Below are 56,263 nucleotides of genomic sequence, written 5' to 3'. Positions count from 1 at the left end.
GGTCGGAACCTGGGTACGCATCATTCATTGAAGGAGCACCCATGAAGTCCAAAACCCTCGCTGCCTGTGTCCTGGTCGCCGCCAGCCTGTCCACCGCCAGCTTTGTCGTGCAGGCCGGCGACACTCCCCAGGAAACCGTGCAGCCTTCGAACATCAATACCCGTGATTTGAAAGAAGGCGACCGTGCCCCGGACATCCTGATGCGCAAGGAGTCGGCGGTCAGCGACTGGAAGAAACGCGGTCTCAAGCAGCCTGAAGCCGACAGCCAGTGGGCCCGTGTGGGCGACAGGTTCGTGCTGCTCAAAACCACCAACGGCACCATCCTGGAGATCACGCCCGTCAAGAAATGACCCGCGTTTTTTCCTCGCTCTTGCGTTAAGGTAACCGGCCATCAAGACCGCGTTACCTTAGACGAAAGAGAGCAGGATGCTTGCCACAATAAGAAACTACCCCCGCGCCGTGAACCTGTTGTTGTCCGCCACGTTGCTGCTGACGCTGGCCAAGGCGATTACCTTTCCCTACCTGGTGATCTACCTCACCCGCCAATTTGCCCTCGATATCACCCAGGTTGGGCTGGTGATCGGCAGCTCGTTGATCCTTGGCTCGCTGCTCAGCGTATATGGCGGTTTTCTGGTCGACCGCATCAACAGTTATCGACTGTTGCTGGGGTTGAGCGTGCTGTTTGGGCTGGGTTTTATCGGTACGGTGCTGGCGCAGAACATCTGGGCGTTCTACAGCTGCCTGATCCTGATCAACCTGGCCTACGCGGTCATCGATATTGCGGTAAAGGCCGGTTTTGCCAGCTTGCTGCCGGAAGATGCGCGCAGCGAAGTGTTTTCCATCAAGTACACGCTGACCAATATCGGCTATGCCGCGGGGCCGTTCTTTGGGGCGATGGTGGCCAAGCTGGACATCAGCCTGCCGTTCATCCTGTCGGCGTTGTTGGGGGCGGGTTTTTTCCTGCTGTACTGGCGCTGGGGCGATCGCACCCTGGCGACCATCGATGTGACGCAAAAGCCGGTGCCGTTCCTGGCCGTCGGCCGCGTGCTGCTGCGTGACCATCGCCTGGTGTGCTTCACCCTTGGGGGTGTGCTCAGCGCCGTGGTGTTCGGCCAGTTCACCGCCTACCTCTCGCAGTACCTGGTTACCACCACCAGTGCTGAATACACCTACACCGTCATCAGTGCCGTGCTCACCACCAACGCCGTGCTGGTGATCGCCTTGCAATACGTGATTGGTCGACGTATTTCCCACCGTTACCTCAGCCAATGGCTGATTGCCGGCCTGGGCATGTTCATGCTGGGCTTGATTGGTTTTGCGCTGTCCACCAGCGTGCTGTGGTGGGTGCTGGCGATGGCAGTATTTACCGTGGGGGAAATCATCGTGTTCCCGGCCGAATACATGTTTATCGACCGGATCGCCCCGGACCACCTGCGCGGCATGTACTACGGCGCACAGAACCTGTCCAACCTGGGGGCTGCACTGGGGCCGGTGTTGTGCGGGCTGGTGCTGGCCAGCCTGCCGGCCCACTACATGTTCTACATGCTGGGGGCGTTCATCGTCGCGGGCGGGGTGTTCTATTTCATTGGTTCGTCGTTGAAGGCGCGTCTTCCAGCGTGACCTTGCCCATGTTGTTGCTTTGCAGTTCGTAGCGCAGTTCTTCCACCATCTTTTCCACGTCTTGCGTGGTCTGCAGCCGGTTGGTGCTGATCCCCGTCACCACCAGGTCCACCCGGCCGGTGTCGGCGTCGTAGACCTTGAGGGTCAGCGACGCATCCCGGCACAGGGTGAACTCGCATGTCAGCGGCGCGAGGCCTTCTTCGATGCAATTTCGCAGTTGAGAGAGCGTAAACATGTGGGTTCCTTCAGGGTGTCGTTTTACGACGGCACAGGTTGAAAGCCCTGTACTCACACCCTGAAGGTTAGGGATTGGGACTGCGCGGGATAAGGCGAATTCGCACTAGCCGCACTAGTGCATTTGCACTTTTATCGGGTTTTCTTGACCCGCAGTTCACCGGCAAACAGCCCGCGTTCACGGGCCCAGACAATCGCTGCACTACGGCTATGCACCCCCAGTTTCGAGTACACCGTGGCCACATGGTTACGCACCGTGTTGGGCGCCAATTTCAGGCGTGAGGCGATCTCCTTGTCGGCCAGGCCCTCGCAGATCAGGCCGAGTACGTCGCGCTCGCGGGCGGTCAGGTCGGTGAAGGCCACGTTCGGCAGGTTGGGACTGTTGACGCTCTTGGCATTGGCCAGTTTCTCGATCAGGGTCTGGCTGAACCAGGACGCGTCCTGCATCACTTCCTCGATGGCCGCCACCAACTCCAGTTCCGAGCGCTTGCGTTCGGTGATGTTCATCATCACCAGCAGGTAGCAGGGGACATCCTGAATGGTCACCGTGTCCGCCGAGACCACGCAGTCGATGACCTCGTTGCCTTTCTTGCGCACCTTGAGGTCCTGGCCATCGAGGTTGCCGGCTTTCTCCAGGGTGGCGAACAACTGCGCGGCCGCCTGCTGGCTGTCGATAAAGTTGATGTCTTCGACGGATTTACCGATCAGCTCTTCACTGGTGTACCCGGTAATGGTCATGAATGCTTCGTTGATATCCACCACCTGCCGGTTGGCGGCGTTGCACACCAAGGTGGGCACCGGGGTCAGGCGAAACGACTTCGCGAAGCGCTCTTCACTCTGGCGCAGGGCGATCTCGGCCTTGCGGCGTGGCTCCAGGTCGGTGAAGGAAAACAGCATGCAGTCTTCCTCGTTCATGTCCAGCGGCTGGCCGGCGACGATCACCAGTTTGCTGCCGCCTCCGGGCAGTTTCAGCTCGGCCTGCATCTGCGGGATGGTCGCGCCTTCCCCCAGGCGCTGAACGGCCAGCTCCCTGCGCTCGGCATGCTCCAGCACGTCCAGCTCATACACGGAGCGGCCGATCACCTGGTCGCGGGTGTAGCCGGTCATCTCCAGGAAGCCCTGGTTCACTTTGATATAGCGCAGGTCGCTGAGGCGGCAGATCACCGCCGGCGCCGGGTTGGCGTTGAAGGTTTTTTCGAAGCGCTGTTCGGCGCTGGCCCATTCGGTGGCGTCGCTGAGGATCAGCACCAGCAATTCAGGCGTGCCATGGGAATCGCTGATGACCAGGCTGCGCAGGCGGTGCACCCAGGTTTTTTCTTCGTCGGCGGTGGGCATGACCTCCACTACCACGTCACTGAATTCATCGCCTGCCGCCGCGCGGGCGAGGGGGTAGTTCTCCAGGGGCAAGGGATGATTATTGCGATAGCGCAGGGCGAAGCGTTCGGCGTATTCCCGGGCATTGCTGCCCAGTGCCGCCACGTCATCCACCCCGTGCATGGTCAGCGCGGCTTCATTGGCCCAGAGGATCGTTTGGTCCACCTCTACAAGGATGATCCCATCGGACAGCCCGGAGATGATCTGCTGCAGCTGGCGGCGGTTGGTTTCTTTGGCAAGGACATCCTGGGTCATGGTTTCTCCGGGTTTTAGACGCATGAAAGTACGACAGCCCGGTGTCAGGATAGTGCAGGGCAATTACGCGGCGTGGGGTGCGAATGCACCAGGTGGTCTGGTGTCTTTGCGCGAGGATGAGAGAGTGTTGGGCTCGCCAGACTGAGACGGTCAATCACTGTAAAAGGATCGCGGTGGCCTGCACGGTGTACTGCTCAAGCGGGCGACGCGCTGAAACAATGGTTCGAGCGTGTGAAAGCCTTTGGTGAACCTGCGTTGAAGGCGGAGGATAGAGACGCAGTGGTCAACATCGTTGCCGCCCGTACCGGCAATAGCAAAGAGGAAGCGACCCACATCGTCGACAATTACGCCCAGGCTTATAAGCAGGCCATCCAAAAGGTCGATGAGCTGAAGCAACAGTCCACCAGGTGCATGACCGAAAGCACGGTCGACAAAAGATCGGGGCACAAAAACTCACACTAGTGCGCTGGCATAAGGGTTTTGGACACCGTCATCATTACGTCACACAAGCCCGCTTGACGGTTGAGCGGGTTTTTTTATTGGTGTGTCTCGTGTGTACAAAAAACGCATTGCCATTTGGTGGTGTGTAATATACACACCCAAGGGTGAGGCGATGAGAAGTCGAGCAGGTGATTGACCTGCTGGTTGCGGATGGTTGGTTTGAGGTGGCAGTGAAGGGCAGTCATCATCAGTTCAAGCACCCCATGAAGCGGGGAAGAGTCACCGTCCCTCATCCCAAGTCAGAGATTGCCAAGGGCACTCTGCACAGTATTTTCAAATCAGCCGGTCTCAAATAATTGCCTGCTGGATGAATTGGGCGAGCTCCCACGGGCTCGGTCAGAGGAGGAACAATGAAATTCCCAGTGGTAGTACACAAAGATGCTGATTCGGATTACAGCGTGACCGTCCCTGATGTGCCGGGGTGTTTCTCGGCGGGCGGGTCTTTTTCCGAAGCGCTGGACAATGTACGTGAGGCATTGGCTCTGCACCTCGAAGGCCTGGTTGCCGATCAGGAACAGCTTCCTCAGGCGCTGGAGGTTGATGCCCATTTGGGTAATCCGGATTTTGCCGGTGGTGTCTGGGCGATAGTCGACTTTGACCTCACGCCTTATCTGGGGAAATCAGTGCGGTTCAATGCCTCTCTGCCGGAACACCTCTTGCAGCGGATTGACGAGCGTGTGCAAAAGGATCATCGCTATGCATCGCGGTCAGGTTTTTTGGCGACGGCAGCGCTGCGTGAGCTCTCTGCGTAAGTAAGCACAAGCGAGCACTCTGTATCGGCTTATGGCGTGTTCAAGTCGGGCCGACGCTATATCTACGGGATTTTTGTGGGGGGCAGTACTAAAGCAACGGGGTCGCTGCGCAGCCCAACGGAAGCAAGCTCCCTCGCTTGAGCGGCGCAAGCGCTTGGGATTCTCTCGGAAACGTCCTGCAAGTTAAAGTGTAATGTCACAGCTGCGACTGTTCCTACACTTGCCAAACCCCACCGATTCTGGGAAAACCCCAGCCTTTACGCCTTCAACGAGAACCCCATGAGCCCCGACGAACTCCAGATCACCGACACCCGACCAGGCACCGGCAAAGCCGTGGTCAAGGGCGCACTGATCACCACTCAATACACCGGCACCCTGGAAGACGGTACGGTCTTCGATTCGTCCTGGGAGCGGGGCAAGCCGTTCCAGTGTGTGATCGGCACCGGGCGGGTGATCAAGGGCTGGGACCAGGGTTTGATGGGCATGCAGGTCGGCGGGGTGCGCAGGTTGTTTGTGCCGGCGCACCTTGCCTATGGCGAACGGTCGATGGGCGCGCATATCAAGCCCAACAGCAATCTGCGCTTTGAGATTGAGTTGTTGGAAGTGCTGACGCGGGACGATTAATTTCGCAAAAACCTGGCCCACCACCTCGTACGTAGCAGCTGCCGAGCGCAAGCGAGGCTGCGTTCGCGGTGTGTCAGACGAACCGCTGACGCAGCCTCGCTTGCGCTCGGCAGCTGCTACGGGATTTGGCGAACCTGCCACCTCACATTCAAGCATCGGCGGCTTCAGGATGGGGGTTCCTGAACCCTCCCTGAAGAATCCTCTTATTCACCATATGGAAACTTTCCTACGGTTTACTCTCCTTAAATCGGGGCGTAAGCTTCGCGCGTTTTCATCAATAGCGGAGACCCTCAGTGGGTACTTGTTCGAGTGACAGTTGTCGGCCGGTCTCGGTAACCGGCACATACTTGGCAAGATAACGCGCATTTTTTCGATGCCGTTGTCTCGCCACCTAGCGAGAAGCGGCATCCCGACAGCGGCCAGTCCTGGCCCCTGTGCGATCCCTCTCATCGACGCTGACCAGCACCCGGTTAACCTCGGGATGCTACGGACGCGCCTGCCTTTTACGGCAGGCGGGCCGGGCTGACTGTGCCTATGAAGCGGGCGCGGTGGGACAGGCAGTACCTGCACGAAGGTTTTTTCCTCGCGCAGGAGTAACACACCATGAACCTCACTCTGTTGAAAGAGTTCTTCGCCGGCTTCCTGCGGACCCGGCATATCGCCCGGCATTTCCGCCGCCTGGCGATGCTCGAAACCGTCACCGATGCCAGCGTCAGCCGCGAAGTGCCGCCCACCCTGGCGCAAACCCTGGTGGTCGCGGCCAACAGCAGTGCCGTGCAATTGCTCGGTACGTTGGGCAGCCATGCCGAGGGCTTGAGCAGCCTGGAAGCCGACGCCCTGCGCGTGCAATACGGCCTCAATGAAGTCGAGCACGAGCAGCCGCTGCCGTGGTGGGTGCACCTGTGGCATTGCTACAAGAACCCGTTCAACCTGCTGCTGACCTTGCTGGCGGTGATCTCCTGGCTGACCGAAGACATGAAGGCCGCCACGGTGATTTTCTCCATGGTGGTGCTCTCGACGCTGCTGCGGTTCTGGCAGGAGGCCAAGTCCAACAAGGCAGCCGATGCGTTGAAAGCCATGGTGAGCAACACCGCCACGGTGCTGCGCCGGGATGATGCCAAGCGCATTGAATTGCCCATCAAGCAGTTGGTACCAGGCGACCTGATCGTGCTCTCGGCCGGTGACATGATCCCCGCCGACTGCCGCGTGCTCAGCGCCAAGGACCTGTTCGTCAGCCAGGCGGCGATGACCGGGGAATCGATGCCGGTGGAGAAGTTCGCCCAGCAGCACGACACCAACACCCGCAACCCGCTGGACCTGGAGAACATCCTGTTCATGGGCACCAACGTGGTGTCCGGCGCCGCGACGGCGGTGATTCTGACCACCGGCAATAGCACCTATTTCGGTGCGCTGGCCCAACGCGTGACCGCCACCGACCGTGCGACCACCTCGTTCCAGCACGGCGTCAACAAGGTCAGCTGGCTGTTGATCCGCTTTATGTTCGTGATGGCGCCGCTGGTGTTGTTCATCAACGGTTTCACCAAGGGTGACTGGACCGAAGCGCTGCTGTTCGCGCTGTCGATTGCCGTGGGCCTGACCCCGGAAATGCTGCCGATGATCGTCACGTCCACCCTGGCCAAGGGCGCGGTGTTCCTGTCGCGCAAGAAGGTCATCGTCAAGCGCCTGGATGCGATCCAGAACTTTGGCGCGATGGATGTGCTGTGCACCGACAAGACCGGCACCCTGACCCAGGACCGGATTTTCCTGGCGCGTCATGTGGACGTGTGGGGCGAGGAGTCCGACGACGTGCTGGAGATGGCTTACCTCAACAGCTACTACCAGACCGGCCTGAAAAACCTGCTGGACGTGGCGGTGCTCGAGCACGTGGAGGTGCATCGCGAACTGAAGGTCGGCACCGCGTTCCAGAAGGTGGATGAAATCCCGTTCGACTTCAACCGCCGCCGCATGTCGGTGGTGGTGGCCGAACAGGGCCGGCCGCATCTGCTGATCTGCAAAGGTGCGGTGGAGGAGATCCTCTCGGTGTGCAACAGCGTGCGCCATGGCGAGGTCAACGAAGCGCTGACCGACGACCTGCTGGCGCGCATTCGCCAGGTCACTGCCGCGTTCAACGAAGAAGGCCTGCGGGTGGTGGCCGTGGCTGCGCAACCGATGGCCCCGGGGCGCGACACTTACAGCCTGGCGGATGAAAACAACCTCACGCTGATCGGCTACGTCGCATTTCTCGACCCGCCCAAGGAAAGCACTGCGCCCGCTCTCAAGGCGCTGAAAGCCCATGGTGTGGCGGTCAAAGTGCTGACCGGCGATAACGAGCTGGTCACCGCCAAGATCTGCCGTGAAGTGGGCCTGGAGCAACAAGGCCTGTTGATGGGCAACGACATCGAGGACATGACCGACGCCCAGTTGGCCAAGGCCGTGGAAACCACCAATGTGTTCGCCCGCCTGACGCCCAGCCACAAGGAACGCATCGTGCGCCTGCTCAAGGCCAACGGGCATGTGGTGGGCTTTATGGGCGACGGCATCAACGATGCACCGGCGCTGCGTACAGCAGACATTGGTATCTCTGTGGACAGCGCGGTGGATATCGCCAAGGAAGCCGCCGACATCATCCTGCTGGAAAAGAGCCTGATGATCCTGGAGGAGGGCGTGCTGGAGGGTCGGCGCACCTTCGCCAATATGCTCAAGTACATCAAGATGACCGCCAGCTCCAACTTCGGCAACGTGTTCTCGGTGCTGGTGGCCAGTGCGTTTATCCCGTTCCTGCCGATGCTGCCGATGCACCTGCTGGTGCAAAACCTGCTGTATGACATCTCGCAGATCGCGATCCCGTTCGATAACGTCGACGAGGACATGCTCGCCAAACCACAACGCTGGCAGCCGGGGGACGTGGGGCGGTTCATGCTGTTTTTCGGGCCGATCAGTTCGATTTTCGACATCACCACGTTCGCACTCATGTGGTATGTGTTCGATGCCAACACCCCTGACCACCAGACGCTGTTCCAGTCCGGCTGGTTCGTGGTGGGGCTGCTGACCCAGACGCTGATCGTGCACATGATCCGCACCCCGAAAATCCCGTTCCTGCAAAGCCGCGCGGCGATGCCGTTGATGGTGATGACCGCGGTGATCATGGCCGTGGGGATCTTCCTGCCGATGGGGCCGCTGGCGCATTACTTCAAATTGCAGGCGCTGCCGTCGCTGTACTTTGTGTTCCTGCCGGTGATCCTGCTGGCGTATATGGCGCTGACCCAGGCGGTGAAGGGCTACTACATCCGTAAGTTTGGCTGGCAGTGAACAGGGACGGTTTCCCATGCAAGCAATCGACAACATCAACCTCAACTCCCTGGTCGATACCCTGGTCAGCCTCACCGCCGCGTTTATCCTCGGTGGCCTGATCGGCTTCGAGCGCCAGTACCGCCAACGCACGGCGGGCCTGCGCACCAACGTACTGGTGGCGGTGGGTGCGGCGATTTTCGTCGACATGGCCAACCGCCTCGGCGGTGCGGAAGGCGCCGTGCGGGTGGTGGCGTATGTGGTGTCGGGCATCGGCTTTCTGGGGGCCGGCGTGATCATGCGCGAAGAAGGCAATGTGCGCGGTCTCAACACCGCCGCCACGCTCTGGGCGTCGGCAGCGGTGGGGGCGTGCGCCGGTGCCGACCTGGTCCTCGAAGCGTTGTTAGGCACGCTGTTTGTGCTGGCGGCCAATACGCTGCTGCGGCCCATCGTCAATAACATCAACCGCCAACCGCTGGATGTGGTGTCGGCGGAGGTCACCAACATCCTCTATGTGATTGCCCGGCGCACCCAGCAAACCGCGGTATTGGCGTTGCTGGAAGCCGAACTGGCGCGCTGTAACTACCCGGCCAGCGATGTCGATGTGCGGCCGTTCGGCACTGAGGAAGTTGAAATCGAAGCCACACTGGCGGTGACCTCGGTAGACGGTGACGAGTTGGACGCCCTGGTGGCGCGAATTTCCAGGTCGACCCTGGTGGTGCAGGCCTTCTGGAGCCCCAGCACCACCGAGTAGCTTTGGAGAGTTCTGAGGAAAAGTCCTACATTTAGTCGAGATTATCCCTTCATTGGCAAAAACACGCGGTTGCTAAGGTTGCGCGCTTGCGCCTGTTCAGGAATCAAGGCGTGGCTTCACATGTTTACTGTGTTTTTCAAAAGGAGGGGCCTGTACTGCCTGAGGTGTTTGACTGAGTAATCAGTGCCGCTTGTCGGAACTGTTACTTTTCACAGGTAGTGGGGTCTCGCGTGATATGTAAGCGTACTGATCTTCCCAGGGGAGTCTTATGAGCAACAAAGCTTTAATCGTGGATGATCACCCTTTTATACGCGCTACCGTGAAGTATCTGTTGAGGCAGGAAGGTTTCGATACTATCTACGAAGCGGGTAATGGCGCTGATGCCATGCAGATTGCTCGCGAAGAACGTCCGGACCTGGTCATTCTCGACCTGGCGATGCCCAAGCTCGGTGGGTTGGAGGTGATCAGCCGGATCAAGGCGCTGGAGTTGCCCTGCCGGATCCTGGTGCTGACCTCGTATCTGGCGGTGTTTTTTTCCACTCGCTGCATGCGCGCCGGAGCGATGGGTTTTGTTGCCAAGACCGGTGAACTGGATGAGCTGCAAAAGGCGATCAGGGCGATCAGGTCCGGCTACAGTTGCTTCCCCAGCCTGCCCACCAGTTCGGTGCGTCGCGACGACCTGCAATCGACCGAGCAGGAGTTGGTGGAGGCGTTATCCGATCGCGAATTGACCGTGCTGCAGAAGCTGGCCCTGGGCCTGGGCAACAAGGATATTGCCGAGGATATGCTGTTGAGCCACAAGACTATCAGTACGTACAAGACGCGGCTCAAGGAGAAGTTGCGTATGTCGTCGGTGGTGCATCTGTCCAAGTTCGCCCAGCGCAATCATCTGATCTGAAATGCTCACCTCCCGGCGGGTGAAACGCGCGGCCATCCTGCTGATGGGGCTGTTGCCCTGGGCGGTGATGGCCTTGGAGGAATCCCACGATCTGAAACTGCTGGGTCACTCCACTCTTGAAAATCCCTCGGTGGTGTTGGACGAAGCCGACTGGCGCTGGCTACGCGAGCGCCGCACGCTCCTGATGGGGGTGTCGGCCCCCGACTACGCGCCCTTTGACTTGAGCAACAATGAGGAGCTCGAGGGCATCACGGCCGATTTTGCGGCACTGGTTGCCCAGGCGCTGAATATCACCATCGACGTGAAGCGCTACGACACCCGTGATGAGGTGATCGAAGCCCTGAAGACCGGGGCCGTGGATTTTGTGGGATCGGCCAACGGGTTCGAGGCGGCCGACCCGGAGCTGGTGCTGTCCCGATCCTACGCCAATGACCAACCCGCGCTGGTGACGCGTGCGGGAGAAAACCAGGCGCTGAAGGCTGACCTTGCCGGCAAGCGCATGGCGATGCTCTACCACTACATGCAGCCCGAGGCCGTCCAGGCCTTTTACCCCGATGCGCAATTGCTCTTGTTTGCCTCGACCTTCGAAGCCATTGGCGCCGTTGCGTTCGGCCAGGCGGATGTGTACCTGGGTGACGCCATCAGCACCCGCTACCTGATCAACAAGAACCACCTTAATAACGTGCGCATGGCGGATTTCTCCGCATTGGAGGTCAACCCTTTCGGGTTCGCATTCGCCAAGGACAATACCCGCCTGTTGGGCATCATCAATAGCGCACTGGCCGCCGTTCCGGCCAACCAGCAGATGGAAATCCTGCGCCGTTGGAGTGCCGGCGGCAGCGGGTTCCTGGAGGCGGAGCAACTGCGCTTGAGCGCAAGTGAACAGCGCTGGCTGGAGAAGCACCCGCGGGTGAAAGTGGCGGTGCTCGATAAATTCGTGCCGTTGTCTTTTTTCAACGAACAAGAGCAATTCGAGGGATTGAGCTCCGAGGTCCTCTCGCGTATCAGTCTGCGTACAGGCTTGAGGTTTGATGTGGAACGGGGCAGTTCGCTGCCGCGGCAAATTGAACAGGCCAGTGCCGGTCGCGTGGACATGCTGGCGGTCGTCACCCCCAGTGTCGAGCGGTCCGAAAAGATCCGCTTTACTCGCCCTTATCTGTCCAGTCCCTATGTATTGGTGGTGCGCACCCACGACGAGCATCTGGTGACCCTGGAAGATATGCCTGGCAAACGCATGGCGCTTATTCGCGGCAACAGCCTGGCCGGGCAAATCAGCCGGGACTACCCAGGCATCGGGTTTGTCGACGTGGAGAACCCGGAGCAGGCCATGGAATTGGTGGTCAACGGCAGTGTCGATGCGACTGCGGTTTCACTGATGAGCGCGCGCTACATGATCGCCCGCAATTACCGCAAGCGGCTGCGCATCACCAGCACTGTCGGGAGTGAGCCTGCACGCATTGCCTTTGGGGTCAACCGCAGCCAACTGGAGCTGTACTCGATCCTCGACAAGGCGTTATTGAGCATTACTCCAGAAGAAATGGACGAGCTGACCAACCATTGGCGCAGCGAGATCATCATCGAAGACAACTACTGGATACGCCACCGCAACATCATCCTCCAGGGGTTTGGCTTGGCCGCGCTGCTGCTGCTGGTCACCCTGGGATGGGTGTTCTACCTGCGCAGCCTGATTCGCAAGCGCACCCAGGCCGAGCGTGCGTTGAGCGACCAGATGCGGTTCATGAGTGTGTTGATCGACGGCACGCCGCACCCGATCTATGTGCGCGATCGCCTGGGGCGCCTGATGGCCTGCAACAATGCCTACCTCGATGTGTTCGGCTTCAAGTTGGAAGACGTCATCGGTAAGACCGTGGTGGAAACCGACACGGGGAACCCGCCCCAGGCCCAGTCGTTCCATGCCGACTATTTGCGTTTGATGGCGTTGGGCGAGCCGCAGGTTCATGACCGCGTGCTCAAGGTGCCCGGCGGCGAGGTGTTGACCATCTACCAATGGATGCTCCCGTACCGTGACAGCAATGGCAGCGTGGTGGGCATGATCGCCGGTTGGGTGGATGTCAGCGAGCGCCAGCGCTTGCTGGGGCAGTTGCAGGAAGCCAAGGAGGAGGCCGACGCCGCAAACCGTGCCAAGACCACCTTCCTGGCGACCATGAGCCATGAGATCCGTACCCCTATGAATGCCGTGATCGGCATGATCGAACTGGCCCTGAAAAACGCCGAGCAGGGGGTGGCTGACCGCGATGCGCTGGAGGTTGCGTCGGTGGCGTCCCGGAGCATGCTGGAGTTGATCGGCGATATTCTCGACATTGCGCGAATCGAATCCGGCCACCTGTCCCTGAGCCTGGAACCGGACAATCTGCACGAACTGCTGGCCTCAGTGGCGCGGGTGTTCGAGGGGCTGGCGCGGGACAAGGGCCTGGTGCTGCAGGTGGAACTCGACCCGTTGATCGACCGGCCGGTGCTGGTTGACCCGTTGCGCTTCAAGCAGGTGGTGTCCAATGTGTTGGGTAACGCGATCAAGTTCACCGCCTCCGGCCAGGTGCGCCTGGGCGCCCAGGGTGCACCGGTATTGACCGACGACCAGTTGCACCTGCGGTTGTGGGTGGAGGACACGGGTATTGGCATCAGTGCCGAAGATCAGCAGCGCTTGTTCAACCCCTTTATCCAGGGCAGCAACAACGAACAGCCGGCGCGAAGCGGATCGGGCCTGGGGTTGGTGATCAGTCGCAACCTGTGCGAGATGATGGGCGGTCAATTGCACTTGAGCAGTGTGCTGGGCAAGGGCACGCGGGTGGATGTGACGTTGACGCTGGCGCTGACCTCGGCCGTGCCTGCCAATGTACCGGTCCCCCACGTTCCGCCAGCGCGCGGGTTGAATATCCTGGTGGTGGATGACTACCCGGCCAACCGCTTGTTGCTGGCTCGACAGCTGAGTTTCCTGGGGCATCGTATCACCTTGGCCGAGGACGGCGCCCAAGGATTTTCACTGTGGCAGGCCGGGCATTTTGACGGTGTGATCACCGATTGCAATATGCCCTTCAAGGACGGTTACGCGTTGGCGCGTGATATTCGTGCACAGGAACGCCAGCGTGGGCTGGCGCCGTGCCTGATCCTCGGGTTCACCGCCAATGCCTTGCCGCAGGAAGCCGAACGCTGCCGGCAAGCAGGCATGGACGGTTGCCTGTTCAAGCCGACCGGGCTTGAGGACTTGCGCCTGGCCTTGGCATCACGGACCGCTGGCGCGCTAACGGATGAAGTGGAAGTGGAGTTTGATTTAAGTTCACTGATCATGCTGACGCAGGGTGATAAGGATGCTCTCAACGAGCTGCTGACGCCGTTGCTCAATAGCCTCGAGGAGGACCGTGCGCTGTTGCCGTCCCTGAAATCGCCGGCTGATTTCGCCAAGCTCCATGACTTGGCTCACCGCGTTAAAGGGGGCGCGCGCATGGTCAAGGCTCAGGTGTTGATCACGTGCTGCGAGACATTGGAGAGCGTGTGTGAGCGGCATGACAACGATGCATCGGACGCTGCGGTAGAGGCGGTAGCTTCGGCCATCGAACAGTTGCATCACAGCTTGAGCCGGTATGGCAATCAGGCTTGACTGCGGGAGCTGGCCATTCGGTTGATTTGGGAGAACTCCTACAAGAAGGGGGAACATGCCTGATTTTGTCTTCGGGATATGTCTGGAAAATGGGCCTCGCTCACTGACGAGCGCTGCCTGCCCAGGGGTTTGCCATGCCGAACAAAGCACTGACCATCCTGATTGCCGATGAACAACACCTGCAACGGTTGTATATCGAAAAAATGCTCAATCAGTTGGGGTACCACCGGATCGTGCCGGTACAAACCTTCGAGGAAGTCCAGATACTCACGGCCATCCCGGCCGAACCCTTCGACGTGCTGATCATCAATGCGGGGCTGACGGCCCAGGCCTGTGGGCCCCAGCCCCAGGTGCGCCATGTATTGGTCTACGATCACCTGGATGTGGGGGCACACCCTGGCGTAACGCCGGCGGTGCTGGTGCGGCTGCCCGGCGTGCCGGACAACGTCAATCTCGAACACTTCATGGACATCATCGACCCACCCGAGGCCACTGCCGGCCTGCGGGTGTTGCCATGGCTGCGCGAGTTATCCCGCACACCGGTGGCCGGGGTTTAGTCCCACTTCGGCGCGATGCCCTTGGGGCTGGTCAAGCGCTGGCCCCGTTCCAGCCCGTCAATGTGCGCCATGTCAGCAGCGCTCAAGGTCAGTTGCAGGGCCTTGAGGTTGCTTTGCAGGTTGGCACGCTTGGTTGAGGACGGGATGACCGCATAACCTGATTGCATGGCCCAGGCCAGGGTCACCTGCGCCGCTGTGGCCTGATGGCGCTCGGCAATCTGCTGGATCACCGGATCCTTGAGTACTTCACCGTAGGCCAGGGTCATGTACGAGGTGATCTGGATACCGTTGGCGGTTGCGAAATCCACAACCTGCCGGTTTTGCAGATAAGGGTGCAATTCGATCTGGTTGGTGGCGATGTGCTCGGCACCCACGGCTGCGATGGCCTGCTTCATCAGGGCGATGGTGAAGTTGGAAATGCCGATCTGGCGCGTCAGGCCCAGGCGTTTGGCTTCCAGCAACTGCCCCATGAATTCGGTGACGGGCACCTGGTTCTCTGGCGATGGCCAGTGGATCAGGGTCAGGTCCAGGTAATCGGTCTTGAGCTTGCGCAGGCTTTCCTTGAGGCTTGGGATCAATTGGCCTTCAGCGAAGTTGGCGATCCAGATCTTGCTGGTGATAAACAGCTCGTCCCGCGGGATGCCGCTGTCGGCGATGGCTCGGCCAACGTCCGCTTCATTCTCGTAGATCTGCGCGGTGTCGATGACACGGTAGCCCAGTTCCAGGCCGGTGCTGACGGAATCGATCACCACCTGGCCTTGCAGGCGAAAGGTGCCGAGGCCGAAGGCAGGGACTTTTGGCGTGAGGGTAGACATCGGTAACTCCAATAGGGCCGTAGGCAATGGCGTTGAGTATCCCCTCGTCGTTGCGTCGGAAACACCGTCGACGCCGAAAAGGACTCTTGCCTGCACGTCACGAATGGCCTGTGTGCCGCAGGTTCTCATGAGGCGCTGTACCTGCGGCAGCAGCGCCTCGATCCATCAGCCTTAAGCGCGCAGGCGCTCGGCAGCCGCACGCAGCAACTGCTCGGTGGCGGTCCAGCCCAGGCAGCCATCGGTCACCGACACCCCGTATTTCATCGGCGGGCTCAATGGTTGGCAGCCTTCGAACAAATGGCTTTCGAGCATCATGCCGATCAGCGAGGTATCACCCTGCAAGCGCTGCTCCAACACATCGTTGAACACGGCCGGTTGGCGCAGCGGGTCCTTGTTGCTGTTGGCATGGCTGCAATCGACCATGATCCGCGGGGTGACCTTGGACTTGGCCAGGTCGTGTCTTACCCGCGCCACGCTCTGCACATCGTAGTTCGGCCCGTGATGCCCGCCGCGCAGCACCAGGTGGGTGTCGGGGTTGCCCGGGGTCTGGATGATCGCCGGATGGCCTTGGCTGTCGACGCCGAAGTGGCGGTGCGGGTGAGACGCCGAGCGCATGGCGTCACAGGCAATCGCGACGCCGCCATCGGTGCCGTTCTTGAAGCCCACGGGCATGCCCAGGCCGCTGGCCATCTCGCGGTGGATCTGCGACTCGGTGGTACGCGCGCCAATCGCCACCCAACTGAGCAGGTCATCGAAGTAGCCGGCGGCCATGGGTTGCAGCAACTCGGTGGCGACCGGCAGGCCCAGGCGCAGCATTTCGCGCATCAGCTCGCGGGACAGGGTCAGGCCGGCGGCCATGTCATCGCTGCCATCCAGGCGAGGGTCGTAGGCCAGGCCTTTCCAGCCGATCGTCGTGCGGGGTTTTTCGACGTAGGCGCGGATCACCAGCAGCATCTGGTCGCCGACGTCGAGGGCCAGCTTCTTCAGGTTGCGGGCGTATTCCATGGCCGATTCCGGGTCATGGATCGAGCACGGACCGACAATGACCAGCAAGCGTGAATCTTCGCCATTGAGGATGGCGCGCACGGCTTGGCGGTGGGCGTGGATCTGTTCGTTGAGGAACGGGCTGAGGGGCAGCTGGTGCTTGAGCTCAAGCGAGCTGGGCAGGCGCTGGGTCAGGGCTTCATTGGCACTGTTCAAGGCAGAGAGGGGCAGAGCGGCGACGGAGGAGTTCATATTCAAGGTTTCCTGGGCAAGCGGCGGGCTATTCCCGCGCGCTCGGCCTACTGGGTTGTTCGACAATTCGCCGTATCGGCGACGTGTGTTGGTTTGCCACCGATAGGTGACCGATCGGAGGCGGCAGGCTGTCCCGAGCGGAGCTGGCTAAATCGCCATGCAGTGCACATGTCGTAGCGGTAATAGGTGGCGTAGTTCATGTCGTGATTCCTCTAAGTGTTCTTGATCAAGTTGAAAAGTTTATGGAGACCTGAAAAAACAAAACCCCCGGTCGGGGAGCCGACCGGGGGTTAGATTTCTCTGGTAGGCGACCCCTTGGTAAGTGGGCGCCGATTTCAGGTATCAGGCGCGCCAGTGGCTAAACCAATACCCAAAATAAAAGCTGACCAGTGCGCTCGAACCGTTCACACGGGTAGCCGACACCGAGCGCTGGGCGCTGGCAGCAGGGCAAACCTGAGTGTGGGTGAGTTGCAACATGGTGTGTCTCCAAATGTATGGGGGAGCTTACTCGAGGCACGCAGGCAGATTCAATCAGTAATTTCTATTGCAGTGGGGGACTTACGGCTATGGGGGGAGTGCCGATATGCTGTTTGCACTTTGATACTGATTGCTTGGACGCGACCATGACTGCCTTCACTCTTGCTGCTGCTCAATCCATTTCCATCGCGGGCGATGTCCCGGCCAATATTGAACGGCACCTCGCATTTATGCGCGCGGCGGCGGAACAGGGTGTGCAATTACTGGTGTTCCCCGAGTTGTCGTTGACGGGGTATGAGCCGTCGCTGGCCGCTGAATTGGCGATTGCGCCGGGGGATAAGGTGCTGGCGCCCCTGCGCGAGATGGCGCGTGAGCTGCGACTGACGGCGGTGGTGGGGATGCCGATCCGACTGACGCCAGAGGCGGGCGTGCTGATCGGTGCGTTGGTGCTGGGAGCGGATGGCTCCCTGGCGGTCTACACCAAGCAGCATCTGCATGCCGGCGAAGAGGCTGTGTTTGTCCCAGGGCAGGGCGGTGCGGTCCTTGAACGTGGGGATGAGCGGATTGCGCTGGCGGTGTGCGCAGACTTTTCCCACGCCAGCCATCCCCGTGCCGCGGCGCGAGCGGGCGCCACGGTGTATGCCGCCGGGGTGTTGATCAGTGAGGGCGGCTACGCCACGGACAGTGCACTGCTCCAAGGCTATGCCGTTGAACATGGCCTGCTGGTGTTGATGGCCAATCATGGCGGCCCGTCGGGTGGCTGGGCCTGCGCCGGTCGCAGTGCGATCTGGGCCGCCAATGGCCGTTTGCTTGCTGCTGTACCTGGCGTGGGGGATGCGTTGCTGATTGCCCGTCGCGATGGCGGGGGATGGGTCAGCCACGTGATGGCTCTCTAATGGCTTTTCACATGCGCGCTGCAACGGACCAGGACCTTCCCTTTGCGCGGAAGTTGACCCACGAGGCCATGGCCCGCTACTACGTGCAGTACGGATTGTGGTGGTCCAACGACGGCTTTGATACTGCCTGGGCCGGTCGGGAAAACTGGCTGATTTGCCGGGACGACAGGGTCTTGGGTTTTATCAGCCTGAGCCGCGACAGCCGGGCCCTCTATATTCGCGAGTTGCATCTGCTCGAGGCGTATCGCGGGTTGGGCGCGGGTGGCTGGGTGTTGGAGCAGATGGCGCTCAAGGCGCAAACGTTGGGACTGTTGCGTTTGACCGTATTCAAGACCAACCCGGCCAGGAGGCTCTATCAGCGCATGGGGCTCAGCATCGTAGGTGAAGAAGACTGCTTCTGGCGTATGGAGCGTGTTTGTCGCTCAAGCTAAAACGTGCACCCACTCCTTATAAGCGCATACTGGCCTCAGGCGCCGACTTCCTGATCGTTGTTCAGGTCTCCCGTCTCAGCAAGGATGATCCCTTCTTTCATGCCCAAAAGGACCGCTACCTTATGGGCTTCCCCACGCCGTCCCTTTTTGCGCCCAGCGAGCACTTGATAGGTGGTTGCCGGATCTACGCCATGTTCACGGGCGAACGCTTGAACTGACTTTCCTTGATGTTCCAGCCAGGCCTTGGCTTGTGCAGCGGTACGGATTCCGGGCATAGTTCAAAACCGTTCAAGTTTGTTTAATAAGATATGAATGTGTCACCTCTTGGGGTGTGCCAAATAGGATCATACATCCAAATGAGTGGAATCGGTTCGCGTTTACGGCAAGAAAGGGAGCGGCTTGGCCTGTCGCAAAAAGTGTTTGGTGAAATCGGCGGCGTTGAAGCCAACGCACAAGGTAAATATGAAAGTGGAGGGCGTGCGCCTAAAGCGGATTACCTGTCTCGTGTCGCCCAAAGAGGCGTGGATGTACTTTACGTGTTGACCGGTGCAGCCACGCCGATTCAATTGGAGAATCTGAGCCAGATTGAAGAGAAAGTCCTCGGGGACTATCGCGCAATGTTCAAGGAAGACCAGGCTGCGATCCGTCGCCTGACCTCGACGTTGGCCGAGCATTCGATTGCGATGAATGGAAAACCCAAGCCCCAGCCCCAGGATTCCTGACCCTTCGCCCAGCAAATTGAGCCATCCGCCGCCCGGCGGATGGCTGTCGCCCAATCAATCTCTCTCTATATGACGCGTGCTATTAGGTCTGTGCCTTGGTTTTTTGCTAAGGTGTTCAGCAACCTATAAGACCATTTCGCGAGGTGTCTGCTTGATTAGGGTGCTAGTAGTCGATGACCATGATCTCGTTCGTACAGGCATTACACGAATGCTGGCTGACATCGATGGCCTGCAAGTAGTCGGTCAGGCCGAGTCAGGCGAGGAATCCCTGATCAAGGCCCGGGAGTTGAAACCCGATGTGGTGTTGATGGACGTCAAGATGCCTGGCATCGGCGGTCTTGGCGCGACGACCAAATTGCTGCGCAGCCATCCGGACATCAAGGTCGTGGTGGTGACTGTGTGCGAGGAAGACCCGTTTCCGACACGCCTGCTGCAGGCTGGCGCTGCCGGCTACCTCACCAAAGGTGCGGGCCTGGCGGAAATGGTCCAGGCCATTCGCCTGGTGTTTGCCGGCCAGCGCTATATCAGCCCGCAGATCGCCCAGCAATTGGCTATCAAGTCCTTCCAGCCCACCAGCGACTCGCCGTTTGATGCGCTGTCGGAGCGGGAAATCCAGATTGCCCTTATGATCGTCGGTTGCCAGAAGGTACAGACGATCTCCGACAAGCTGTGCCTGTCGCCCAAGACCGTCAACACCTACCGCTATCGCATCTTCGAGAAGCTCGCCATCAGCAGTGATGTTGAATTGACCCTGCTCGCGGTGCGCCACGGCATGGTGGACGCCAGCGCCTGACATGACCACACCGTTTGATCCGAGTGCCTTTCTCTCAACCTGCAGTGGCCGCCCTGGCGTGTACCGCATGTTCGACAGCGAGGCGCGCCTGCTGTATGTCGGCAAAGCCAAAAACCTCAAGAATCGTCTGGCGAGCTACTTTCGCAAGACCGGTCTCGCGCCGAAAACCGCGGCCCTCGTGGCGCGTATCGCCCAGGTCGAAACCACCATCACCGCCAACGAAACCGAAGCGCTGCTGCTTGAGCAGACGCTGATCAAGGAATGGCGGCCGCCCTACAACATTCTGCTGCGTGACGATAAATCCTATCCCTATGTGTTTTTATCCGATGGCAACTTCCCACGCCTGAGCATTCACCGTGGGGCGAAGAAGGCGAAGGGCAAGTACTTCGGGCCTTATCCCAGCGCCGGGGCCATTCGGGAAAGCCTGAGCCTGCTGCAAAAAACCTTTTTTGTACGCCAGTGCGAAGACAGCTTCTATAAGAACCGCACCCGGCCCTGTCTCCAGTACCAGATCAAGCGCTGCAAGGCGCCCTGTGTGGGGTTGGTTGAGCCGGCCGAATACGCCGAGGATGTGCGCCATTCGGTGATGTTCCTCGAAGGGCGCAGCAATGCCCTCACCGATGAGCTTTCCACCGCCATGGAGCAGGCGGCCAGCACCCTGGATTTCGAACGGGCCGCCGAGCTGCGCGACCAGATTTCGCTGCTGCGCCGTGTCCAGGACCAGCAAAGCATGGAAGGTGGCACCGGCGACGTCGACGTGATCGCGGCCTTCGTCAATCCGGGCGGTGCCTGTGTGCACCTGATCAGCGTGCGCGGTGGGCGAGTGCTGGGCAGCAAGAACTTCTTTCCGCAGACCGGTATTGATGAGGAGGTCGCCGAAGTCATGGCCGCTTTCCTGGGCCAATACTACGTGAGCAGCCCCGAGCGCGACCTGCCGTCGGAGTTGATCGTCAATGTGGTGCACGAAGACTTCCCCGCGTTGATCGAAGCCATCCACGAACTGCGCGGCCGCGAGCTGGACATCAGCCACCGCGTGCGTGGCACCCGCGCACGCTGGCAGCAACTGGCGGTGACTAACGCCGAGCAAGCCCTGAGCGCGCGCCTGGCCAACCGACAGCACGTCGCCGCACGCTTTGACGCCCTGGCTGAAGTCCTTAACCTGGAAGAGCCGCCCCAGCGCCTGGAGTGCTACGACATCAGCCACTCCAGTGGCGAGGCCACGGTGGCATCCTGCGTGGTGTTCGGGCCGGAAGGGCCGATCAAGTCCGATTACCGGCGCTACAACATCGAAGGCGTCACTGCCGGCGATGACTACGCCGCCATGCACCAGGCCCTCACGCGCCGCTTCAGTAAGTTGAAGGATGGCGAGGGCAAGTTGCCGGATATCCTCCTGGTCGACGGCGGCAAGGGCCAGCTGTCCATGGCCCGCGACGTGCTCAATGAGCTGGCGGTGCCTGACCTGATCCTGTTGGGCGTGGCCAAGGGAACGACGCGCAAGGCGGGTTTCGAGACGTTGTACTTGAATGATGCCGCCCATGAGTTCACTTTGAAGGGCGACTCACCCGCGTTGCATTTGATTCAACAGATTCGCGACGAAGCCCACCGTTTCGCCATTACCGGCCACCGCGCCCGCCGTGGCAAAACCCGGCGAACCTCAACCCTGGAAGGGGTGGCAGGGGTTGGCCCGACGCGGCGTCGCGACTTGCTTAAACATTTTGGTGGCTTGCAGGAGCTGTCCCGTGCCAGCATTGACGAGATAGCCAAAGCACCCGGTATCAGTAAAAAGCTCGCTGAGCTGATTTATGCGAATCTGCATAGCGAATAGAATGCCTTTCCACCTCGTAGCCAGTTGTGCCGATGAATATCCCTAATCTGATCACCGTTCTACGCGTCCTGCTCATCCCAATTTTCATTTTGTTGTTCTATTTGCCGTACGAATGGAGTTATCTGGCTTCCAGTTCAGTGTTTGCCTTTGCCGCCGCCACCGACTGGCTCGACGGCTACCTGGCGCGTCGCCTGGAACAGAGCACGCCCTTCGGCGCGTTCCTCGACCCGGTGGCCGACAAGCTCATGGTGGCCGTCGCTTTGGTCCTGCTGGTGCAGGAACACGGCAACCTGTGGCTGACCCTGCCGGCAGCGGTCATCATCGGCCGCGAAATCGTCGTCTCGGCCCTGCGCGAATGGATGGCTGAAATCGGCGCCCGCGCCCACGTGGCCGTGTCCAACATGGGCAAATGGAAAACCGCCGCGCAAATGCTCGCGCTGGTTATCCTGCTGGCCAACCCGTCGGACTTCTCGTTCTGGGTCCTCACGGGTTATGCCTTGCTGCTGATCGCAGCGGGCCTGACCCTGTGGTCGATGCTCCAATATCTGCGCGCCGCCTGGCCGCATCTGCGCACCACCGTTGAAAAGAAATAAAACTTTTTTGAATCAAGGGGTTGACGGGTGCTGAGGATTCTATAGAATGCGCATCACCAAGCGGGAATAGCTCAGTTGGTAGAGCACGACCTTGCCAAGGTCGGGGTCGCGAGTTCGAGTCTCGTTTCCCGCTCCAAATATTGCGCTGCAGAGTTCCACTGAATTCTGTAAGTGATTGAAATCAGGACCTTCGGGTCCTTTTTTCGTTCCGGCGGGAACCACTGAAATCCAGTACTATCCGGTGCGTTTAAGTCCAGGATTAAGTCCAGAATCCGGACATGCCCTGAATCGGTTTGTTGCTGGAGCAGTTTGCGCAGCGAGATGAGTATCTGGCCCTGACTCTGTTCAGGAGCTCGCGATGGCACTCTCAGAAATGACAGTTCGGCATGCCCGAATCACCGGTAATGGCTACACCCTCGGTGACAGTGATGGTCTCACTCTCAATGTGACGGCCAGAGGCGGCAAAGTCTGGCTCTTCCGTTACTACTGGGCAGGCAAGCAGAAGCGCATGTCCTTGGGTTGTTACCCACAAATCTCCCTCAAAGAAGCCCGTGCCCGACGTGACGAGGCGCGAGCCTTGGTCGCCCAAGGCATCAATCCCTATGAGCACCGTAAGCAACAGCGCCGTGCTGTTCGTTTTGCGGCAGAGCATACCTTCGAGGCCGTGTTCAATCAGTGGGTGGAGTTCCGCATGCTGAGCCTGAAGGAGGGGCGCCAGAGCACACTCTCGCAGATATTGAGAATCTTCAAAAAAGACCTCCTGCCAACGCTCGGCAGGCGGTCCATCTACGGCATCAATCGCCACGACCTGATGCACCTCCTGAGCGGAATCGAACAACGCAAGGCGTTAACGACAGCGGAAAAATGTCGGACCTGGTTCAAGCAATTGTCCGCTATGCCCTGGTGAAGGTGGAGGGGCTTGACCAGAATCCTGCGTCGGACCTTGATGTGGTAGCGCTTCCGAAACCCCCTGTCGCACATAATCCCTTTCTTCGTATGGACGAGCTGCCTACATTGCTGGCCGCGCTTCGAGATTACGGTGGTGCGAACCAAACACGCCTAGGTCTTCGCTTGTTGCTGCTAACGGGGGTGCGTACCGGCGAGTTGCGCTTGTCGACGCCCGACCAGTTTGATCTAAAGCAGCGGTTGTGGATCATCCCGCCGGAAGTGGTGAAACAGCTTCAGATGGGGATGCGCAGGGCGGGGAAGCAGACCTCAAACATACCGCCTTACATCGTGCCATTGTCGGTCCAGGCGCTTGAAATCGTGCGCGAGATGCTGAGTCAAGTTGTCCCCGCGCAGTGTTATTTGTTAGCGCACCGGAGAGACCTAAGCAAGCGCATTAGCGAGAACACCTTGAATGGGGCGTTGCGTCGAATGGGGTATGCCGATCAACTCACCGGGCATGGGATGAGGGCCACGATTTCGACGGCGCTTAACGAGATTGGCTACCCCAAGGTATGGGTTGATGCGCAGCTTTCTCATGCCGATTCAGGCAAGGTGAGTGCGGCCTACAACCACGCGGAATACGTCGAGCAACGTCGGACCATGATGCAGGATTGGGCGAATAGATTGGACCTTTGGGGGCAGGGTAAGCCGAAAGCAGCAAGCTCTCCGCTGACTATTCGTTTGGAGGGCGCAGCCTCGCTGCCCTTACTGGAAAACTCTAAGGGAAATGTCGTTCTTTACAGCAGCAACTTTGCTGCGGCGACCTCATCGACGATGCTGGTAGGTAGCGAGAAAGGCCCCATGAGGCCCAACCAATCGCCTGTCGTGCCCGTTCCAATACAGACTGAAAAGCCTCACAAATCTCACGTGTCTGAAGCCCAGCGTGAACGGACCGAAATGTTGGCCACGTTTGAAGCTTCGAGTAATTTGCCGCTGCTGGTCTTCGCCAGACTGGCAGGCAAATCCCGCGATCAGATCAATCGGGATATTAAGGCTCGACGTCTTCTGTCCCTGAGCTTGGGGAATCGTGGTCAGCGCATTCCGGACTGGCAGCTTGATGCGTTACGGCACAAGTTGGTGCTCACGGTATTAGCGCGGTCTCCGGATGTGGATGCATGGAGGCTTTATCGGACGCTGTGTAAACCTCATGAGCGGCTAAAGGGTCATTCGCCAATCGATGGGCTCACCATGGATAATTTCGAAATTACCATGCGGATTGTCTGCAGGACCCTGAGCTCGAGCTGAGGTGCTGTCTTCGAGCGGTGACAACGGATGTAGCCGCTGGCTTGAGTGCATCTGGCGAGGGCTGCTCCAGGATACGTGGAATTTATTCTGTTTATCTACAACACATTCCAAGACAAGCGTTTGTCACCTGTCGGAACAGCACCCTTTGTGCTACAGGGCCTGACGTTTTCGCTCTATGGCGCCCTTATCAAGCGATGGCAGGTCGGCCCGGTTCTCGGCAACGCTGTCGTCTCTCCGGTTTCCTGCGTGCCTGCGCTCATCGCTCATGCAGCAATGCCGACCGGTTTCGCTAACCCAACGATTGCCGAGTATCTGCATGGGCGATTCGATCGACGCTATCGAAGCGCCGAGCTGTTGAGCCGCTCCGCTTCCCCAAACTCCCGTAACGGTTGCCCGGTGGCCTCGATGCGGTCGCGTCTTGACAATGAGGATGATGAGCATCATCCTCATTGTCAGCGACCAGATGGTCTGCGCCCCCGACACCTCCGGCGCCCAGCGCCTTAGAACGAAGGAATCTTTCGAATGAATGCTCCACTGACCCAGTTCATGATTACCGAGGCAGCGCCGGGATACTGGCGAGTGACCTTCAACAATCCGCCGATCAATCTGTGCGATCCGGAGACCCTCCTAGAGCTGCAGGAGATCGTCGGCCTCATCGAGTCCGATGACACGTTGCGGGTGGTCGTGTTCGATAGTGCTGACCCGGACTTCTTCGTTAATCACTACGACGTCTCCCGGGTTGCCGATTTTCCCCTGACGCCGGGGCCGACCGGTCTGCCAACATTCGTCGATGCCACGACACGGTTAACCATCTCCCCGGTCGTGACCATTGCGTCGATTCGAGGTCGCACGCGCGGCGGGGGTTCTGAGATTGCTCTGGCATGTGATATGCGTTTTGCCAGCCAGGAGCGCGCGATCTTCGCTCAGATCGAGGTCGGGGCAGGCGTCTTTCCGGGTGGTGGCGGAACCGAGCGCCTGCCACTCCTCGTCGGACGGGCCAGGGCGCTCGAAATCGTTCTCGGCAGCGACGATTTCGACGCAGCAACGGCAGCGAACTACGGGTGGGTGAATCGTGCACTCCCCGATGACGAGCTTGACGCCTTCGTCGACAACCTCGCTAGGCGCATCGCGTCCTTCGACAAACCTGCGCTCGCCGAGGCGAAGCAGCTGATCAACCGTAGAACCCTGCCGTCCGCGGAGGACCTGATGCAGACACAGGACGCTTTCCTTAATGCGTTCTCTTGGCCGACTGTCCATGAGCGGGGAGCACGAATCGCGCAAAAGCGCGACGAAGTGGGTCTTGATTTCGAGGCACGCATGGGTTATCACCTCGGCAATCTCAGTACCGAAACCCGATAACAGCAACTGCAGCGCCAAAGAGTGGGGTCGAAGCCTTGGCGTATATTCGCTTGAACTGGATCGTTACCAAAATCGTTAGGATATAACTAGTGTTGCATCGGGAGGAGTGTCCCATTCATGGGTAGTTCGAAAGCAGACAAGGCGGCAAGCCACGATCGAATTGTCGACATCGCTGCGGCTCGAATGCGCCGCAGTGGCATTAACGGTTTCGGAGTAGCGGAGCTGATGCGGGAAGCCGGCCTGACGCACGGCGGCTTCTACCGTCATTTCGAATCTCGAGATGAACTGGTCGGTGCCGCGGTGGAACGCGCTTTGGCTCAGGGAAGTGCACGGACTGTGGCTACGTCCGGCCAAGGCGGCAGACGGGCGCTCGAAGCGATCGTCGACGATTACCTCAGTCCAGCCCACCGCGCGCATCCTGAAGCCGGATGCGCAGTGGCCGGGTTGGCTGAGGGCATTTCGCGCGCGGATGACCGAACTCGCTCGGCCTATGGACGTCAGGTCGAGCAGTACATCGAGCTTCTGGCCGCGTTGACGCCGGGTACGGACGCCGCTGGTGATCGACTTCGCGCCTGCTTGGTACTCAGCGCACTGGTTGGTGCCCTTGCCATGGCGCGAGCAATCGGCGACGGGGGCCTGTCCGACGAAATCCTCTCAGGCACCGCGACGGCACTCAAGGAGCTCTAGGCAGGATCGACATCCAGCGTAACCAGTTCATGACGGTAGCGAGGTAGGCTGGATCATCCCCAGTTAGACTCCATGCACTCCGGTCCGCCAAAGCCTGACCTGTGCCGCAGGTTTAGAGCATGGTGTTGCTGTTGTCAGCTATCTCGGGGATCGGCTGCCGGTTCAGTCGATGGGGCAAAAAAGTCAGAGTTTGATCCTGCCTTGATTCGCTCGGCATGTTTGTCTCCTAGAGAATTCCGGTGGCCTGGGTCAGTAACCAGATACCGACCACCAGCAATAGGGCACCCACCGCTACGGTCAGGCCAAACTGTCCCCAAGTCTTACGTCCTGCGTGGATCTCCGAATAGGTGGTATAGGCGCGGTAGCAGACCCCGATAAACATGGAGGCAATTACCAGCAGTGCCACCAGCATTACGATGTCGTAGCCGTAGTTCTGCAGCGTCGTGAGAATGCTATCCCCGGTACCGCGCGACGGGTCTTCCAGTGATGGCAGCCCGCCTAGCGCCCAGGTGGGTGACAGCAACACCGCAGCCACACCTGCCATGTACACAATGGGGAGACCTTGATCGAAGTGCTTCATACAACCTCTCTCAAGACAGCAGGAAATAGGTCAGCACCACATACATCACGGCAAATCGCACCGCGACGCCCAGCAGCTGCCGCTGGCTCAGCTTGTGCTCAGCCCAACCGACATAGGCTGTGCGTAATGCCCATACGCCCCAAACCAGCAGTACGGCGAACACCATGCCTAGCAGCAACGTGGCACTCGCGTCGTGTGTGAAACCGCCATGGGCCAGGAAGGCTGACGCCTGATCGGCGCTGAGGCTCATGGGGGCCACCTCCGTGTCTTGACGATAGTCTCCCTGCAACGGCAAGGGATCGCGCGGTTGTGCACGTTGGGGGCTCAGGTGGTCCTGGACGCCTTGGCGTATACGTTGCACGTCGTTGCGGAGGCGTTTGTAGTCGAAGTGGTAGCGGGAGGTTTCGTCACGGGGTAGGCGGGCGCTGTCTTCGGCTAGGCCTTCAATTAAGTTTAGATGGCGAAGCAACAGTGATAGACGAGCAGACTCTGTGGCTGTGCCGGAAGCAGGCCAAAGCACTGACGTCAGCGTTAAGCCGATGGCCAGTAAATGTTGATGCCATTGGTGAACACCTCGATATCCCAACATTTACTAAAATCCCTGAAAAACAGGAGTAAATGTTGCATCTTTGGCTGGGCGCGATGTTCCTTTGAATGGGAAATGGCGTCTGTCCCTTATCGGTGTACCGAAGTGTTCTATGGCTGCAAAGTACATTGCTGTGGCAGAGTGCCTAAATGCTAATGCGGAGCTGCAATTTCGTTGTCTTGATGCAGGCGATCCTGAACTACGTCGCCCAACTCTGAAATCAGAGCCAGATGTGAAAATCAGCATCGAATAGCGTTCTTACTGACTGGGCATTGAGCACAGGCGGGCTTGAGCTATGCTTTGAACTCAATCTCACGAGTCAAGGATGTCGTGATGGTCATTCGTAACGCTTCGAATCACGCGATAATCGCTGCGGATATTGGTTGGACCGCAGAGGATGTTGGAAGGTATATCGTTCACATTGAGCCAATGGCCGATGGATCTGGCTACTTTTTGCTGCCGCACCAAGACATGCCTGGTGTCCCTCGATTCAAGCCAGTAAAGCTTGGCAATGATTGGGTAATAAAAACAGGCGCGATTCAACTTGAGTGTCTTTGATAGACCTTTACAGATATTTTTTGAAGCTACTCGCGGTTACGCTGATGGTAGCTCCAAGAATTGTCGCCGCTGGTATTACCATCAATATCGGATTGACACTGATGGGCAGCGACAAATACACCACCCACGGCAACACTGCCAACGGCAGAATCATCGCCCGTGCCCGGTGGTACAGAAACCCCGACTCCCGCGCCGCAGTGAAGCGGCGCAAATCCCGCCGCACCAGCCCATCCACCAGTCCGCTTAACGCCGCCAGCACGAACAACGGCAAGGTCAATATCAACACCAGCAATCGCAATAGAAACGTCGCTAAGGTGTAGAACGTCGCCAGCACATACCCCTCCATGTACACCACGGCTTGAGCCAAAGTGGCATTGAACCCCGTTGCTGTGTTGGCCTCTTTGGCCTGATCGTTCACCTGCTTCAACCAGTCAGGCAGCCCACTTTCCAGCAACAGGTTCTGGTGTAGCAAGTCCACCATCCTGTACGCGCTGCGCCCCGGCTCCTGCACCACCACGCTACGGGTGAAGTAGGATGAAAGCTGTTGCAGTTCGAAATTCATCATCCCTTGTGCATGCCGCCAGCCTTGCTCCGTCCAGAACAGATGCATTCCGATCAGTTCGATCGCCAGACACAGCAGCAGAGACCCCAACAACACTCCAATAAACCGCAATGGTAGGGAGACCAGGGAGAGCAGCAATCCTTGCTGCCGAGCCTGCTGTTGCTGGGCAACGCTGGCCGGATCACGCATGACGGCGGCTTTCGTTGTGCCAGATTGTTTGATTCTCACCATATTGGCGGCGCATGTGTTCAGCCAGGTCGAGCAGATTGTTGGGCATATCGGCATCTGGCTCATGTACAGGCAACGGCATCCGCAGTTTCCACAGGATGCCGCCTTCGAGCAGGGCAAAGGCCTGGCCTTTGGGCAATGCGACGATATGCGCGGGTTCCAGCAGCGGTACGCTGGTGGTGATGCGATCCATGCTGCTGGAGGTAAATGCTGTTCGTCCGTGTGGATCGGAGCTGTCAGTGGCGCTGCTCATGGGGGAGATGCCGGCGATTTTGACCTTTGGCAGTTGTTTGGTCAGCAGCTCTGCGGTGGCCGTTTCACGTACGCGTAACATGATCAGGTTGTTGAAGTTGCCCACCACTTGGCCAGCCTTGGCGCGGTTGCCGAGACGTGCTTCGATATCGCTGAGGGTCTGGGTGTAGGCGGTGACCTGCATACCGGCGCCGCCTCCCTTGTTGACCATGGGAATGAACTCGTCGCCCATCAGTTCGCTGAATTCGTCAGCATGGACATTGATTGCGGCCGTGGCGTTGGTTGTCGCGCCAGGCAGGCCATCATCCAGGCCGAATTTATAAAGGTGGCCGGCGACCGAGACCAGGTCGGCAAACATCGAGTTGCCCACGGCAGCAGCAACCTCCGCATCCGACAACGCGTCCAGGCCGACGTAGACCACTGCTCGTTGGCGTACCACCTGCATCCAATCGAAGACTGGCCGTGCGTCGTTGAGGTCGGTGTAGTCCGGGGCCAGTAATTGGGCAATGCTGCCGCTGGTCAATTTTTCCAACAGCGGCAGCAGGGAGGCGACGATCTTATCGAAGAACGTGCGCTCGTAACGCACGGCACTACGCAGGCCTTCGAGTACTGGATCAAACAGCGGTACCAGGCTTAGGTATTGCTCGATTACCACCACCCGACGGTCGCGGCCGAGCATATGGCGGGGCGTGTTGCGTTCGTTGATGCCTTCTTCGATCTGTACGATTGCTTCCCAACGAAGAGGGCTCGCGCTTTGCCCCGGCGATGATTTCGTCGGGCGTGTATGCCGGGGTGTTTGACCTGGAATATGGGCTGTCCCGCAAGGACAAGGCCGGGGGCAGCATCGGCCAGGCGTTGCAGCACATTGGCTATGCCGGCCCGCATGCGGTGGGCGGCCAGGCCGTGCATGCCGCGTTTGAGCTGCATATCGAGCAGGGCCCGATCCTCGAAGCGCAGGGCATTACCATCGGCGTGGTCACCGGCGCCCAGGGCCAGCGCTGGTATGAGGTGGAGTTGAGCGGGCGCAGCGCCCACGCCGGTACCACACCGATGGACCACCGCCTGGATGCGTTGCTCGGTTTTGCCCGCGTGGCCGAGGCGGTGAATGGCTTGGGTCTGGAGCAGGGCGCCGAAGGGCGGGCCACGGTGGGTATGACGAATATCTTTCCCAACTCGCGCAACGTGGTGCCGGGGCGGGTGTTTTTCAGCGTGGAATTCCGTCACCCGGACGAAGCAGTGCTGGCGCGTCAAGACCAGCAATTGCGCGACGCTGTGGCGCGTATTGCTGCGGGCATCGGTTTGCAGCACAACGTGAAGCAGATCTTCCTGTACGCGCCGATTGCCTTCGACAGTGATTGCGTGGCCGTGGTGCAGGCGTCTGCGGAGGCACTGGGATACAGCCATCGCCCGATGATTTCCGGTGCCGGGCATGACGCCTGCTACCTGAACCAGGTGGCGCCGACGGCGATGATTTTCGTGCCGTGCGTGGACGGGCTGAGCCACAACGAGGCAGAGGAGATTTCGCCGGAGTGGTCGACGGCGGGCGCAGATGTGTTGCTCCAGGCACTATTGGCCAAGAGCAATGCTGAGCCAATGATCTGAATGAGTCTTGGGAAACATTGAAGCGATTCGGTAGGGTGACAATTAGCGCTGTCCGATCGGGATTGCCAGCTCTCATAAGCTGGAGGTTTGCTCACTGGTGAATTTCTGTAACTGACATGGTGAAAACCAGCTTGGATCTACCCGCATTGGCGTAGGAGTGTGGAACATCTGTTTTTGCGACCGCTGAGCAACCTGCGTGGATGACTAATTCAGTGTCCCCGACAACACATTTAAGCGTCCCTTTCTCGACATGAAATAATTCAATTGTGCCCTGAGGATGCCCTTGTGACGAAAAGGACTCCCCTGGAAACATTTCCCAGCGCCACAGCTCAATCATGTTAGGCCCTGTGGTCCCTGCAAGAAGACGGGCTGTCCCGCCCAGATCACCAGTCCAGAGAGTGGGGATCTCCTGGCTGTCGATCATATGGGCAGCAGGGGCGTCTGTCACATTGACGATGTCTGCAACAGAAAGCCCCAACGCGGCGGCGATTTTGCACAGGATGCCTATGCTCGGGTTAGCCGTGCATTTCTCAATTTCGACGACCATTCCTTTACTTACGCCTGAGCGGCGAGATAGCTCATCCAAGGTGATTTTCTGATTCTTTCGTGCCTGTTTGAGCGTGCGCGCAACTGCCAGGCCCACAGTCTGAGCATCGGCGCCGGGCGTGGTCGATATAACGTTGTTTAGGGTCATTGTTCAGGGTCATGAGAGAGAGTTGGAGGGATTCTCGACGCTTGCTGCTGGTGTCGTCAATCTGCTCAGTGGCGGGATCTTATTGGTATAGTCGATATATTGACTTATTTGGTCGCTAATGGATAGCATGAAACCACATGTAGATCATTGGAGGTTTTTGATGCTGTCCGTACTGCCGTTAATTGACCAATCTGTTGCAGATTTGGCACCGGGCTTCCGGGCGCTGAGTATCGTTGTGAAGGCTGCGCCCCTGACCAACCCTGGTGTCGCTCAAGAGGCCTTGGACCGCGCTTGCCAGGCAGTGTTGGCAAGCGGGCCCGCTTGGGGAGAGGCGCATCTGGCAGCCTGGGCTGAGACCTTCCGAAAGTTTGGGGCCAAGCCACAACGCACGCCTTGCTCGGCTGAAGCATTGCGCAAGCGTGTTCTACGAGACGGCAGCTTACCGAGCCTGGACCCCATCGTTGACCTCTACAATGCCATCAGTATCGAGTACGCGATCCCTGTAGGCGGGGAAAATATAGACGCCTATGTGGGCACTCCGCGGCTCGTCGTCGCAGACGGTACCGAGCCTTTTGACACCGTGAAAGAAGGCGCTCCCGCTCACGAGTATCCAGACGCCGGCGAAGTGGTATGGCGGGATGATAAAGGCGTGACATGCCGTCGTTGGAATTGGCGGCAAGGTGTCAGAACACGCCTGGGTTCTGGTGCAAAACAGATGTGGTTCATTCTGGAAAGTTTGCCGGCGATGCCTCTTGAAGCGCTGACAGAGGCAGGCGACAAGCTTATCGAAGGCCTGCAACTGATGATGCCAGGCGTTCAAATTGAAAGCTCACTGATTGGTCCTGGATCTAATTAGTCAAAAGACGAAACCCTGGAGTCATGAATGATATTTACCGGCCTTAGCGCATTTCCCTTGACGCCTATGAATGAACAGGGCGTGGATGAGAAGGGCGTAAGCAAATTGCCGCTGTGATCGACGAGCTGGAGCTGAGCTGAACCTGGCTTCTTACTTAGAAAGAGGGCGCTTGCCAATCATGCTCCATGAGGCAAGCGCGCAGGTTTCTAGCGTTTCAAAAACGTTGTGAAGTGGTCCTTGTGATCCTGCAGGATCTCGCCTGGCAAGATCGTTGCGACACTCCCCCGATGTTGCAGGCCATGGGATAGCACATGCGCCAGTATTTGCTCCTTAGTCATGTTGCCAGGCTTTCCGTCCTTGAAAGTAAACGTCACGTGATCAGCCAGTTCCGCTGGCGTGACGGCTTTGGTGTATTCGACAAACCATTGATTCGCCTTGGAGAATTGCTCTTCAAGCTGACTCAAGTCCTGCGGTTGGTCGGTCACGACGGAGTCAAATTCGTCCGGCTTTCCTTTCAGTCTGGCGATGAACAACTGATCAACAATGTTGATGTGGTTGAGCCAATACATCGCTTTCGCCATTTCGTCTGGATAGGATTTTGCCGCTGAGGCTTTCAAGTATTTGAATAGTTCCTCCTCAGACCATGCCTTGTACTGGTAAAGCGAATGCAGAAGGTTTTTGGCGCTCATGGTGTTCTCCCTGATTTCTAGCTGACAGGTGTCCCGCGCTACCTGGCGAGGTAGCGCCAGAGACTTCGTTGCGGTTGGCTGAAAAAAGCTGGTGGATAAATGCAATGGTCACTATATTGACTTTTATAGTCAATAGATGGAAGCTGGATGACAAGCGATTTAAATCGTGGTGTTGGATTTCAGCAGGGCACCGCCAGAGAGGCGGCTAGCTCAGAGATTGCGAGAGGGTGTCTCAAGTTATGAAATACGTCAGTACGCGGACACCCGGCAAAACATTCGACTTTGGTGATGTGCTCATGGGGGCGTATGCCCCGGATGGAGGGTTATTCGTTCCTCTCAAGGTTCCTCACTTCAAAAGGGAAGATCTCTCCAAGCTGGAATGGCTGCCTTTCCATGAACTGGCACGTCACGTGATTGAGCCGTTTGTAGGCCGTTGGATACCTCAAGATCAGCTGCCTCAGATTCTCGAGGAAACGTTCGACTGCTTCAAAAGCAGAGCGGTTGCACCGCTTTACCAAACGGCGAGCAACGAGTGGATATTGGAATTGTTTCATGGGCCAGCTGGCGTCTATCAGGACTTTGGTCTCCAATTGATGGCTCGCCTGGTTGGGCACGACTTGTTGAGATCTGGCAAGAAAGCGCTTGTTGTAGGTTGCACCGGTGGAGACACAGGCGCTGCGGCTATAAAAGCCTTCTCCGGTATGCAAGGTGTGACCGTTATTGTGCTGCATCCCTCGAGAGGAATAACGGAAGAGCATAGACGCCGCTTATTGAGCGCGGGTGAAGAAAACATAGTTAATGTTGCTGTCGAAGGGGATTATTCCGATTGTCATCGCCTCTGCGAACAGTTCTTCAAACACAATACCGAAACGCAGCAACTGATATCCTTCAATTCCGTGAATTGGGTGCGAGTGCTTGCACATCTTCCCTTCTATTTTTACTCAGCACTTCAATTAGGCGCGCCTGACAGGGCAGTAGCCTTCAGTGTGCCCACCGGCAATTTCGGAGCGTTATACGCGGGTTATATTGCCAGGGAAATGGGATTGCCGATTCGGCAATTGATCGTTGCCACCAATGTCAATGCGGGATTGCATAATTTTCTGCAAACTAATCTCTATAGCCGAAGTGAGATTCGTATTACTAATACGCCTAGTATGAACGTCTCATTGGCCTCGAATTTTGAACGCATGCAGTGGAGTATTCTTAACCGCCGCGGAGAAAAAGTAGCCAGGAATATGGAGTTGTTAGAGGGGGAGGGTTCGATTCAGTTAGAGCAAGATGAATGGTTGGAGGCACGTAAGCTTTTCGACTCGCTGGCCGTGGAGGACGCAGATGCTTTCCGGACCATTCATGAGGTGTTTGCGCAAAGTGGTTATCTGATCAGCCCCAATACTGCAATTGGTTTGCGAGCGGCGCGTGCCAGTAGGCGTAGCTTGCTTATCCCGATGATCTGTCTGGCGACGACACATCCCTCCAAGAGTGCCGCAGCGGCTGATGAAACAGATGCGCTGGGGGTCATCAAAGGGATCGGCGCTCTTCCTGGGCCTGATTATCGATGTGTTTCAATCCCTAACGATGTTGGCGCTCTTAAGCAGCTCATCGGGACGTTGTCCACAGACACGGAGTCTCGCTCGTTATAAGTTTGGAGTTAGAGATGAAACGTGTGTTAGATAAGGTTGACGAGAAAATATTGGAAGAGCTGACGCGTAACGCGCGGCTTGCTCACAATGATATTGCGATGAAAGTTAACTTGTCGAGGAATGCGGTCAGGCTGCGAATCGAAAGATTGGAGCGTGATGGGTACGTCAGAGGGTATACGATTATTAAAGGAATGCCCTCGGCGGATGCTGGGCCGATCAACGCTTTAATCTTCGTTTATCGTAAAGATAGAATGCGTGATGCTGACGTTGTTCGTTCTGTCATAGCGATGCCTGAGGTTATTTCATGCAATGTGATGAGCGGCGACCTTGATATTGTATTGACGGTCGAGGCGATGAGTTCAGACCGTATCCATAGAGTTTGGAGTGAAATCTCAGCGCTGCCAGGCGTCCTAAATACTGTGACGTCCTTCGTTTTATCCTGCACCAAGTAGTATGGATAAAGCAAAGTGCGCTGCCGAACGAGCATTTTGCTCGCAATTACGTTCTGTTTGCCATATTCGTGAAAATGCGTTGGCGACTTACTATTTCAGCACCCAAACATAACAATGAGATCTTTGTCGTGACTGAATATAAAATTGCTTTGCTTGGCTTCGGTGGCGTCAACCGCGCGCTGACTCAGCTTATCGCTGATAAGAATTCGCGCTGGGCAGATGAGCTGGGGTTTACTCTGAAGATTATCGGCGTCAGTGATCTCTTTCTTGGCTCGGTTATCAACAAAGACGGTCTGGATGCTCATGAGCTGGCCGCGGTGCCTGCAGCCAAAGGCAGTCTCAAAGCCCTGCGAGGCGGCAGTGATGAACCTGCCAATGAGTCCGTCATTCGGTTTGCGGGTGCCGATATCGTTGCTGAGGCTACATTTACCAATCCCGTGGACGGCGAGCCAGCCACTACGTTCTGCCGTTGGGCCCTGGAGAAGGGCATCAGCGTCGTGACTACCAACAAAGGTCCAGTGGCGCTGCATGCGCAAAGTTTGAAGGCGCTTGCCCAAAGCACCGGTGCTCAGTTTGAGTTCGAAGGTTCTGTCATGAGCGGAACGCCAGTTATCCGGTTGGCTAAGGAATCTCTCGCAGGCTCGGAAATCAGCGGTTTCAAAGGAATTCTCAACGGCACGTCGAACTTTGTCCTCTCCAGTATGGAGACGGGGCTGGACTTCTCCAGTGCTGTTGCGAAGGCCCAGGCGCTAGGTTATGCCGAAGCAGATCCAACAGCCGATGTGGAAGGGCATGATGTTCGTCTAAAGGTCGTCATTTTGGCGAATGAGTTACTCGGCGCAAAGCTCAAGCCTAGCGATGTCCTGTGCAAGGGTATTTCCGAGATTACCGCCCAGGACATTACCGAAGCGACAAAAGCCAATGCTCGATGGAAGCTTATCGGCAGCGCAGAAAAGCTGAGTGATGGCTCCATTTATGCCTCCGTGAGCCCGCAGTTATTGCCCGCCACTGACGCACTTGCCGGTGTGAGCGGGGCTACCAACGCCATCACTTTCAATACCGCCATTCTTGGCCCTGTCACTGTGGTGGGCGCGGGTGCGGGTCGTTTTGAAACGGCTTTCGCTCTACTCGCCGATATTGTGAGCATTCACAAGCACAAAACCCAGTCAGGTAAGTAATCATGAATAGCTTGAGTATTTCACTGGCTGCTGATTATAAAGCGATCACTGTGCATAGCCCGTTTGACGGTAGCAAAGTGGGTGAGGTGGTCGACATGCCTGCTTCATCCGCCACCACAATAGTCGACACCGCTATTTTGGGTGCGTTGATTGCCAAGGACCTGCCACGACACGAACGTGCACGTATATTGGAACAGGCGGCGTTCTCGGTTGAGCGTGATAAGGACGCCTTTGCCCGACTGATTGTGGCGGAGTCGGGCAAAACACTGAAGCAGGCAAAGAAAGAGGTATTGCGCTGCGTCAATACGTTGAAGTTGTCGGCGGAAGAAGCCAAGCGCAATGCGGGCGAAGTGATCCCTTTCGATGCTTATGTGGGATCCGAATCTCGCCAGGGATGGTTCACTCGCGAGCCCCTGGGTGTAATCGTCGCGATTACTCCTTACAACGATCCCCTCAATCTGGTCGCCCATAAGTTGGGCCCTGCCATTGCGGGCGGGAACGCGGTTGTTCTCAAGCCGTCCGAGCTCACACCACTCTCGGCGATCAAGCTGGTGGATTGCCTGATCGAGGCTGGCCTGCCGCCTGTTGTTGTAACAGTCGCCACAGGAGGGGCTGCATTGGGCAAGGCCCTGGTCGCACACCGTGCGGTGCGTATGGTGTCTTTCACAGGTGGTTTCGTTACCGGGGAGCAAATCGCGCGCACGGCTGGGCTTAAAAAGCTGGCGATGGACCTTGGGGGAAATGCCCCGGTTATCGTGATGGCTGATTGCGATCTGAATGAAACAGTCGACGCTTGTGTGTCGGGGGCTTTTTGGGCGGCCGGGCAGAATTGCATTGGTACTCAGCGGATTTTAATCGAGGCGCCACTCTACGAAGCGTTCAAGGCGCGCTTCGTTGAGAAAACCAGTCAGTTGATCGTGGGTAATCCTGCAGATGATCAGACGGATGTCGGTCCTATGATTACTGAGGCGTCAGCCAAGCATGCTGAAGAAGTAGTGAATGACGCGATTGCCAGAGGCGCGGCGCTGCTGTTCGGCAATGTACGTAACGGTTCGCTTTATTCGCCCACTGTTCTGGAAAGCGTCGACCGCCACTGCAAACTGTGGTGCGAGGAAGTGTTCAGTCCTGTCGTGATACTTCAGAGCATTGGTTCCCTGGACGAGGCCCTGACGCTTGCCAACGAACCTGAATACAGCCTGCACGCGGGGATCTTCACCAGTAATTTGAATGTTGCGATGAAGGCAGCCAAGCGACTTGAAGCGGGCGGCGTCATGATCAACGACTCCTCGGACTATCGATTCGACGCAATGCCTTTCGGTGGTTTCAAGTACGGGAGCATGGGCCGCGAAGGTGTGCGTTTCGCCTATGAAGATATGACGCAACCCAAAGTGGTGTGCATTAACGGCGTGAGTGAGAACTAAACAAGTCGCTCCTGCAGGACTTGACGCTTCAGTGCGATCCTTGGCGAGACTCTTCTGCCTTGAAGAGTCGCGTTCAGAATAAAAATAAAAAGGTAACAGAGATGAGTATCAGCGATTTTAATCCTGCGCCCGAGCAGGCATCCCGTGTCGCTCGAAGAACAGACTTCAGCGCTGAGGAATCGGGTTACCAACAAGTGCTCAAGCCGCGCCAGGTCCAGATGATAGCCATTGGTGGTGCGATTGGCAGCGGGCTTTTTATGGGCGCCGGAGCGCGTCTCGCAGAGGCGGGGCCTTCTCTAGTATTTGTCTTTGCACTATGTGGTTTCTTTGCCTGGTTCATCATTCGAGCTATGGGCGAGCTTGTGATGTACAGGCCTTCATCCGGTTCTTTCGTTTCTTACGCTCGAGAATTTTATGGGGAGAAATGGGCGTTTACAGTGGGTTGGATGTACTGGACCGATTGGGTGATGGTAGCGATTGCTGACCTTACTGCCATCGCGCTCTATCTGAACTTCTTCAAGGCCTATCTACCCGTTATGGGCGATATTCCGCAGTGGTTGCTTGCACTTGCCGCGTTAGCCCTCGTCACCGCAATTAATTTGGTGTCGGTAAAGATTTTCGGGGAACTCGAGTTCTGGTTTGCCCTGATCAAAGTGGCTGCCTTGACTACCTTTCTAGGTATAGGCGTGTATATGGTCCTGTTTGGCACGCCACTTCCGGGACATGAAGTTGGATTCCAACTCATCGCCGACAATGGCGGATGGTTTCCAGCAGGGCTTTTGCCCGCAGTCATCATGATCCAAGGGGTGATATTCGCCTACGGAAGTGTGGAGTTAGTCGGTACTGCCGCGGGTGAAGCCCAGGATGTTGCTAAAGTCATGCCGAAGGCCATTCGTGCAGTGGTGTTCCGCATCATTGTTTTCTATGTAGGCTCCATACTGCTGTTGGCAATGCTACTCCCCCACACAGCCTATTCAGCAGGTGTCAGTCCATTTGTAACCTTTTTTGGCTCACTGGGAATCAAGGGCGCGGACGCCATTATGAATATGGTCCTCATCACGGCGGCTGTTTCATCTTTGAATGCGGGCATCTATTCAACCGGTCGAGTACTAAGGTCCCTCGCCATCAGTGGTTCAGCGCCTGGTTTTCTGGCGAAGATGAATCGTCAGGGGGTTCCATTCGCCGGCATCATGCTGACAACCGTCGCATCCCTGATCGGGGTCTTTCTCAATGCAATTGTTCCCGGGGAAGCATTCGAAATTGCATTGACCCTCACCGCTGTGATGCTGATTGGTTCATGGTCAACGATCATTTTGTGCCAAATCAAGCTTTTCAAGTATGCCCAGCTTGGGGAGTTGGAACGACCGCAGTTTCGTATGCCTTTCGCTCCGTACAGTGGTTACGCCACGCTTATTTTCTTTGGTTTGGTGCTGGTACTGATTGCGATGGATTATCCCGTAGGGACGTATTCAATTGCTTCGCTGCCCATCTACGCCGCAGTGCTTGTAGTCGGTTGGTACATGGTACGTGGCCGTGTGCGTGGGATTGAATCAGGGGCACTGGTATTCGATGAGAACCAGGATTTGGTCCCTGTTGATCAGGCTCTCCGCCACTCAGGTACTCCACTTCAAAATTGAACAAGCACAACGACAATGCCCTTTGGAGGAATAGACCCATGCGTCCTGACAAGAAAAATCTGACCACGCTATCTGCAGCCACACTGGCTGTTCATGGGGGTAACGTAATCGACGCGACGACCGGCGCGGTGCGTACGCCATTAGTCATGGCCAACTCCTATCTACTGCCGGAGGATCCTTCGACAATGGATTGGTCCAGCCCAGATGGCCTTGTGTATACCCGTAACCAAGGGCACAACCAAGTGTGCCTGGAGAAAAAGCTCGCAGCACTTGAGGGGACTGAGTCTAGTGTTGTGTTTGCAACCGGCGTAGCTGCGTTGCATGCAGTGTTTTTTACATTTTTGAAAAGTGGTGACCATGTCCTTGTGAGTGATGTCACCTATGAAGCCGTATGGCGGTTGTTCGCCGAGCTTCTGCCTGAGCGCTATGGTATTGAAGCAACGTTTGTAGATATGGGCGATCTGGACGCTGTCCGGCAGGCATTCAGGCCCAATACAAAGCTGCTTCACACTGAAACGATCGCGAATCCTACGACCAAGGTCGCGGACATTGCTGCCTTGGCCGAGATTGCGCACGCTCAGGGCGCGTTGATCTCTGTAGATGCGACGTTTACACCGCCACCTTTTTTCCGTGCCAGTGAGCATGGTGTAGACCTGGTTGTTCATTCGTTGACCAAATACATTAACGGTCATGGTGACTCGATGGGCGGTGTGGTCTTGGGTTCTACCCAGATGATGAACCACATCAAGCACGATGCACTGGTTGACCTTGGGGCAACCATCTCGCCGTTCAATGCCTGGTTAATCATGCGGGGCTCAGTCACCCTGCCTTTGCGTTTGAAACAGCACCTGAGCAATGCGGAAAAACTGGCTGTGTATCTCGATTCAGATGACCGTATTGCCTATGTTTATTACCCCGGGCTTGCCTCTCATCCGCAGCATGAATTAGCTCAGCGGCAATTTGCCGGTCGTGGTTTTGGGGCAATGATGGCCTTCGCAGTGAAAGGTGATCCAGACACCCAAAATCGCTTTGTTTCTAACTTGCGCATTATTACGTCTGCCGTTTCACTGGGCCATGATGAGACGCTCATTGTTCATGTAGGCGCTGAGGGCCGTGGCGGCTTTGACAAGTATCCCAAGGAATTTCAGGAGTACGGCCACTTGCGTTTATCGGTGGGGCTTGAGGACGCAGATGATCTGATTAAAGATATTTGCCTGGCCTTGGATGAAACGTTCAAATGACCTGGCAAATTTGATTATTGGTTTTTGTCTTACAGTATCACGCACAGGGTTTGGTCAACCCGTCTTTACCCCCGTACATACGGGGGTCTTTTTAATTTTAGATAAGTTTTCGCATGTGTTGCCGGATCTTGCCTGAAACGAGAAAGGTGATTTTTAGTTAACGGGGCTTAGGGGGATTAATTGTGGCTTGGATAAGCTTGATTGTTGCTGGGCTGCTCGAAGTGGTTTGGGCGTTTTCAATGAAACAATCTGAGGGCTTTACACGCGTAGTACCCACCATTGTGACTTTGGTTATGGTGGTAGCCAGCTTTGCGCTGCTCTCCTTCTCGATGAAAAGTCTTCCGCTAGGCACCGCTTATACGATCTGGACGGGTATCGGGGCGGTTGGCGCTTTTTTAGTTGGCATTGCTTTTCTCGGAGAGCCAGCCAGTATTCTGCGAGTGGCTGCCGCGATTTTAATTGTTTCCGGTTTGGTGATGATGAAAGTGGCTTCGACATAAATTTTCGAGCATTTTGCTCATGAAATTGATCAATTTGCCATATTCTCTGAAGTGGCATTGCTAATGTAGTGTTGGTAATAAGGCGATCGCCTCAGAATAATAACTTACGGAGCTATGTGTTCAGCTATAGAATTTTACTGCCCTTGAATCCAATTACAATACCTAGGGATGTACATATGAACTCGCTAAGAAAAATGTGTTTTATCGCGCTCTTTCCACTGTGTTTGAATGTGGCGTGGGCCAAAGATTACACAACCCTGCGCTTTGGCGTGGATGCTAACTACGCGCCCTTCGAGTCGAAAGCGGCTGATGGCAGCCTCAAGGGGTTTGACATTGATTTGGGTAATTCGATTTGCGCCAAACTTCAAGTTAAATGCATCTGGGTCGAGAGCGATTTTGACGGTCTGATCCCAGGCCTCAGAGCCGGTAAGTTCGATGGTATTCTCTCATCCATGACAGTGACGCCAACGCGCGCAAAAGCCATCGACTTTTCAAATGAATTGTTTTCTGGGTTCACGGCCTACGTGTTCAAAAAAGGTTCGGGCCTCAACGCAGACGTAGCGTCACTCAAGGGTAAAACGGTCGGCTACTTCCAGGGCAGCATCCAGGAAGCCTATGCAAAAGCTGTTCTGGATAAAGCAGGCGTTAAAATTCAGTCCTATCAGAACCAGGACCAAGTGTATTACGACCTCGTAGCGGGGCGGCTGGATGCATCCCTGCAGGACGCATTACAGGCCCAGTTAGGTTTTCTCAACTCGCCGCAGGGTGCCGATTACGAAATCAGCCCGTCCGTCGAGAGCCCTTATCTTCCCTCCAAAACCGCCATCGGCGTTGCCAAGGGCAACGTGGAACTCAAGGCATTGCTCGATAAAGCGATCCAGGCCCTGCACGAAGATGGCACCTACGATTCGATCCAGAAGCAGCACTTCGGCGATCTGAATCTTTACAGCGGCAAATAACCACCCGGCGCTCACCCCCTGGATGGGCGCTTTTCGCTATAGGTTGCTGATCATGTTCGACACACTATTAGGCGTGCTGGGGCTCTCTGCATTCAGCCTGAAGGGGTTTGGCCCTTTACTGCTCGAAGGCGCCTGGATGACCGTCAAGCTGTCCCTTTCTTCCCTGGCGCTGAGTGTGCTGCTGGGGCTGATCGGGGCCAGCGCCAAACTGTCCAGCCTCAAGCTACTACGTCTGCCAGCGCAGCTCTACACCACACTGATCCGGGGGGTGCCGGATCTGGTACTGATGTTATTGATTTTCTACAGCCTGCAAACCTGGCTGACCCTGATTACAGTGGCTCTGGGGTGGGAATACATAGAGATCAACCCCTTTGTCGCGGGGGTTATCACCCTTGGCTTCATCTACGGTGCTTATTTCACCGAGACCTTCCGCGGCGCGATGCTGGCAGTCCCTCGCGGCCAGGTCGAAGCGGCCACGGCTTATGGGTTAAGCCGTACTCAGCGTTTTCGCTTCGTGATGTTCCCGCAAATGATGCGGTTCGCTTTGCCTGGGCTTGGCAACAACTGGATGGTCATTCTCAAGGCCACTGCACTGGTCTCGATCATTGGCTTGGCTGACCTGGTAAAAGCCGCCCAGGATGCGGGGAAAAGCACCTACCAGTTGTTCTTTTTCCTGGTGCTCGCTGCCTTGACGTACCTGGTCATCACCAGCCTCTCCAATGTTGTACTGCGCTACCTGGAAAGGCACTACGCAGCAGGTTCAAGGGAGGCGGTGCGATGATTGAACTTCTACAGGAGTACTGGAGGCCTTTCTTCTACAGCGATGGTCAGCAAATAACCGGGCTGGCCATGACCTTGTGGCTGCTCAGTGCCTCACTGTTCATCGGCTTTATTGTGTCGATTCCGCTGTCCATCGCTCGAGTGTCGCCCAGGTTTTATGTGCGCTGGCCGGTGCAGTTCTACACCTATCTGTTCCGGGGGACGCCGCTCTACATTCAGTTGTTGATCTGCTACACGGGGATCTACAGCCTGGCTGCCATACGAACACAACCTGTGCTTGATGCGTTTTTTCGCGATGCGATGAATTGCACCATTCTTGCTTTTGCCCTGAATACTTGCGCCTACACCACGGAGATATTTGCAGGGGCAATTCGCAACATTGCCCATGGCGAGGTTGAGGCTGCGAAAGCTTATGGCCTCTCAGGTTGGAAGCTCTATGCGTTTGTGATCATGCCATCAGCCTTGCGTCGCTCGCTGCCGTATTACAGCAACGAAGTCATCCTGATGCTGCACTCGACCACGGTGGCATTCACCGCAACGGTGCCGGACATTCTTAAAGTCGCCCGCGACGCGAACTCCGCGACCTTCTTGACCTTTCAATCGTTTGGGATTGCGGCATTGATTTACCTGGCGGTGACCTTTGCCCTGGTCGGCCTGTTTCGAATCGCCGAGCGTCACTGGTTGGCTTTTCTTGGTCCGACTCACTGAGCCCAGTAGCTGACACTGCTGCTCCAATCCGCGTTAGAGGATGACTGCAAACATGTACAAATTGACTGTTGAAGGGCTACACAAAAGTTACGGTAGCCATGAAGTGCTCAAGGGCGTATCCCTGCATGCCAAAACAGGCGACGTGATCAGCCTGATCGGCGCCAGTGGCTCTGGAAAGAGTACGTTCCTGCGCTGCATTAATTTTCTCGAAACACCCAACGACGGTGCCATGAGTCTGGATGGCAAACCGATCTGCATGGTCAAAAACCATTTGGGGCTGCGCGTGGCGGATGACCGTGAATTGCAACGATTGCGCACCCGCCTGGCCATGGTGTTCCAGCACTTCAACCTGTGGGGCCACCTGACCGTGTTGGACAACATCACCATTGCTCCTCGGCGGGTGCTGGGTGTGAGCAAAAAAGATGCGAAAGATCGTGCCCGGCGATACTTGGAAAAGGTGGGACTGCCTGCCCGTGTTGCCGATCAATTCCCAGCGTTTCTGTCCGGGGGGCAACAGCAACGGGTGGCCATTGCTCGCGCACTTGCGATGGAGCCTGAAGTCATGCTGTTCGACGAGCCTACGTCTGCGCTGGACCCTGAAGTGGTGGGCGAAGTGTTGAAAGTCATCCAAGGGCTCGCAGAAGAAGGGCGGACCATGATCATGGTGACCCATGAAATGGGATTTGCCCGCAAGGTTTCGAACCAACTGCTGTTTCTTCATCAGGGGCTTGTCGAAGAGCAAGGCGGGCCGGAGATCCTGGATAACCCGCGCAGTGAGCGTCTGCAACAATTTTTGTCTAATGGGCTGAAGTGAAAAACCTTCTGTATGAAAACTGCAAGTGAAACCCAGATGGCTGTTGCAACGTTGGGGCGTATCGACGAGGCGATCGTTGATGTGCTGCGCCATAACGGGCGTATCACTTATAAAAAACTCGCCTCATTGGTGAACCTGAGTGAGAGCCCTTGCCAGCAACGTGTACGTAAGCTGGAAAGGCTAGGGGTCATCCGTGGCTATGGGGCCTTCATCGACGAGCACAAGCTCTCACCTGGTTTATCTCTGCTGGTGCTGGTTGGATTGGCTGATGGCAAGGGGCTCTGCGGGCAAAAGGCGTTTGAAGCCGTAGCCGTTGCTTGCCCGCAAGTCATTGAGTGCCAGCTCATCAGTGGTGCGCTTGATTACTGTCTACGCATGCGTTGCCGGGATATGGGGCATTTCCGCTCGCTCACTGAACGTTGGTTGGAAAGTGCTGAGCTGTATATCGAGAAACTGGCGGCCTATCCAGAGTTGGCCGTCATCAAGCCTTCATCGACGCACCTTGGTATCGAATAACAATTACAACACTCCAAGCCTATGGATAAACCATGATGATTGCCAATCAGAAGTTCAGTCATAAAGTACTGCTTTCTGCCTCCCTATGATTGGGCAGAGCTCGCAGCACTTAACGTTGAAGAAATTTTATATTCTCGCACTTTGCAGGCGAGCCTCCCTTCTCTGAAACGGGTGAAGTCCATGATCGTTCGACCCATGCTGCCTGGTATCCGTGCCATTGAAGCTGAAATGATTGAGTTGCGCCGCCATCTTCATGCTTATCCGGAACTCAGCCTTAAGGAGTTCAAAACCTCAGATCTGGTTGCTGCCAAGCTCCAGTCGTGGGGATTTGAGGTGCATCGTGGTTTTGGGGGGACCGGTGTCGTAGGGCGTTTGCAGCATGGTTGTGGACGTAAGATCATTGGTATTCGGGCAGATATGGATGCGTTGCCGATTCTGGAGCAGACTGGATTGCCGTATGCGAGCCAGCATCCAGGTGCCATGCATGCCTGTGGTCATGACGGCCATACTGCAATGCTGCTGGCTGCCGCGAAGCACCTAGCCAACAGCCGGCAGTTCGACGGTACGCTGGTGGTCATCTTTCAGCCTGCCGAAGAAAGCGATGGGGGCGCGCAGAAAATGCTGGATGATGGTCTCCTGGAGCGATTTCCCTGTAATGCGTTGTTCGGCATGCACAACATGCCTGGGTTGCCAGTAGGGAAGTTGGGTTTTCGGGCCGGGCCGTTCATGGCCTCTACTGATACTGTTGAAATTCGAATTGATGGTATGGGTGGGCATGGAGGAATGCCACATAAAGCCATTGACCCCATACTTACTGGAGGGGCAATTGTCATGGCGCTGCAAAGTATTGTGTCGCGCAATACGGATCCTCTGGAGATGGCGGTTATCACTGTGGGTTCCTTTCATTCTGGTGAGGCGCCCAACGTTATTCCGGGGCATGCGGTACTCCAACTATGCGTTCGCGCTTTGAAGCCTAACGTTCGAGCTGACCTTCTCAAGCGGATTGTTCAGGTTGCCCAAGCTCAGGCGCTTAGCTTCGGCGCCAGTGTCAGTGTGGAGGTTGATAGGGGAGAATCATTGCCGCCCCTGATAAATGATCCTCAGCTTACTGCGTTTGCCCGTCAGGTCGCTGTAGATTGGTTGGGAGAAGAAGGGGTGATTCAAGACATGGCACCCATCGCTGCCAGTGAAGATTTTGCAGTGATGCTTGAGCATTGTCCTGGCAGCTATCTCTTTATCGGTAATGGTGATGGGGAGGGGGGGTGCATGGTGCATAACGCAGGCTACGACTTCAACGATGACTGCCTGGGGACTGGGGCTAGTTACTGGGTTCGGTTAGTTGAACAGTTTCTGGTTTGAGTCGGTCGAGACCAGGTGCAGTACCTAACCGATCCAGCACCATTTTTTCTTTACCCTGCTCCATCGTATTCTGCCAGCGTGCTGATGGAGAGGGTCCTATGCAAACTCCTGCAGATGGCTCGCGCCCATGTGGATCAGTCTGGACTGATCCCAAAAGTGCGTGCATGGCTATTCCAGAGTATTGCCGTTATTGCCATCGTAGCAATCGGCTTGTTTCTGTTCGACAGTACCCAGACCAACCTCCAGAAGTGTGGGCTTTACCCCGGGCTTCAGCTTCCTTGATTGCAGTGCAGGTTTCGGCATCGCTCAACACCTGATCGACTACACCGAAGCGGACACCTATCCACTCGATAGCTGTCCCATCATGCTGTGTGCTTCCCCATCTGGCCGTTGCGAAGATTTTGCGGCAGGCCAGACGGGGAAGCTTTTTTAACGGTAGTGGCGGGTCATCGATTCCAGAGCGATAGGCGCTGCCCGGCACAGAAGCATTTCCGCAACGAGCGTTGGCTCAAGTTTGAAACGAATAGTCATGCAGTACGACCGCCGAGTACCTCAGCCACCCAGTCGGCGATGTACTGGCCGGCATTGATACTGTTGTCGAAGCTCGAATGCTGCACGCCGCCCTCACGTTCGGTGAAGATTTTCAGTTCGCGTTTGGGGCTGTTGACCAACTGTTCGTAAGTGCGGTGGGCCCACTTCAATGGAATCTGCGAATCCTTTTCTCCGTGGGTGACCAGGAAGGGCACCTTGATGCGGTCCAGGATGCCGTCCAGATGAACGTTCTCGGCGATGGTCATGAACTCGTCCGTGTCCTTGGCACCCCAGACCCAAGACACATGCGACCAATAATGCGGCACCGGGAAGCTGCCTTCCTTTTCCATTCGACGTTTCTGCACATCACGCCAATCATGGTTGGCCCCCCATACGACGCCGCACGCGAAGCGCGGCTCGAAGGCTACCGCGCGCGGGCAGTAGTAGCCTCCAAGCGACACACCTTCCAGGCCGATGCGTTTGGCGTCGACATCGTCGCGGGTTTCCAGCCAATCCACCACGCGGCTGGCCCAATGCTCACTGTCGAAACGCGCAGTCAGATTATGTAGCCGGAGCGCTTCGCCCGTCCCGGGTTGGTCGATGATCAACGATGACACGCCACGTTTGGCCAGCCAGGCGGGCAGGCCGACGCGGTATTTCATTTCTTTGGTGGAATCCAGTCCATTGACCTGCACCAGGATCGGCGCTGGGCCGCTGACGCCTTCGGCACGGACCAGCAGACCGGAAAGGTGTTTGCCTTCGTAAGGGATTTCAACGCGCTCGCAATTTTCCCGTGCCAGTTCGATACTCCGTTGGAAGGTGTGCAGAAAGCGCTGGTACAGCTCCATGCGGCCCGGTGCACCGTGGGCCTGCAGGCGTTCGCAGCTCAGGTAATAGGTCGCGGCGCGGTTGTATTTTTCACCGGCAGACAACAGTCGACCCTTGCCTTCGTCTTCTTCCGCCAGGCCGCACAGCTTGTCGGCCATGTTCGCCCAGGTTTCACGGAAGGCTTTGCTGCCGGCGGCATCCGGCTGTTTGGCGGCTTCTTGCAGCGGCGCGCACATTTCCTCGATTTCGCCGATGCGGGCGCCCATTTCAATGGCCAGGTCGACGGAAAGATTCCACACGTAGTTGGTCGGGAAGTAGCGAAACATGATTGTTATTGTCCTTGTGCAAGCAAAGGCAGGCGGCCAAATCCGGAGCGGGGTACGCCAGACCTGACGGTTCGAAGCAGGCTAAGGGGAGGCCCATTGTTTGGCCAATCGCGAGTCAGGATGGGAGGTATTGCGAACGGCGATAGGGCGCATATGCGCCATTGGCTTGAGTCTCGGCGCACGCATGAATCCTGGCTCGCCGCCGAGCAGCGGGAGCGACTACTGCTCCAGCTTGTTGATGATCTGACTGATTTTCGCCCGCAACCAACGGTGCATCGGATCTCCTTCCATGGTTCGGTGCCAGAGCATGAACTCACGCATCACCGGGATTTTCACCGGAGGCTGCAAGATGCGCAGCGGCAGGTAGTTGGCGTAGAGCCTGGCCATGCGCTGGAGCATGGTGGCGACACGTTGGGTGCCGACAATCAACTGCGGCAGGGTGTTGAAGTCATGGGTCACCACTTCCATGCGACGGGTGAATCCATACTGGCTCATCAACCACTCTTCGACGCTCAATTGCCGGTTGCGGCCAAAAATCACCGAGACATGGCCCATCTCGATGTACTGATCGAGGGTGATGCTGTCGCCCACCTGGGTGTTGCCGTCCCACACCACGCAAACGTGCTCTTCTTCGAACAGCAGCTGCGAGGGGTGGCCTTCGATGAGGTAGCGCTCAGGCACGATCATCATATCGGCCTCGCCGCGCATCAGCATCTCAGTGGACGTGTCACCGGGACCCAGCAATTCGAAGGTGATGTGCGGGGCTTCCAGGGAGATCTTCTGGATCACCCGGGCAAACAGAACGCTGATCAGATAGTCCGAAGTGATCAGGCGAAAATGGCGCTTGCTGGTGGCGGGGTCGAACACCGGTTTGGCGGTGATAGAGGACTGGATCGTCAGCAGCACCTGGCGCACTGGCGCCGCCAGTTCTCGAGCATAAGGCGTGGGCTGCATCTTGCGCCCAACCTGGGCCAGCAGTTCATCCTCGAAGTAGAGGCGCAGCCTGCCCAGTACGCCGCTGGTGGCGGATTGTGTCATGTGTAAGCGTTCGGCGGCGCGGGTGATGTTCTGCTCTTCCAGTAACACATCCAGCGCCACCAGGAGATTGAGATCCAGGTGGTTGAAGCGCATGGCGGTCTCGATTCTTGTATTTATTTTGTAAATACCTTCCGGCCTTCCTATCGCGGCGTCAAGTCCCGTGAATGGATGAATCGAACGACGCCTGGTTCGATTTTCCATGTCACTTGCGCCGCGCAGCCAGGTATCGCATTTGCCGATAGGTCGCATCCCGACAAGCGATTAGTCAGTGGGTTTTTGCCCCTTCAGTATCGGCCCACAGTCGGTTGGCGTGACGCTTCATCGACTTCAAGACCCGCCTCGGCAGCGCTCCGCCTGGCACGGTTCCCGTAAGCGGGGTGCTGGCCTGCGCTGAATAATTACAATGGAGTGGTAACTCAATGAACATCATTGGCCTTGATGCCTTGATTTTTGGCGTCGACGATATTCAAGCCTGTACCCATTGCCTGCGTGACTACGGCCTGCGCCCTGTCGATGTCGACGGCGAGGGCGGTCGTTTTGAAGCCCTCGACGGCACGGCGGTGATTATCCGTCATGCAGACGATGCTCGTTTGCCGGTGGCCATCGGGCCTGCTCCCTCGATTCGGGAAACCGTTTATGGCGTGGCCGGCGTGGCTGACCTCGAGGCCATCGCCGATGAGTTGGGGCGCGACCGCCCTGTGACCCGCGGTGCCGATGGTTCCGTGCACAGCGTGGACGATATGGGCTTTGCCATTGGTTTCCAGATCAGCGTGCGGCGTGCGTACAGCGCGCCCGCCGACCTGACTAACGCACCGGGCCATGTCCCCCAGCGGCCGGTCAACCAGCCGGGCATCAGCCCCGATATGCAGGCTTTGCCGCGTACCCTGTCCCACGTGGTGTATTTCGTGCCGGATGCAGCCAAGGCCGAGGTTTTTTACCAGCGCCTGGGCTTCGTGACCACCGACACCTTTGTCGGCGCGGGTCCGTTCATGCGGCCGGCCGGTTCCGATGACCATCACTGCCTGTTCATGATCCAGACACCGCCACACATGAAGGGTTGCGAGCATTTCACCTTTCACATGGGCAGCGGCACGGAAGTCCTGCTGGCCGGACGTCGCTTCGAGCAGCAAGGCTGGACCAGCTTCTGGGGGCCGGGCCGCCATCTCTTCGGTTCCAACTGGTTCTGGTACTTCAACAGTCCGTTGGGCTGTCACATCGAATACGACGCCGATATGGACAAGCACGATGACGCCTGGCAAGCGCGCCAGGCGCCACTGTCGGCGGATAATTCGCAATTGTTCCTGTTCACCTCCCGGGAAAAATGGTTCCCGAGCGGCCCTCCGCCCAAGCAGGCCTGAGTGTGGAGGTTGTCCATGAGTCACGAGGCCCTGGTGCTCTGTTGCCTGGATGAACTGGTGGAAGGGCAGGCCCGCGGGTTCGATCCCCTGGGCACGGGGAAGGACAGTGTGTTCGCCCTGCGCCATGACGGCGAAGTGCGGGTCTATCGCAACAGCTGTCCGCACCTGGAGGTGCGCCTGGAGTACCGCAAGGATCGTTTTCTCAGCGTCGATGGCCGCCAGATCGTCTGTTACGCCCATGGTGCCCGGTTCCTTCCGGACAGTGGTCTGTGCGTCTACGGGCCGTGCCTGGGGGACAGCCTGAGCGCACTGCAATGGCATGCAGAGGCCGATTGGCTGGTGCTCGAAGCGGATCAGTTGGAGGCGTATGCATCCTGATTAACGTATCGCGGTAGCTGATACATCGTATCCCTACATGCGATTAGTCAAACGCCTGCTTTGCCGAGAAAGTGAACACAACGCGGTAGCGAATGCGTGCAAACACAGCCGGTGGTCAAGCCTGGGATCGCTCCGGCAGAACGCTAGCGTGAATAACAAGAATAAGAGTGAGACGAGCATGAACGCAGTGAAAAAGGTGCTTATCGTCGGTGGTGGTATCGGTGGTCTATGTGCGGCAATCGCTTTGCGTCGCCAGGACATCGAAGTCGATCTTGTCGAGCTCAAGACGCAGTGGACAGTCTATGGCGTTGGCATCATCCAGCAGAGTAACGTCGTCCGTGAGATGGCCAAGCTGGGTGTGTTGGACGGCTACTTGGATGCCGCCTACGCGTTCGAGGATGTGACCATCAACACCACCGCCGGTGAACAACTGGCGCGAATTCCCGGCAAGCGCCTGGCGGGGCCCGAGTATCCAGCCAACGTCGGCATCTCGCGCCTGGCCCTGCATCAAGTCCTCAGCGAAACCGTTGCTGCCCTTGGCGTCTCGGTTCGTCTGGGCCTGAGTGTCGAGTCGCTGGAGCAGATGGGCGAGGGCGTCGATGTGCTGTTCACCGATGCCAGTCGCGGTCGCTACGACCTGGTCGTCGGCGCCGATGGCCTGTACTCCCACCTGCGCGGTCTGCTGTTTGGCGAGCAGTACCTGCCGCGCTTCACCGGTCAATCGGTGTGGCGCTACAACTTTCCTCGTGCCGCTGGAATTGATCATCTGGCCACCTTCCAGGGACCTGCCGGTAACGCCGGGCTGGTGCCGCTGGGCCGCGACCAGATGTACCTGTTCGTGACTTCCCATGAGCCCGCCAATCCCAGGATGGAGGCTGCCACGCTGGCGACCCAGATGCGCCAGCGCCTGAGTGGTTTCACCGGGCTGATCGGCGAACTGCGCGAGCAAATAACCGACAGCGACCAGGTGGTCTACAAGCCGCTGGAGGTGCTGTTCGTCAGCGAGCCCTGGTACCGCGGCCGTGTCGTGCTGATTGGCGATGCGGTGCACGCCACGACGCCGCACCTGGGCCAGGGTGCCGGCATGGCCATCGAGGATGCCGTGGTGCTTGGCGAAGAGTTGGTCGCCGGCGGCAACGTCGAACAGCAGCTCGAACGCTTTATGGCGCGCCGTTATGAGCGCTGCAAATTCATCAGCGACAGCTCGGTGCTGGCCGGTGACAAGGAAATGGCCCACGACAGCAGCTTCGACCGGATCGGCCTGGTCAGGCGGATGCTCGACGTCACGGCAGCGCCTATCTGAGGCGCCGGCAAAACTGAATTTGCTCTCCCATGGATGCTTCATGCCTGTGCAGGCTTGGCCCGGTTCGACGGCGGGCGCCGTTCCACCAGAAGAGCTGACATACAACAACAATAAAGAGGGTTACTTCGATGGCTACTCGCAAGTTCGCTGCGTCGCGGCGCGTCCCCTTCACCCTGACCCTTGCGGCCAGCCTGGGGCTTGGCGCTTCGGCTGCCCAGGCCTTTCAGATCGACACCGGTAGTCCCGATCTCAGCTTGCGCTGGGACAACACGCTGAAGTACAGCGCGGCCTGGCGCCTGAAGGAGCCCAGCAGCAAGCTTAGCGAGGGGCAGACGGCGCTGAACCAGAATGACGGTGATCACAACTTCGGCAAGGGCCTGATCTCCAATCGCCTGGATATTCTTTCCGAACTGGACATCGGTTTTCACAACTTTGGTGCCCGTCTGAGCGGTGCGGCCTGGTACGACACTGTCTACCAGGACCGCAACGACAACAACGACGCGGCCAGTGCCAACCAGCGTTCGGTGGGTTTCAACGAGTTCACCAGTGATACCCGTCAACTGCACGGCGGTGACGGTGAACTGTTGGATGCGTTCGTCTACTGGAACGGTGAGCTGGCCGACCGTACCTTGTCGGTTCGCGCCGGGCGCCACGGGCTGATCTGGGGCGAGAGCCTGTTCTTCGGCGGCAACGGCATTGCCGGAGCCATGGCGCCGGTGGACGTGGTCAAGGCGCAATCGGTGCCCAACACCCAATTCAAGGAAATCACCCGACCGGTCAACCAGCTCTCGACCGCCTACCAACTAACCGACGATGTGTCATTGGGCGCCTTCTACCAGTTGGAGTGGGAAGCCACCCGCTTGCCGGGCGCCGGTAGCTATTTCTCCACCAGCGATACCATCGGCGACGGCAATGAACGGCTGATCACCGGCGGGCCGTTCCCGGATTTCCTCGGCGGTAATGCCAACAGCCCGGCTGCGTTTTTCCATGGCAAGGACAAGAAAGCCAGGAGTTCCGGCCAGGGCGGCCTGCAGCTCAAGTACAACACCGGGACGACGGATTACGGCCTGTACGCACTCCAATATCACGAGAAAACCCCAACGCTGTACTTGAAGCCGAATGCCACCGGGCCGAACTTCAGTACCGGGCAAGTCGGCGAATATTCCTGGGTCTACCCGGAAGATATCCGGGTCCTGGGCGCCAGTTTCGCGACCTCCGTGAACGAGTACAGCTTTGCCGGCGAGGCATCGATGCGCTGGAACATGCCGCTGGTGTCCAACGCCCAGACCGTCCTGCCGGGCGCCGAGGCGGACAACAACGACGACGCCCTCTATGCCGTCGGCCGTACGGCCCACGTCAACCTCAACGTCCTGGCATCGCTGGGCCCTTCCTTCGTCGCCAATGAAGCCAGCCTGGTAGGGGAAATCGCCTGGAACCGCCTGCTCGCCGTAACCAGGAACCGCGCCGCCCTAGACCCTAACGCCACTGATGATGGCCTGGGCTTGAAGTTGGTTTACACGCCCACCTATCGCCAGTTCTTTCCGGGCGTGGATATCAGCGTGCCGCTGGGCATCAGCTATTTCCCCATGGGCAAGTCGGCTGTGATCAGCGGGTTCGGCCCCGACAGAGGCGGGGACATGAACATCGGCGTCTCCGCCACCTATTTGGACCAAGTGACGGTGGGGCTGACCTACACCCACTTTTACGGTCCCGAGGACACCAGCCTCAACGCCGCCAACCAGTTCAATTACAAGCAGTCGCTGAAGGATCGGGATTACCTGGCTTTCTCCGTCAAGACCACGTTCTAAGAGGATTTGCGCATGACCATTCAGTTCACTCTAAAGGCCTTGTGCTTAACCCTGCTGGCCGCTGCCGCGCCGATGGCCTTGGCCGCCAGCGCCGAACAAGCGGCCGCGCTGGGCAAGACCCTGACGCCCTTCGGTGCCGAGAAAGCCGGCAATGCCGACGGCAGTATTCCGGCCTGGGACGGTGGCTACACCAAGGTTGATCCAGGCTACGTCTCGGGCGGCAAACGCAGCGATCCATTTGCTGCGGACAAACCCTTGTACAGCATCACCGCCCAGAACCTGGCCAAGTACGCCGACAAACTCAGCGACGGCACCAAGGAGCTGTTCAAGCGTTTCCCGGACACCTATCGCATCGATGTCTATCCGACCCGGCGCACGGCGGCCGCGCCGCAGTGGGTCTATGACAACACGTTCAAGAATGCGACCCGCGCCAAACTGGTCGACAGCAGCGCCGGACTGATCCCCGACGGTGCCTATGGCGGGATCCCGTTCCCGATTCCACAGAATGGTACCGAAGCCATCTGGAACCATGTGCTGAACTGGCGCGGCACTTCGGTGGCGGGGCACTTTCGCCACTATCTGATGACCGCTGACGGCAACCAGGTGATGACCAGCGACGGCCTGTTGACCCAGGAAATGCCCTACTACTTTCAGGAGGGCGGCCCTGAGAACTATTCGGGCGACTACTGGCAGGTGCACTTTGTCAATCTCGGCCCGGCGATTCGTGCCGGTGAGCAGATCCTGGGGCGTGAAAACATCAACGGTGACAAATCCCAGGCCCATGTCTACCTGAGCGGTCAACGCCGGGTACGCACGCTGCCCAACGCTTGCTGCGATACGCCGACGCCGTCCACTGCCGGGGTCATGTCCTTCGATGAGTTGAGTGTGTGGGGTGGTCGCACGGACCGGTTCGACTGGAAACTGGTGGGCAAGCAGGAGATGTATGTCCCCTACAACACCAACAAGGTGCAAAACGCTGCCCAGCCGCAGGACCTGCTGGGCAAGCACCATCTGAACCCGGACTACGTGCGCTGGGAATTGCACCGCGTCTGGGTGCTCGAATCGACGGTGGCCGCCGGCAAGCGCCACCAGTTGCCCAAGGGGCGTTACTACCTCGATGAAGACACTTGGCAAGCCCTGCTCGGCGACCGTTGGGATGCCAGCGGCCAACTGGCCAAGACCCTCTGGTCGCTGCCTTCCGTATTGCCCGACCTGCCTGGGCTGGTGCAACTCTCTTCAGGTTTTTATGACCTGACCTCCGGTGCGTGGTTTATCCAGAATCTCTATGCCGGGTTGCCGGATCAGTATCGCGCGGTCGATCGCTACAAGTCCTCGGAGTTCTCGCCCGCGGCGATGGCGGGGCGGGGCGTGCGTTAGACCTGAGCCGAGAGTGAAGGGCAGGCCTGCCGGTCTGCCCTTGGGATACGAGTGTTTGTCCGAGGTAGGTTATGAACAGAATCAGTCAGGCGAGCGCGTTGCTGTTGGCCTTGTATTTGCCCCTCGCCACGAGCGAGTGTCTGGCCGGGTCGGCAGCGGTGGGCGTGCCGCTCAATACCCCGGCCATGCGGGTACCGGCTGCGCAGAGCGGCGTATTGATCGACCTGGCGCGTGCCGGCACACGCCTGGTGGCCGTGGGTGAGCGCGGCCTGGTGCTGTTCTCCGACGACAATGGGCAAAGCTGGCACCAGGCTTCGGTACCGGTTTCGGTCAGCCTGACGGCGGTGCGGTTCGTGGATGCGCAAAAGGGCTGGGCAGTCGGTCATGCGGGCGTGGTGCTGGCGACGCTGGACGGCGGCGAGCACTGGACGCTGCAGCTCGACGGCGTACGCGTGGCACAGCTGGAACTGGACGCCGCCAAGGCGGAACAAGCCACCGCTGTCGACCCGGATGCCGCCCTGATACGGGTACAAAATGCCGAGCGTCTTGTCGCCGATGGTCCAGACAAACCCTTTCTGGCACTGGAGTTCGTCGACGCACATCGCGGGCTGATCGTCGGTGCCTACGGTTTGGCGCTGCTGACCACCGATGGTGGCGCCACCTGGCAATCGCTGATGGGGCAAATTGCCAACCCCAACGGCTTGCACCTGTACGCCATCAGTCGCCACGGCACACGTTGGTTCCTGGCTGGCGAGCAGGGCTACCTGGCACGCTCGGACGACGATGCGCTGTCGTTCAGTCAACTGGACAGCCCCTACGAAGGTAGTTTCTTCACCCTGCAGAACCGCGCGGATGGCGCGCTGATGGTCGCCGGTCTGAAGGGCAATGCCTTTGTCTCCCACGACGCCGGCGCAAGTTTCCAGCGTCTTTCGGTGCCCGTACCGATCTCCTTCAACGACGCCACACGCCTGGCCGACGGCCAACTACTGCTGGTCAACCAGGGC

Annotated in this window: 50 protein-coding genes, 1 tRNA gene and 7 pseudogenes (1 of these 58 only partly in view); 44 read left to right on the top strand and 14 right to left on the bottom strand. The window is 57.8% G+C overall.

The window, feature by feature from the left end; translation table 11 throughout:
• Positions 1 to 41 precede the first annotated feature (41 nt).
• Positions 42 to 350 carry an RcnB family protein gene (locus Q8X51_RS20345; RefSeq protein WP_027603185.1) on the top strand — a complete coding sequence of 103 codons (309 nt, stop codon included), beginning with the start codon at positions 42 to 44 and terminating at the stop codon, positions 348 to 350.
• 76 nt (positions 351 to 426) lie between these two features.
• Positions 427 to 1,620 carry an MFS transporter gene (locus Q8X51_RS20340; protein ID WP_027603186.1) on the top strand — a complete coding sequence of 398 codons (1,194 nt, stop codon included), beginning with the start codon at positions 427 to 429 and terminating at the stop codon, positions 1,618 to 1,620.
• On the opposite strand, the gene Q8X51_RS20335 is transcribed toward Q8X51_RS20340, so the two are convergent.
• Complete coding sequence (locus Q8X51_RS20335) at positions 1,583 to 1,855, bottom strand: DUF1652 domain-containing protein (protein ID WP_407694642.1); 273 nt, start codon at positions 1,853 to 1,855, stop codon at positions 1,583 to 1,585. The two genes, Q8X51_RS20340 and Q8X51_RS20335, sit on opposite strands and share 38 nt — an antisense overlap.
• Positions 1,856 to 1,986: 131 nt before the next feature.
• Positions 1,987 to 3,483 (bottom strand): PAS domain S-box protein, encoded by a 1,497-nt coding sequence (locus Q8X51_RS20330; RefSeq protein ID WP_407694641.1) that lies wholly within the window; start codon positions 3,481 to 3,483, stop codon positions 1,987 to 1,989.
• Positions 3,484 to 3,678: 195 nt separating this feature from the next.
• Between Q8X51_RS20330 and Q8X51_RS20325 the strand changes: the two are divergent.
• From Q8X51_RS20325 to Q8X51_RS20285, 9 genes and pseudogenes are all read left to right on the top strand, one after another.
• Positions 3,679 to 3,906, top strand: a pseudogene (locus tag Q8X51_RS20325) (hypothetical protein); the annotation flags it as partial.
• Positions 3,907 to 4,096: 190 nt separating this feature from the next.
• Positions 4,097 to 4,280 (top strand): annotated as a pseudogene (locus Q8X51_RS20320) (type II toxin-antitoxin system HicA family toxin).
• Between the two features lie 54 nt (positions 4,281 to 4,334).
• A complete protein-coding gene (locus Q8X51_RS20315; protein ID WP_065947540.1) occupies positions 4,335 to 4,736 on the top strand; it encodes a type II toxin-antitoxin system HicB family antitoxin in 402 nt (133 codons plus the stop codon).
• Between the two features lie 279 nt (positions 4,737 to 5,015).
• Positions 5,016 to 5,360 (top strand): FKBP-type peptidyl-prolyl cis-trans isomerase, encoded by a 345-nt coding sequence (locus tag Q8X51_RS20310; RefSeq protein ID WP_065926228.1) that lies wholly within the window; start codon positions 5,016 to 5,018, stop codon positions 5,358 to 5,360.
• A 603-nt stretch (positions 5,361 to 5,963) separates the two neighbouring features.
• Positions 5,964 to 8,669: a magnesium-translocating P-type ATPase gene (gene mgtA / locus Q8X51_RS20305; RefSeq protein WP_407694640.1), complete on the top strand. Its 2,706-nt coding sequence runs from the start codon at positions 5,964 to 5,966 to the stop codon at positions 8,667 to 8,669.
• 16 nt (positions 8,670 to 8,685) lie between these two features.
• Entirely contained in the window at positions 8,686 to 9,402 is a 717-nt protein-coding gene (locus Q8X51_RS20300; RefSeq protein ID WP_065926226.1) for an MgtC/SapB family protein, read from the top strand.
• Positions 9,403 to 9,670: 268 nt separating this feature from the next.
• Positions 9,671 to 10,300 carry a response regulator transcription factor gene (locus Q8X51_RS20295; RefSeq protein ID WP_027603197.1) on the top strand — a complete coding sequence of 210 codons (630 nt, stop codon included), beginning with the start codon at positions 9,671 to 9,673 and terminating at the stop codon, positions 10,298 to 10,300.
• Between the two features lies 1 nt (position 10,301).
• Positions 10,302 to 13,916 (top strand): transporter substrate-binding domain-containing protein, encoded by a 3,615-nt coding sequence (locus Q8X51_RS20290; RefSeq protein ID WP_407694639.1) that lies wholly within the window; start codon positions 10,302 to 10,304, stop codon positions 13,914 to 13,916.
• A gap of 134 nt (positions 13,917 to 14,050) precedes the next feature.
• A complete protein-coding gene (locus Q8X51_RS20285) occupies positions 14,051 to 14,473 on the top strand; it encodes a chemotaxis protein CheY (RefSeq protein ID WP_065926224.1) in 423 nt (140 codons plus the stop codon).
• Here Q8X51_RS20285 and dkgB read toward each other — a convergent pair.
• On the bottom strand, positions 14,470 to 15,288 hold the full coding sequence (gene dkgB / locus Q8X51_RS20280) for a 2,5-didehydrogluconate reductase DkgB (RefSeq protein ID WP_065947537.1): 819 nt from the start codon (positions 15,286 to 15,288) through the stop codon (positions 14,470 to 14,472). The genes Q8X51_RS20285 and dkgB overlap by 4 nt on opposite strands.
• 171 nt (positions 15,289 to 15,459) lie before the next feature.
• A complete protein-coding gene (locus Q8X51_RS20275) occupies positions 15,460 to 16,524 on the bottom strand; it encodes a 3-deoxy-7-phosphoheptulonate synthase (protein WP_065926222.1) in 1,065 nt (354 codons plus the stop codon).
• 623 nt (positions 16,525 to 17,147) lie between these two features.
• Between Q8X51_RS20275 and Q8X51_RS20270 the strand changes: the two genes are divergently transcribed.
• Both Q8X51_RS20270 and Q8X51_RS20265 read left to right on the top strand, forming a co-directional pair.
• Positions 17,148 to 17,897, top strand: coding sequence for a carbon-nitrogen hydrolase family protein (locus Q8X51_RS20270; protein ID WP_407694638.1), 750 nt, complete (start codon positions 17,148 to 17,150; stop codon positions 17,895 to 17,897).
• On the top strand, positions 17,897 to 18,328 hold the full coding sequence (locus Q8X51_RS20265; protein WP_330215199.1) for a GNAT family N-acetyltransferase: 432 nt from the start codon (positions 17,897 to 17,899) through the stop codon (positions 18,326 to 18,328). The genes Q8X51_RS20270 and Q8X51_RS20265 overlap by 1 nt, the downstream gene beginning before the upstream one ends.
• A 35-nt stretch (positions 18,329 to 18,363) precedes the next feature.
• Here the strand turns inward: Q8X51_RS20265 and Q8X51_RS20260 are convergent, their stop codons facing one another.
• Positions 18,364 to 18,603: a DNA-binding protein gene (locus tag Q8X51_RS20260; RefSeq protein ID WP_065947535.1), complete on the bottom strand. Its 240-nt coding sequence runs from the start codon at positions 18,601 to 18,603 to the stop codon at positions 18,364 to 18,366.
• A gap of 81 nt (positions 18,604 to 18,684) precedes the next feature.
• Here Q8X51_RS20260 and Q8X51_RS20255 point away from each other — a divergent pair, with 81 nt between their 5' ends.
• The 8 genes and pseudogenes from Q8X51_RS20255 to Q8X51_RS20220 all read left to right on the top strand — a co-directional run bounded on the left by Q8X51_RS20255 (position 18,685) and on the right by Q8X51_RS20220 (position 26,500).
• Positions 18,685 to 19,050, top strand: a complete 366-nt coding sequence (locus tag Q8X51_RS20255; RefSeq protein ID WP_065947534.1) for a helix-turn-helix domain-containing protein — start codon at positions 18,685 to 18,687, stop codon at positions 19,048 to 19,050.
• A gap of 151 nt (positions 19,051 to 19,201) precedes the next feature.
• Positions 19,202 to 19,843, top strand: a complete 642-nt coding sequence (gene gacA / locus Q8X51_RS20250; RefSeq protein WP_003190387.1) for a response regulator transcription factor GacA — start codon at positions 19,202 to 19,204, stop codon at positions 19,841 to 19,843.
• A 1-nt stretch (position 19,844) separates the two neighbouring features.
• A complete protein-coding gene (uvrC, locus tag Q8X51_RS20245; RefSeq protein ID WP_065926219.1) occupies positions 19,845 to 21,668 on the top strand; it encodes an excinuclease ABC subunit UvrC in 1,824 nt (607 codons plus the stop codon).
• 32 nt (positions 21,669 to 21,700) lie between these two features.
• The gene (gene pgsA, locus Q8X51_RS20240; protein WP_027603207.1) at positions 21,701 to 22,261 is read left to right on the top strand and encodes a CDP-diacylglycerol--glycerol-3-phosphate 3-phosphatidyltransferase; all 561 of its coding nucleotides are present in this window, start codon (positions 21,701 to 21,703) and stop codon (positions 22,259 to 22,261) included.
• A gap of 60 nt (positions 22,262 to 22,321) precedes the next feature.
• Positions 22,322 to 22,397: transfer RNA gene (locus Q8X51_RS20235), tRNA-Gly, on the top strand.
• 222 nt (positions 22,398 to 22,619) lie between these two features.
• A pseudogene (locus tag Q8X51_RS20230) lies at positions 22,620 to 24,454 on the top strand (tyrosine-type recombinase/integrase).
• A gap of 522 nt (positions 24,455 to 24,976) precedes the next feature.
• The gene (locus Q8X51_RS20225) at positions 24,977 to 25,813 is read left to right on the top strand and encodes an enoyl-CoA hydratase/isomerase family protein (protein ID WP_065926206.1); all 837 of its coding nucleotides are present in this window, start codon (positions 24,977 to 24,979) and stop codon (positions 25,811 to 25,813) included.
• Between the two features lie 117 nt (positions 25,814 to 25,930).
• Entirely contained in the window at positions 25,931 to 26,500 is a 570-nt protein-coding gene (locus tag Q8X51_RS20220; protein ID WP_065926205.1) for a TetR/AcrR family transcriptional regulator, read from the top strand.
• 226 nt (positions 26,501 to 26,726) lie between these two features.
• Here the strand turns inward: Q8X51_RS20220 and Q8X51_RS20215 are convergent, their stop codons facing one another.
• The 3 genes and pseudogenes from Q8X51_RS20215 to Q8X51_RS20205 all read right to left on the bottom strand — a co-directional run.
• Positions 26,727 to 27,044, bottom strand: coding sequence for a TIGR03745 family integrating conjugative element membrane protein (locus tag Q8X51_RS20215; RefSeq protein ID WP_256097750.1), 318 nt, complete (start codon positions 27,042 to 27,044; stop codon positions 26,727 to 26,729).
• 46 nt (positions 27,045 to 27,090) lie between these two features.
• Positions 27,091 to 27,330 carry a TIGR03758 family integrating conjugative element protein gene (locus tag Q8X51_RS20210; RefSeq protein WP_065926203.1) on the bottom strand — a complete coding sequence of 80 codons (240 nt, stop codon included), beginning with the start codon at positions 27,328 to 27,330 and terminating at the stop codon, positions 27,091 to 27,093.
• 30 nt (positions 27,331 to 27,360) lie between these two features.
• Positions 27,361 to 27,669 (bottom strand): annotated as a pseudogene (locus Q8X51_RS20205) (integrative conjugative element protein, RAQPRD family); the annotation flags it as partial.
• Positions 27,670 to 27,999: 330 nt separating this feature from the next.
• Between Q8X51_RS20205 and Q8X51_RS20200 the strand changes: the two are divergent.
• Entirely contained in the window at positions 28,000 to 28,224 is a 225-nt protein-coding gene (locus Q8X51_RS20200; RefSeq protein ID WP_065926026.1) for a hypothetical protein, read from the top strand.
• 7 nt (positions 28,225 to 28,231) lie between these two features.
• On the opposite strand, the gene Q8X51_RS20195 is transcribed toward Q8X51_RS20200, so the two are convergent.
• Complete coding sequence (locus tag Q8X51_RS20195; protein WP_065926027.1) at positions 28,232 to 28,975, bottom strand: TIGR03747 family integrating conjugative element membrane protein; 744 nt, start codon at positions 28,973 to 28,975, stop codon at positions 28,232 to 28,234.
• A 10-nt stretch (positions 28,976 to 28,985) separates the two neighbouring features.
• Positions 28,986 to 30,011, bottom strand: a pseudogene (gene traD, locus Q8X51_RS20190) (conjugative transfer system coupling protein TraD); the annotation flags it as partial.
• Here traD and Q8X51_RS20185 point away from each other — a divergent pair.
• Positions 30,002 to 30,868, top strand: a pseudogene (locus tag Q8X51_RS20185) (M20 family metallo-hydrolase); the annotation flags it as partial. The pseudogenes traD and Q8X51_RS20185 sit on opposite strands and share 10 nt — an antisense overlap.
• Before the next feature lie 91 nt (positions 30,869 to 30,959).
• Here Q8X51_RS20185 and Q8X51_RS20180 read toward each other — a convergent pair.
• Complete coding sequence (locus tag Q8X51_RS20180; protein ID WP_065926028.1) at positions 30,960 to 31,562, bottom strand: helix-turn-helix domain-containing protein; 603 nt, start codon at positions 31,560 to 31,562, stop codon at positions 30,960 to 30,962.
• 160 nt (positions 31,563 to 31,722) lie between these two features.
• On the opposite strand from Q8X51_RS20180, the gene Q8X51_RS20175 reads away from it, so the two are divergent.
• Positions 31,723 to 32,418 carry a B3/B4 domain-containing protein gene (locus Q8X51_RS20175; protein ID WP_065926029.1) on the top strand — a complete coding sequence of 232 codons (696 nt, stop codon included), beginning with the start codon at positions 31,723 to 31,725 and terminating at the stop codon, positions 32,416 to 32,418.
• 206 nt (positions 32,419 to 32,624) lie between these two features.
• Here the strand turns inward: Q8X51_RS20175 and Q8X51_RS20170 are convergent, their stop codons facing one another.
• The gene (locus Q8X51_RS20170) at positions 32,625 to 33,107 is read right to left on the bottom strand and encodes a DinB family protein (protein WP_065926030.1); all 483 of its coding nucleotides are present in this window, start codon (positions 33,105 to 33,107) and stop codon (positions 32,625 to 32,627) included.
• Between the two features lie 239 nt (positions 33,108 to 33,346).
• On the opposite strand from Q8X51_RS20170, the gene thrC reads away from it, so the two are divergent.
• From thrC to Q8X51_RS20100, 14 genes and pseudogenes are all read left to right on the top strand, one after another.
• Complete coding sequence (gene thrC, locus Q8X51_RS20165) at positions 33,347 to 34,747, top strand: threonine synthase (protein ID WP_065926031.1); 1,401 nt, start codon at positions 33,347 to 33,349, stop codon at positions 34,745 to 34,747.
• Between the two features lie 14 nt (positions 34,748 to 34,761).
• Complete coding sequence (locus Q8X51_RS20160) at positions 34,762 to 35,199, top strand: Lrp/AsnC family transcriptional regulator (protein WP_065926032.1); 438 nt, start codon at positions 34,762 to 34,764, stop codon at positions 35,197 to 35,199.
• Positions 35,200 to 35,327: 128 nt separating this feature from the next.
• Positions 35,328 to 36,377, top strand: coding sequence for a homoserine dehydrogenase (locus tag Q8X51_RS20155; RefSeq protein ID WP_065926033.1), 1,050 nt, complete (start codon positions 35,328 to 35,330; stop codon positions 36,375 to 36,377).
• 2 nt (positions 36,378 to 36,379) lie between these two features.
• Positions 36,380 to 37,798, top strand: a complete 1,419-nt coding sequence (locus Q8X51_RS20150) for an aldehyde dehydrogenase family protein (RefSeq protein ID WP_065926034.1) — start codon at positions 36,380 to 36,382, stop codon at positions 37,796 to 37,798.
• Positions 37,799 to 37,899: 101 nt separating this feature from the next.
• The gene (locus Q8X51_RS20145; protein WP_065926035.1) at positions 37,900 to 39,435 is read left to right on the top strand and encodes an amino acid permease; all 1,536 of its coding nucleotides are present in this window, start codon (positions 37,900 to 37,902) and stop codon (positions 39,433 to 39,435) included.
• Between the two features lie 38 nt (positions 39,436 to 39,473).
• Positions 39,474 to 40,676, top strand: coding sequence for a trans-sulfuration enzyme family protein (locus Q8X51_RS20140; protein ID WP_407694637.1), 1,203 nt, complete (start codon positions 39,474 to 39,476; stop codon positions 40,674 to 40,676).
• A gap of 182 nt (positions 40,677 to 40,858) precedes the next feature.
• A complete protein-coding gene (locus Q8X51_RS20135) occupies positions 40,859 to 41,176 on the top strand; it encodes a DMT family transporter (protein WP_065926037.1) in 318 nt (105 codons plus the stop codon).
• Between the two features lie 194 nt (positions 41,177 to 41,370).
• Positions 41,371 to 42,135: a transporter substrate-binding domain-containing protein gene (locus Q8X51_RS20130; protein ID WP_407694653.1), complete on the top strand. Its 765-nt coding sequence runs from the start codon at positions 41,371 to 41,373 to the stop codon at positions 42,133 to 42,135.
• Between the two features lie 52 nt (positions 42,136 to 42,187).
• Positions 42,188 to 42,916, top strand: coding sequence for an ABC transporter permease (locus tag Q8X51_RS20125; RefSeq protein WP_065926136.1), 729 nt, complete (start codon positions 42,188 to 42,190; stop codon positions 42,914 to 42,916).
• Complete coding sequence (locus tag Q8X51_RS20120; RefSeq protein WP_065926039.1) at positions 42,913 to 43,623, top strand: ABC transporter permease; 711 nt, start codon at positions 42,913 to 42,915, stop codon at positions 43,621 to 43,623. Before Q8X51_RS20125 ends, Q8X51_RS20120 begins: the two co-directional genes overlap by 4 nt.
• Positions 43,624 to 43,675: 52 nt before the next feature.
• Positions 43,676 to 44,437 carry an ABC transporter ATP-binding protein gene (locus tag Q8X51_RS20115; protein ID WP_407694636.1) on the top strand — a complete coding sequence of 254 codons (762 nt, stop codon included), beginning with the start codon at positions 43,676 to 43,678 and terminating at the stop codon, positions 44,435 to 44,437.
• A 12-nt stretch (positions 44,438 to 44,449) separates the two neighbouring features.
• On the top strand, positions 44,450 to 44,953 hold the full coding sequence (locus Q8X51_RS20110; protein ID WP_065926041.1) for an Lrp/AsnC family transcriptional regulator: 504 nt from the start codon (positions 44,450 to 44,452) through the stop codon (positions 44,951 to 44,953).
• A 180-nt stretch (positions 44,954 to 45,133) separates the two neighbouring features.
• On the top strand, positions 45,134 to 46,312 hold the full coding sequence (locus Q8X51_RS20105) for a M20 aminoacylase family protein (RefSeq protein WP_065926042.1): 1,179 nt from the start codon (positions 45,134 to 45,136) through the stop codon (positions 46,310 to 46,312).
• A gap of 98 nt (positions 46,313 to 46,410) precedes the next feature.
• Positions 46,411 to 46,655 (top strand): annotated as a pseudogene (locus tag Q8X51_RS20100) (amino acid ABC transporter permease); the annotation flags it as partial.
• A gap of 184 nt (positions 46,656 to 46,839) precedes the next feature.
• Here the strand turns inward: Q8X51_RS20100 and Q8X51_RS20095 are convergent.
• Both Q8X51_RS20095 and Q8X51_RS20090 read right to left on the bottom strand, forming a co-directional pair.
• Positions 46,840 to 47,997: an alpha/beta hydrolase family protein gene (locus tag Q8X51_RS20095; protein ID WP_065939490.1), complete on the bottom strand. Its 1,158-nt coding sequence runs from the start codon at positions 47,995 to 47,997 to the stop codon at positions 46,840 to 46,842.
• 219 nt (positions 47,998 to 48,216) lie between these two features.
• Complete coding sequence (locus Q8X51_RS20090) at positions 48,217 to 49,128, bottom strand: LysR family transcriptional regulator (RefSeq protein WP_065926044.1); 912 nt, start codon at positions 49,126 to 49,128, stop codon at positions 48,217 to 48,219.
• 326 nt (positions 49,129 to 49,454) lie between these two features.
• Between Q8X51_RS20090 and Q8X51_RS20085 the strand changes: the two genes are divergently transcribed.
• The 6 genes from Q8X51_RS20085 to Q8X51_RS20060 form a co-directional block, all read left to right on the top strand.
• Positions 49,455 to 50,393 carry a VOC family protein gene (locus Q8X51_RS20085; RefSeq protein WP_407694635.1) on the top strand — a complete coding sequence of 313 codons (939 nt, stop codon included), beginning with the start codon at positions 49,455 to 49,457 and terminating at the stop codon, positions 50,391 to 50,393.
• A gap of 15 nt (positions 50,394 to 50,408) precedes the next feature.
• The gene (locus tag Q8X51_RS20080) at positions 50,409 to 50,771 is read left to right on the top strand and encodes a Rieske (2Fe-2S) protein (protein WP_065926045.1); all 363 of its coding nucleotides are present in this window, start codon (positions 50,409 to 50,411) and stop codon (positions 50,769 to 50,771) included.
• 178 nt (positions 50,772 to 50,949) lie between these two features.
• Positions 50,950 to 52,074 (top strand): FAD-dependent oxidoreductase, encoded by a 1,125-nt coding sequence (locus Q8X51_RS20075; RefSeq protein WP_065939492.1) that lies wholly within the window; start codon positions 50,950 to 50,952, stop codon positions 52,072 to 52,074.
• 128 nt (positions 52,075 to 52,202) lie between these two features.
• Positions 52,203 to 53,882 carry a DUF1302 domain-containing protein gene (locus tag Q8X51_RS20070; RefSeq protein WP_065926047.1) on the top strand — a complete coding sequence of 560 codons (1,680 nt, stop codon included), beginning with the start codon at positions 52,203 to 52,205 and terminating at the stop codon, positions 53,880 to 53,882.
• 12 nt (positions 53,883 to 53,894) lie between these two features.
• Complete coding sequence (locus tag Q8X51_RS20065; protein WP_065926048.1) at positions 53,895 to 55,259, top strand: DUF1329 domain-containing protein; 1,365 nt, start codon at positions 53,895 to 53,897, stop codon at positions 55,257 to 55,259.
• 71 nt (positions 55,260 to 55,330) lie between these two features.
• Positions 55,331 to 56,263: the 5' portion of a YCF48-related protein gene (locus Q8X51_RS20060; RefSeq protein ID WP_407694634.1), read on the top strand. 171 nt of this gene lie beyond the right edge of the window; the window shows 933 of its 1,104 coding nt (coding positions 1-933); the start codon lies at positions 55,331 to 55,333; its stop codon lies beyond the right edge, outside the window.

The sequence above is a fragment of the Pseudomonas sp. Yb2C2 genome, assembly GCF_052112325.1.
GTDB lineage: Bacteria > Pseudomonadota > Gammaproteobacteria > Pseudomonadales > Pseudomonadaceae > Aquipseudomonas > Aquipseudomonas marginalis.
The sequence above is the reverse complement of the archived record's forward strand: the minus strand, read 5'-3'. Positions and strand labels throughout refer to the sequence as shown.

Bases quoted from the DNA above. Each gene is read 5' to 3' on its own strand.
- Q8X51_RS20345 (WP_027603185.1), top strand. From the start codon at position 42: ATGAAGTCCAAAACCCTCGCTGCCTGTGTCCTGGTCGCCGCCAGCCTG.
- Q8X51_RS20340 (WP_027603186.1), top strand. From the start codon at position 427: ATGCTTGCCACAATAAGAAACTACCCCCGCGCCGTGAACCTGTTGTTG.
- Q8X51_RS20335 (WP_407694642.1), bottom strand. From the start codon at position 1,855: ATGTTTACGCTCTCTCAACTGCGAAATTGCATCGAAGAAGGCCTCGCG.
- Q8X51_RS20330 (WP_407694641.1), bottom strand. From the start codon at position 3,483: ATGACCCAGGATGTCCTTGCCAAAGAAACCAACCGCCGCCAGCTGCAG.
- Q8X51_RS20315 (WP_065947540.1), top strand. From the start codon at position 4,335: ATGAAATTCCCAGTGGTAGTACACAAAGATGCTGATTCGGATTACAGC.
- Q8X51_RS20310 (WP_065926228.1), top strand. From the start codon at position 5,016: ATGAGCCCCGACGAACTCCAGATCACCGACACCCGACCAGGCACCGGC.
- mgtA (WP_407694640.1), top strand. From the start codon at position 5,964: ATGAACCTCACTCTGTTGAAAGAGTTCTTCGCCGGCTTCCTGCGGACC.
- Q8X51_RS20300 (WP_065926226.1), top strand. From the start codon at position 8,686: ATGCAAGCAATCGACAACATCAACCTCAACTCCCTGGTCGATACCCTG.
- Q8X51_RS20295 (WP_027603197.1), top strand. From the start codon at position 9,671: ATGAGCAACAAAGCTTTAATCGTGGATGATCACCCTTTTATACGCGCT.
- Q8X51_RS20290 (WP_407694639.1), top strand. From the start codon at position 10,302: ATGCTCACCTCCCGGCGGGTGAAACGCGCGGCCATCCTGCTGATGGGG.
- Q8X51_RS20285 (WP_065926224.1), top strand. From the start codon at position 14,051: ATGCCGAACAAAGCACTGACCATCCTGATTGCCGATGAACAACACCTG.
- dkgB (WP_065947537.1), bottom strand. From the start codon at position 15,288: ATGTCTACCCTCACGCCAAAAGTCCCTGCCTTCGGCCTCGGCACCTTT.
- Q8X51_RS20275 (WP_065926222.1), bottom strand. From the start codon at position 16,524: ATGAACTCCTCCGTCGCCGCTCTGCCCCTCTCTGCCTTGAACAGTGCC.
- Q8X51_RS20270 (WP_407694638.1), top strand. From the start codon at position 17,148: ATGACTGCCTTCACTCTTGCTGCTGCTCAATCCATTTCCATCGCGGGC.
- Q8X51_RS20265 (WP_330215199.1), top strand. From the start codon at position 17,897: ATGGCTTTTCACATGCGCGCTGCAACGGACCAGGACCTTCCCTTTGCG.
- Q8X51_RS20260 (WP_065947535.1), bottom strand. From the start codon at position 18,603: ATGCCCGGAATCCGTACCGCTGCACAAGCCAAGGCCTGGCTGGAACAT.
- Q8X51_RS20255 (WP_065947534.1), top strand. From the start codon at position 18,685: ATGAGTGGAATCGGTTCGCGTTTACGGCAAGAAAGGGAGCGGCTTGGC.
- uvrC (WP_065926219.1), top strand. From the start codon at position 19,845: ATGACCACACCGTTTGATCCGAGTGCCTTTCTCTCAACCTGCAGTGGC.
- pgsA (WP_027603207.1), top strand. From the start codon at position 21,701: ATGAATATCCCTAATCTGATCACCGTTCTACGCGTCCTGCTCATCCCA.
- Q8X51_RS20225 (WP_065926206.1), top strand. From the start codon at position 24,977: ATGAATGCTCCACTGACCCAGTTCATGATTACCGAGGCAGCGCCGGGA.
- Q8X51_RS20220 (WP_065926205.1), top strand. From the start codon at position 25,931: ATGGGTAGTTCGAAAGCAGACAAGGCGGCAAGCCACGATCGAATTGTC.
- Q8X51_RS20215 (WP_256097750.1), bottom strand. From the start codon at position 27,044: ATGGCAGGTGTGGCTGCGGTGTTGCTGTCACCCACCTGGGCGCTAGGC.
- Q8X51_RS20210 (WP_065926203.1), bottom strand. From the start codon at position 27,330: ATGAGCCTCAGCGCCGATCAGGCGTCAGCCTTCCTGGCCCATGGCGGT.
- Q8X51_RS20200 (WP_065926026.1), top strand. From the start codon at position 28,000: ATGGTCATTCGTAACGCTTCGAATCACGCGATAATCGCTGCGGATATT.
- Q8X51_RS20195 (WP_065926027.1), bottom strand. From the start codon at position 28,975: ATGCGTGATCCGGCCAGCGTTGCCCAGCAACAGCAGGCTCGGCAGCAA.
- Q8X51_RS20180 (WP_065926028.1), bottom strand. From the start codon at position 31,562: ATGACCCTAAACAACGTTATATCGACCACGCCCGGCGCCGATGCTCAG.
- Q8X51_RS20175 (WP_065926029.1), top strand. From the start codon at position 31,723: ATGCTGTCCGTACTGCCGTTAATTGACCAATCTGTTGCAGATTTGGCA.
- Q8X51_RS20170 (WP_065926030.1), bottom strand. From the start codon at position 33,107: ATGAGCGCCAAAAACCTTCTGCATTCGCTTTACCAGTACAAGGCATGG.
- thrC (WP_065926031.1), top strand. From the start codon at position 33,347: ATGAAATACGTCAGTACGCGGACACCCGGCAAAACATTCGACTTTGGT.
- Q8X51_RS20160 (WP_065926032.1), top strand. From the start codon at position 34,762: ATGAAACGTGTGTTAGATAAGGTTGACGAGAAAATATTGGAAGAGCTG.
- Q8X51_RS20150 (WP_065926034.1), top strand. From the start codon at position 36,380: ATGAATAGCTTGAGTATTTCACTGGCTGCTGATTATAAAGCGATCACT.
- Q8X51_RS20145 (WP_065926035.1), top strand. From the start codon at position 37,900: ATGAGTATCAGCGATTTTAATCCTGCGCCCGAGCAGGCATCCCGTGTC.
- Q8X51_RS20140 (WP_407694637.1), top strand. From the start codon at position 39,474: ATGCGTCCTGACAAGAAAAATCTGACCACGCTATCTGCAGCCACACTG.
- Q8X51_RS20130 (WP_407694653.1), top strand. From the start codon at position 41,371: ATGTGTTTTATCGCGCTCTTTCCACTGTGTTTGAATGTGGCGTGGGCC.
- Q8X51_RS20125 (WP_065926136.1), top strand. From the start codon at position 42,188: ATGTTCGACACACTATTAGGCGTGCTGGGGCTCTCTGCATTCAGCCTG.
- Q8X51_RS20120 (WP_065926039.1), top strand. From the start codon at position 42,913: ATGATTGAACTTCTACAGGAGTACTGGAGGCCTTTCTTCTACAGCGAT.
- Q8X51_RS20115 (WP_407694636.1), top strand. From the start codon at position 43,676: ATGTACAAATTGACTGTTGAAGGGCTACACAAAAGTTACGGTAGCCAT.
- Q8X51_RS20110 (WP_065926041.1), top strand. From the start codon at position 44,450: ATGAAAACTGCAAGTGAAACCCAGATGGCTGTTGCAACGTTGGGGCGT.
- Q8X51_RS20105 (WP_065926042.1), top strand. From the start codon at position 45,134: ATGATCGTTCGACCCATGCTGCCTGGTATCCGTGCCATTGAAGCTGAA.
- Q8X51_RS20095 (WP_065939490.1), bottom strand. From the start codon at position 47,997: ATGTTTCGCTACTTCCCGACCAACTACGTGTGGAATCTTTCCGTCGAC.
- Q8X51_RS20090 (WP_065926044.1), bottom strand. From the start codon at position 49,128: ATGCGCTTCAACCACCTGGATCTCAATCTCCTGGTGGCGCTGGATGTG.
- Q8X51_RS20085 (WP_407694635.1), top strand. From the start codon at position 49,455: ATGAACATCATTGGCCTTGATGCCTTGATTTTTGGCGTCGACGATATT.
- Q8X51_RS20080 (WP_065926045.1), top strand. From the start codon at position 50,409: ATGAGTCACGAGGCCCTGGTGCTCTGTTGCCTGGATGAACTGGTGGAA.
- Q8X51_RS20075 (WP_065939492.1), top strand. From the start codon at position 50,950: ATGAACGCAGTGAAAAAGGTGCTTATCGTCGGTGGTGGTATCGGTGGT.
- Q8X51_RS20070 (WP_065926047.1), top strand. From the start codon at position 52,203: ATGGCTACTCGCAAGTTCGCTGCGTCGCGGCGCGTCCCCTTCACCCTG.
- Q8X51_RS20065 (WP_065926048.1), top strand. From the start codon at position 53,895: ATGACCATTCAGTTCACTCTAAAGGCCTTGTGCTTAACCCTGCTGGCC.